Source organism: Salimicrobium humidisoli, from assembly GCF_002295105.1.
In the GTDB taxonomy this organism is placed as follows: domain Bacteria; phylum Bacillota; class Bacilli; order Bacillales; family Halobacillaceae; genus Salimicrobium; species Salimicrobium humidisoli.
The window spans coordinates 1-45651 of record NZ_NSGH01000019.1 but is presented as its reverse complement, the minus strand read 5'-3'; the positions used below and the strand labels follow the sequence as shown (position 1 = coordinate 45651).

General features: G+C 46.3%; 45 protein-coding genes, 1 rRNA gene and 1 other annotated feature. Of the genes, 12 read left to right on the top strand and 34 right to left on the bottom strand.

Going from position 1 to position 45651, the window contains the following annotated elements; translation table 11 throughout:
* Window positions 1-136: 136 nt before the first annotated feature.
* From CKW00_RS11145 to CKW00_RS13740, 5 genes are all read right to left on the bottom strand, one after another.
* A complete protein-coding gene (locus CKW00_RS11145) occupies window positions 137-1162 on the bottom strand; it encodes a glycosyltransferase family 2 protein (protein ID WP_095822628.1) in 1026 nt (341 codons plus the stop codon).
* A 40-nt stretch (window positions 1163-1202) separates the two neighbouring features.
* Window positions 1203-2948 carry an asparagine synthase-related protein gene (locus CKW00_RS11140; RefSeq protein WP_095822627.1) on the bottom strand — a complete coding sequence of 582 codons (1746 nt, stop codon included), beginning with the start codon at window positions 2946-2948 and terminating at the stop codon, window positions 1203-1205.
* Window positions 2945-3709: a 7-cyano-7-deazaguanine synthase gene (locus CKW00_RS11135; protein WP_158221312.1), complete on the bottom strand. Its 765-nt coding sequence runs from the start codon at window positions 3707-3709 to the stop codon at window positions 2945-2947. The genes CKW00_RS11140 and CKW00_RS11135 overlap by 4 nt, the downstream gene beginning before the upstream one ends.
* A gap of 2 nt (window positions 3710-3711) precedes the next feature.
* On the bottom strand, window positions 3712-5019 hold the full coding sequence (locus tag CKW00_RS11130; protein ID WP_095822625.1) for a lipopolysaccharide biosynthesis protein: 1308 nt from the start codon (window positions 5017-5019) through the stop codon (window positions 3712-3714).
* A 172-nt stretch (window positions 5020-5191) separates the two neighbouring features.
* The gene (locus CKW00_RS13740; RefSeq protein ID WP_158221311.1) at window positions 5192-5350 is read right to left on the bottom strand and encodes a hypothetical protein; all 159 of its coding nucleotides are present in this window, start codon (window positions 5348-5350) and stop codon (window positions 5192-5194) included.
* Window positions 5351-5585: 235 nt separating this feature from the next.
* Here CKW00_RS13740 and CKW00_RS11120 point away from each other — a divergent pair, with 235 nt between their 5' ends.
* A complete protein-coding gene (locus CKW00_RS11120; RefSeq protein WP_095822624.1) occupies window positions 5586-6065 on the top strand; it encodes a nucleoside deaminase in 480 nt (159 codons plus the stop codon).
* Window positions 6066-6193: 128 nt separating this feature from the next.
* Here CKW00_RS11120 and CKW00_RS11115 read toward each other — a convergent pair whose 3' ends face one another.
* Together CKW00_RS11115 and CKW00_RS11110 are read right to left on the bottom strand one after the other, a co-directional pair.
* On the bottom strand, window positions 6194-7414 hold the full coding sequence (locus CKW00_RS11115) for an NRAMP family divalent metal transporter (RefSeq protein ID WP_095822623.1): 1221 nt from the start codon (window positions 7412-7414) through the stop codon (window positions 6194-6196).
* A 135-nt stretch (window positions 7415-7549) separates the two neighbouring features.
* Window positions 7550-8338, bottom strand: a complete 789-nt coding sequence (locus CKW00_RS11110) for a carbon-nitrogen family hydrolase (RefSeq protein ID WP_095822622.1) — start codon at window positions 8336-8338, stop codon at window positions 7550-7552.
* 355 nt (window positions 8339-8693) lie between these two features.
* On the opposite strand from CKW00_RS11110, the gene CKW00_RS11105 reads away from it, so the two are divergent.
* Window positions 8694-10211 (top strand): AbgT family transporter, encoded by a 1518-nt coding sequence (locus tag CKW00_RS11105; RefSeq protein WP_095822621.1) that lies wholly within the window; start codon window positions 8694-8696, stop codon window positions 10209-10211.
* 142 nt (window positions 10212-10353) lie between these two features.
* Complete coding sequence (locus CKW00_RS11100; RefSeq protein ID WP_095822620.1) at window positions 10354-11514, top strand: DUF4317 family protein; 1161 nt, start codon at window positions 10354-10356, stop codon at window positions 11512-11514.
* Window positions 11515-11595: 81 nt separating this feature from the next.
* Here the strand turns inward: CKW00_RS11100 and tyrS are convergent, their stop codons facing one another.
* Entirely contained in the window at window positions 11596-12864 is a 1269-nt protein-coding gene (gene tyrS / locus CKW00_RS11095; RefSeq protein WP_095822619.1) for a tyrosine--tRNA ligase, read from the bottom strand.
* A 60-nt stretch (window positions 12865-12924) separates the two neighbouring features.
* Window positions 12925-13142: a binding site (T-box leader), on the bottom strand.
* 125 nt (window positions 13143-13267) lie between these two features.
* Between tyrS and CKW00_RS11090 the strand changes: the two genes are divergently transcribed.
* The 4 genes from CKW00_RS11090 (at window position 13268) to CKW00_RS11075 (ending at window position 18595) form a co-directional block, all read left to right on the top strand.
* Window positions 13268-16018 carry a transglycosylase domain-containing protein gene (locus CKW00_RS11090; protein WP_095822618.1) on the top strand — a complete coding sequence of 917 codons (2751 nt, stop codon included), beginning with the start codon at window positions 13268-13270 and terminating at the stop codon, window positions 16016-16018.
* Window positions 16019-16133: 115 nt separating this feature from the next.
* A complete protein-coding gene (locus CKW00_RS11085) occupies window positions 16134-16781 on the top strand; it encodes a GNAT family N-acetyltransferase (protein ID WP_095822617.1) in 648 nt (215 codons plus the stop codon).
* Between the two features lie 3 nt (window positions 16782-16784).
* A complete protein-coding gene (locus CKW00_RS11080; RefSeq protein WP_095822616.1) occupies window positions 16785-17432 on the top strand; it encodes an acetoin utilization AcuB family protein in 648 nt (215 codons plus the stop codon).
* Window positions 17429-18595, top strand: coding sequence for an acetoin utilization protein AcuC (locus CKW00_RS11075; RefSeq protein WP_095822615.1), 1167 nt, complete (start codon window positions 17429-17431; stop codon window positions 18593-18595). The genes CKW00_RS11080 and CKW00_RS11075 overlap by 4 nt, the downstream gene beginning before the upstream one ends.
* Window positions 18596-18630: 35 nt before the next feature.
* On the opposite strand, the gene motS is transcribed toward CKW00_RS11075, so the two are convergent.
* The 14 genes from motS to CKW00_RS11005 all read right to left on the bottom strand — a co-directional run bounded on the left by motS (window position 18631) and on the right by CKW00_RS11005 (window position 32104).
* Window positions 18631-19455 carry a flagellar motor protein MotS gene (motS, locus tag CKW00_RS11070; protein ID WP_095822614.1) on the bottom strand — a complete coding sequence of 275 codons (825 nt, stop codon included), beginning with the start codon at window positions 19453-19455 and terminating at the stop codon, window positions 18631-18633.
* Window positions 19445-20275, bottom strand: coding sequence for a flagellar motor protein MotP (gene motP, locus CKW00_RS11065; protein ID WP_095822613.1), 831 nt, complete (start codon window positions 20273-20275; stop codon window positions 19445-19447). The genes motS and motP overlap by 11 nt, the downstream gene beginning before the upstream one ends.
* 46 nt (window positions 20276-20321) lie before the next feature.
* Window positions 20322-21323 (bottom strand): catabolite control protein A, encoded by a 1002-nt coding sequence (ccpA, locus tag CKW00_RS11060; protein ID WP_095822612.1) that lies wholly within the window; start codon window positions 21321-21323, stop codon window positions 20322-20324.
* Window positions 21324-21488: 165 nt separating this feature from the next.
* Window positions 21489-22565 (bottom strand): bifunctional 3-deoxy-7-phosphoheptulonate synthase/chorismate mutase, encoded by a 1077-nt coding sequence (locus CKW00_RS11055; RefSeq protein ID WP_095822611.1) that lies wholly within the window; start codon window positions 22563-22565, stop codon window positions 21489-21491.
* Window positions 22566-22688: 123 nt separating this feature from the next.
* Window positions 22689-23138 (bottom strand): bacillithiol system redox-active protein YtxJ, encoded by a 450-nt coding sequence (gene ytxJ, locus CKW00_RS11050; RefSeq protein ID WP_233129776.1) that lies wholly within the window; start codon window positions 23136-23138, stop codon window positions 22689-22691.
* Window positions 23104-23433, bottom strand: coding sequence for a YtxH domain-containing protein (locus CKW00_RS11045; protein WP_008590851.1), 330 nt, complete (start codon window positions 23431-23433; stop codon window positions 23104-23106). Before CKW00_RS11045 ends, ytxJ begins: the two co-directional genes overlap by 35 nt.
* Before the next feature lie 16 nt (window positions 23434-23449).
* Window positions 23450-23854: a DUF948 domain-containing protein gene (locus CKW00_RS11040; RefSeq protein WP_076572577.1), complete on the bottom strand. Its 405-nt coding sequence runs from the start codon at window positions 23852-23854 to the stop codon at window positions 23450-23452.
* 144 nt (window positions 23855-23998) lie between these two features.
* Window positions 23999-25306 (bottom strand): UDP-N-acetylmuramate--L-alanine ligase, encoded by a 1308-nt coding sequence (gene murC / locus CKW00_RS11035; RefSeq protein WP_095822609.1) that lies wholly within the window; start codon window positions 25304-25306, stop codon window positions 23999-24001.
* 178 nt (window positions 25307-25484) lie between these two features.
* Window positions 25485-26597 carry a nicotinate phosphoribosyltransferase gene (locus CKW00_RS11030; RefSeq protein WP_095822608.1) on the bottom strand — a complete coding sequence of 371 codons (1113 nt, stop codon included), beginning with the start codon at window positions 26595-26597 and terminating at the stop codon, window positions 25485-25487.
* A gap of 77 nt (window positions 26598-26674) precedes the next feature.
* Complete coding sequence (locus tag CKW00_RS11025) at window positions 26675-29134, bottom strand: DNA translocase FtsK (RefSeq protein ID WP_095822607.1); 2460 nt, start codon at window positions 29132-29134, stop codon at window positions 26675-26677.
* 147 nt (window positions 29135-29281) lie between these two features.
* A complete protein-coding gene (gene ytpR, locus CKW00_RS11020; RefSeq protein WP_095822606.1) occupies window positions 29282-29884 on the bottom strand; it encodes a YtpR family tRNA-binding protein in 603 nt (200 codons plus the stop codon).
* Window positions 29884-30708, bottom strand: a complete 825-nt coding sequence (locus CKW00_RS11015) for a DUF1444 domain-containing protein (RefSeq protein WP_095822605.1) — start codon at window positions 30706-30708, stop codon at window positions 29884-29886. Before CKW00_RS11015 ends, ytpR begins: the two co-directional genes overlap by 1 nt.
* Before the next feature lie 19 nt (window positions 30709-30727).
* Window positions 30728-31042: a thioredoxin family protein gene (locus CKW00_RS11010; protein WP_095822604.1), complete on the bottom strand. Its 315-nt coding sequence runs from the start codon at window positions 31040-31042 to the stop codon at window positions 30728-30730.
* Window positions 31043-31075: 33 nt separating this feature from the next.
* Entirely contained in the window at window positions 31076-32104 is a 1029-nt protein-coding gene (locus CKW00_RS11005) for a PTS transporter subunit IIC (protein ID WP_095822603.1), read from the bottom strand.
* A 130-nt stretch (window positions 32105-32234) separates the two neighbouring features.
* Here CKW00_RS11005 and CKW00_RS11000 point away from each other — a divergent pair, with 130 nt between their 5' ends.
* On the top strand, window positions 32235-32675 hold the full coding sequence (locus CKW00_RS11000) for a YtoQ family protein (protein ID WP_008590834.1): 441 nt from the start codon (window positions 32235-32237) through the stop codon (window positions 32673-32675).
* 129 nt (window positions 32676-32804) lie between these two features.
* Here the strand turns inward: CKW00_RS11000 and CKW00_RS10995 are convergent, their stop codons facing one another.
* Window positions 32805-33308 (bottom strand): DUF84 family protein, encoded by a 504-nt coding sequence (locus tag CKW00_RS10995; protein WP_008590832.1) that lies wholly within the window; start codon window positions 33306-33308, stop codon window positions 32805-32807.
* Between the two features lie 98 nt (window positions 33309-33406).
* The gene (locus CKW00_RS10990; protein WP_095822602.1) at window positions 33407-34474 is read right to left on the bottom strand and encodes a M42 family metallopeptidase; all 1068 of its coding nucleotides are present in this window, start codon (window positions 34472-34474) and stop codon (window positions 33407-33409) included.
* A gap of 147 nt (window positions 34475-34621) precedes the next feature.
* Between CKW00_RS10990 and CKW00_RS10985 the strand changes: the two genes are divergently transcribed.
* The gene (locus CKW00_RS10985; protein ID WP_008590829.1) at window positions 34622-34939 is read left to right on the top strand and encodes a PepSY domain-containing protein; all 318 of its coding nucleotides are present in this window, start codon (window positions 34622-34624) and stop codon (window positions 34937-34939) included.
* 112 nt (window positions 34940-35051) lie between these two features.
* On the opposite strand, the gene CKW00_RS10980 is transcribed toward CKW00_RS10985, so the two are convergent.
* Window positions 35052-35897, bottom strand: coding sequence for a YtnP family quorum-quenching lactonase (locus tag CKW00_RS10980; RefSeq protein WP_095822601.1), 846 nt, complete (start codon window positions 35895-35897; stop codon window positions 35052-35054).
* 56 nt (window positions 35898-35953) lie between these two features.
* Window positions 35954-36595, bottom strand: coding sequence for a tRNA (guanosine(46)-N7)-methyltransferase TrmB (gene trmB, locus CKW00_RS10975; protein WP_095822600.1), 642 nt, complete (start codon window positions 36593-36595; stop codon window positions 35954-35956).
* Between the two features lie 265 nt (window positions 36596-36860).
* On the opposite strand from trmB, the gene CKW00_RS13780 reads away from it, so the two are divergent.
* Window positions 36861-37019: a hypothetical protein gene (locus CKW00_RS13780; protein WP_008590823.1), complete on the top strand. Its 159-nt coding sequence runs from the start codon at window positions 36861-36863 to the stop codon at window positions 37017-37019.
* A gap of 70 nt (window positions 37020-37089) precedes the next feature.
* On the opposite strand, the gene CKW00_RS10970 is transcribed toward CKW00_RS13780, so the two are convergent.
* The 4 genes from CKW00_RS10970 to pepV form a co-directional block, all read right to left on the bottom strand.
* Window positions 37090-37872: a phosphotransferase family protein gene (locus tag CKW00_RS10970; RefSeq protein WP_233129774.1), complete on the bottom strand. Its 783-nt coding sequence runs from the start codon at window positions 37870-37872 to the stop codon at window positions 37090-37092.
* Between the two features lie 98 nt (window positions 37873-37970).
* Complete coding sequence (locus tag CKW00_RS10965) at window positions 37971-38861, bottom strand: NERD domain-containing protein (RefSeq protein ID WP_143544243.1); 891 nt, start codon at window positions 38859-38861, stop codon at window positions 37971-37973.
* The gene (thpR, locus tag CKW00_RS10960; protein WP_008590818.1) at window positions 38849-39382 is read right to left on the bottom strand and encodes an RNA 2',3'-cyclic phosphodiesterase; all 534 of its coding nucleotides are present in this window, start codon (window positions 39380-39382) and stop codon (window positions 38849-38851) included. Before thpR ends, CKW00_RS10965 begins: the two co-directional genes overlap by 13 nt.
* Window positions 39383-39418: 36 nt before the next feature.
* Entirely contained in the window at window positions 39419-40762 is a 1344-nt protein-coding gene (gene pepV / locus CKW00_RS10955; RefSeq protein ID WP_158221310.1) for a dipeptidase PepV, read from the bottom strand.
* 263 nt (window positions 40763-41025) lie between these two features.
* Between pepV and CKW00_RS10950 the strand changes: the two genes are divergently transcribed.
* The gene (locus CKW00_RS10950; protein ID WP_065757339.1) at window positions 41026-41223 is read left to right on the top strand and encodes a DeoR family transcriptional regulator; all 198 of its coding nucleotides are present in this window, start codon (window positions 41026-41028) and stop codon (window positions 41221-41223) included.
* Between the two features lie 61 nt (window positions 41224-41284).
* On the opposite strand, the gene CKW00_RS10945 is transcribed toward CKW00_RS10950, so the two are convergent.
* Together CKW00_RS10945 and CKW00_RS10940 are read right to left on the bottom strand one after the other, a co-directional pair.
* Entirely contained in the window at window positions 41285-42010 is a 726-nt protein-coding gene (locus CKW00_RS10945; RefSeq protein WP_095822596.1) for a pseudouridine synthase, read from the bottom strand.
* Window positions 42011-42021: 11 nt separating this feature from the next.
* Window positions 42022-43641: a putative polysaccharide biosynthesis protein gene (locus tag CKW00_RS10940; protein ID WP_095822595.1), complete on the bottom strand. Its 1620-nt coding sequence runs from the start codon at window positions 43639-43641 to the stop codon at window positions 42022-42024.
* Between the two features lie 95 nt (window positions 43642-43736).
* Here CKW00_RS10940 and CKW00_RS10935 point away from each other — a divergent pair, with 95 nt between their 5' ends.
* The gene (locus tag CKW00_RS10935) at window positions 43737-45002 is read left to right on the top strand and encodes a BaiN/RdsA family NAD(P)/FAD-dependent oxidoreductase (RefSeq protein ID WP_095822594.1); all 1266 of its coding nucleotides are present in this window, start codon (window positions 43737-43739) and stop codon (window positions 45000-45002) included.
* A 95-nt stretch (window positions 45003-45097) separates the two neighbouring features.
* On the opposite strand, the gene CKW00_RS10930 is transcribed toward CKW00_RS10935, so the two are convergent.
* Window positions 45098-45352: a hypothetical protein gene (locus tag CKW00_RS10930; RefSeq protein ID WP_095822593.1), complete on the bottom strand. Its 255-nt coding sequence runs from the start codon at window positions 45350-45352 to the stop codon at window positions 45098-45100.
* 172 nt (window positions 45353-45524) lie between these two features.
* Window positions 45525-45639: ribosomal RNA gene (gene rrf, locus CKW00_RS10925) — 5S ribosomal RNA — on the bottom strand.
* Between the last annotated feature and the right edge of the window lie 12 nt (window positions 45640-45651).

The following is a 45651-nucleotide window of genomic DNA, read 5'->3' as shown; positions in this document are numbered from 1 at the left end:
AATGCATATATACACACAACTCCTATCTTTTTCTTGGGTCTCGTCAATTCAAGTGTAAAAGATAAAGGAGCTTGTGTGTTTTTTTTATGCTGAATTTTTCTGATACCCCAACAAATATTGTAGAGCCACTTTTACATCACAGAAGCGCCTTCACTTTTTTATGATAATGTCGCGAAAGCAGATGGAATATTTCTTCGAAGGTGATTTCCTGAAATAAATCAAGAAACAGGTCAGTCTTTTGCTTAAGATTGACACTGCTGTTACTCAGCCCCCGCAGAACGTTGACTCTGAGCACCCGTTTCAGAAGCTCCTTATCAAAAGCTTCGTTAGTATCCAGAAGTTTCTGCAGCACTTCCCTGATTCTCATCACGTATCCCTCATCAAAGACAGTAACTACATTCAGGAAGAAGAAATTATTGAATACCTGTACTTCTTCATTGGAAAAATGAAAACCGTAGTGCTCCAGTAAATCTTTATGAATCCCGTCGATCAATATTTTCCGTTCGAACATCTTATTCGACAGGGAAGCGTTCGTAGCATTGGAATGACCCGTGCGGTAATCCACCAGCACCTTTGGCAGAATTTCGATTCTGCCGACTTTGGACAACTGGGACCAGAATTCATAGTCCTGGGATACATAGTAACTCTCATTGTACGTCAACCCGTTGTCCCTTACTGTGGCCATCCTGATCATAGCGGTAGAATTTCCAAGCTGGTTGTTGAACATCAGTTGAATTCTGATCTCTTCCCATGACGTATGATAAGCCTTCATAATCCTGGAGTTATTGCTCCCCTTAGCCCGGTAGTAGGCGCCTACAGCATCTATATCGGGGTGTTCCTCCATGTAGCTGACCTGTTCCCTGATTCTTTCAGGGGTTGATTCATCATCCGCATCCATAATCGCCATGTATTTTCCACTGGAAAGCGACAGGCCTACGTTCCTTGTATAAGGAATACCTTTATTCCCCTCATTTGTGACAACCCGTATCCGGTCATCGGTGTAGCGTTCAACTATTTCTACTGAACGGTCCGAGGACCCGTCATCGACTACAAGCACCTCCAGATTCTTATAGCTCTGGTTCAATATACTCTCCAGTGTATCCTGAATATATTCCTCTGCGTTGAACATGGGTATGAATACCGTTACTAATGGCTGTTGCATGCTTAACCTCCTGACTTATACGTTCACGACGTTCCTGGCTTTATCCGTCCGTCTTATGATGATGGAGGACCTGCAATAAATTTATTTTCTGCTGGGGCTCCAGCTGATCGCTCTCAAAAATGCTGCTGAACGGCTGTTCTGATTTCAGTGTCTGTGGCAGAACACCCCCGTAATTCAGATACTCTTCTTTCATTTGCCGGAAAGCTTCGCTTGAAAAAATCGTGTCCCAGTGAGCAAAAGGCCCCTGGTGCCCTTTGATTTTTCCGGTTTTAACTGCAAGATTCATATACATCCATACGAACAGTTGCGGTATTATGTTGGCATATCTTGAAAAATAAGGGAATCGTCCATCGGAATGCCACAACCACCATGCCGGTTTCAAATATGGTTTGAACGCCCTGTGGAAAAGTTTTCTGTTCATTTTCCAACTTTGAGGAACGGAAGCACTTATTTTCACGACGCCGTTAGCCATAAATGGTTCGTACGAAGAAAACAGTCTGCGGTTCACATGTAAGTTGGGGATGTTCATATTCATGGATGCCGGCCACATCTGAAACCATTCTTTTGCAGACTCCGGTCTCATTTCCTTAACGGTATGGTAATGGTCTTCTCTCCTCTGTCTCAGAGTTTTCATAACCTCATCCCTGAATATATCTGCACTGGCTTCCTTGTTGACTGTATAGAAGCTGTCTTTTATATCAGGGAGAAACGGGAATTTTTTGCTTCCGCGTATCTTCCGGATCCTTGCCCCCTTCAACAGAGCGTCCGAAAACAGACCGCCGAGTACGACCGGATATTTGTTCAGACCGGCTTTTTCGTGGAATCCGTACGTATGGGCATGTTTGTATTCCGAACCGGACCCGACGAGTTCGCTGCTGCCTGGGAGGATGTACAGATAGTGTAAAGGATCCCTCGCGTAGAAGTGGAAATTCGATCCGTAAATAGCTGCTGATTTTTTGGCTATTCTGCCTTCAAGGTTTAAATCATCCAGAAACACGAACGAATCTTTATGAAGGTGATCGGGAATCAGCCCGGCTATCGTTCTCGAGTCCTCTCCCCCGCTTATAAAATGGGCGATAGACGACTCTTTTTCCGTTACGCGGTTAACATACGTTTCGACTGTGTTTCTTAAATCGTCAGCCGCTTCCCCGATGGAAGTGTAACGAAGAACCTCTTCAGGCAGCCACCAGGTTCTGCCGCTGATGTCTGCCGTATTTTTATCGATTGTGTGAATCGTACCGGGAGAAACCTGTCGTATATTTTCGTACGCCGTGTACGGATACGTAACCGCTCCGTGCAGTATGAAATCCAATTCGGATACAGCATCCCGCTTCTCCCTTTCTCCCGCTGCGTCCGCCAGCAGATCCACGTGCGAAGACAACATCAGCTGTCCTTCCCGTTCCGCCCTGTACACAGGGATGAAGGAAAGCAGGTCCGTTACACAGTCCATCCGCCTGTTTTCCTTATCCACTTTAAGCAATACGAAAGGACCGTCGAAATGCTGAGAAAAATCAATGTCCTCCCAGTCTCTCATAAGGCGGGGCACGGCGGAAAGGAAATCCTCAGACCCCGGCCCGGTATACAAAGGGCCGCCCAGCACGATAAAAAGGTGCTTCCCGTCTTCATAAGGCTGGAATTGAGTATAACAGTCCTCCGTAACGAGCAGTGTCCCCCATTCCCCTTCAAACTGCCGAATCGTTTCCCCTGCGAATATTTCTGAATCCGCGCTTTTTTCTTTAAGAGCTGCCGCAGCGAATTCTTCTGTGGAAAACAAAAAGTCCTTCATTTCTTACTTCCGCTCCCGTTCACCAGGTTTCTCTTCGCTTTTCTTAAATACTTCAACGAATAGAACATTATAAAATCATCGACTCTCGGTCTCGGCACTCTTCGTTCCATGCCTTCTTCTTTCGCATACTTACACGGATTGCACAAACCGCAGGGTTTCCCGTCTTTTTGCGGACGATAACAGAACCAGGTCATCTCCATAAGATGGTTGAAACCACTTTCCTTCGCAATCCTTTCCATATCCAGTTTCGAATAATCGAGCAGCGGAAATTGAAAGCGGGAGAAGATGGACAGATCGGTGTCTGCGTATTCATCTTTGAGCATGTAATAGTAATCGTCATTATCTTCTATTTTTTCCACGTAATCAGCAATAAACGTTTCGATATTGTCATCCTTATGAGCTCCCGATTCGATTTCCGTAATGCCGTTCTGTTTCAGATAAGCAGGCAACCATACGTACTGCGTGCCTAAGAAGGAGGTTGATATCAGTCTTTCAAACTTATCCTTATCTTCCTGATCGGACGTAATATCTTTTTTGTTGACGATAATCAGAGGCTTTATACGTTCGGCAGCCTTCATATCCATAATCCCGATGTGGGCGATGATCGTATGAATGGTTTCCAGTTCCTTGTTCGTGGAAGGGCGTTCCTCATCGATAATGTAGTGAGGCTGAACCTGTCTTTTTTTATTCAAAACGAGATCCAGTACCCGGAAAGTGGAATCGAAACCGCCCGTCCAAAGTATGTGATGTGTTTTTTGCATATTCATTCTCCTTCGGTTTTATTTAATGATGTTTCATCGAACTTCTTGCTTATATTTATCGTTATCATGATCAATAGCGAATTAAGGACAGCTCCGCTGAGACCGAACAGAGCTATGGCTACGAGGTCGCTTTGAAAAACGAACGAACCCACTGCTAACATAGCTATTCTCACTGTCAGCATAACTATTGTAAACAACAGCTGGAAGCCCTGAGCAGACAATACAGGAAGCGCCTTGACACTCGGACTGTTGATAAATCCGAAGAAAGAAGCCAGAGCCATCCAGCGTGCATACTCTCCTGCCTGAACCCATTCATCACCGAAGACGAAGCCGAACAGCCAGGGACCGAGAAGTACTACAGTTCCATAAGGAATGAGACCGGCAAGAGAAAGCCCCAATGTGGCTTTCTTTATAAGTTTCTGCAGACTTTCTTTATTGTAGTAAGCTTCGGTAATACGCGGATAGAAAACGTCCCCTACCGCTTTTCCGATCAAAGTAGCCGGAGCTGCCAGAACTCTTCTGCTCAAAGTGAAGAAACCGGCAGCTGCAGGCCCGAAAAGGCTGCTTAACAGCATAATCGGGATGTTCTGCGACACAGCATTCAGAAACATCTCGGGAGCCCGGTATCTGGGGAAATCTTTGTATTTGCGGGCTGTTTCTTTCAGCGGAGGATGAGTAACATCGATAGAGCCTTTCGATTTCCTTTTCCTCAGACTGCCCGTCCCCATAAAAACAGCTTTCAAAAGCTGACCGGTCACATTCATGAGAATAAGGACGAACGCAAATGGATAGATAAGACCTATCCCCACCATACTCCCCTGCACAATAAGAGCATGATACATGTTCGTCCTTGCGATCACGCCGAATTCCTGAAGTCTTACAGCCCACTGTTCCGAAATCTGAAGAAGACTGCCGAACAGAATGACCAGAGGAATAAAGTACAAGTAGTTATTAATATCTGTGAAATTCAATAATTCAAGCAGTTCTTCTCCGAACAGAAAGGCAATCACCAGTGAGAGCAGCGCCATGCCCACACTTAACCACAAAGAGATTTTGGTTAATCCTACCGCTTCCTCTTCATGCTTCGGTAACACTATGGCGATCGGATACCCGAGCCCCGAAGCGGGTATCAAAATCATGGATACAGCCATAAAAACCCCGAGAACACCAAAAGCTTCAGGCCCATAAATCCTTGTGATCACAGGAGAAGCCAATAGTATAATCGCCTGGGCCCCGGCCGTCCCCGAGACCATCACTAATACTTTACGAATGAAGCCGCCTTTTAAAAATCTGGAAATTAAAGCATTCATCTGACATCTCTTTTCGTGAATATGTATATTGGTAAACTGAAAATGAAGATTACCCGAGTAACAAGTAATTATCGATTAAAATTATAACTTACATTTTGCGTATATGCTATTGTTATAGTAATGAAAGCTTCCCTCTCCCCGAATCTTCTTTTAAAGCCCGGGTGCAGGAGAATCAATTATTGAAACGTCTCCCTTGAAAAGATACGACTAATAAAAATGCAATGCCGAGGAACCCTGCTGCCGCAAGCGTTTTTGCAACAACCGGTTCCTTGTCGACAAAGGCATACACACTACAAATCAGCATGATGCTCAATATTACTCTGGAAATCATTATCCCCACATATTCTTTCTTCCTATCAGGAATCAAGCAGACCCCTCCCTGTCCATTTATTTCATTTTAACATATAACCCTTCGTCAGAAGCAGCCGGCTCATGCATCGAATCTCCCTCCCGGATTCTGAAAATATTTCTTTTCCTGTAATTGAGCAAACCTCATTGGACCGGTTTCAATAAATCCTCTTAGGGAATGAGTCTTTAAATGGTTTGCAAATGAGGAGGAATAAATCATGAATTTTATTGAACGTACGATTCAGTTAGCAGAAGATAATGTCGCTGAGGGAGGCAGGCCTTTCTCCTGCATCATCACAAAGGATGGGGAAATTATCGCAGAACGCGGCAACGAAGCGGCCCAGACGAATGACCCGACAGCACACGCGGAAACTCTGGCTATCAGAGACGCCTGTATAAAGTTAGGGACCGAACATTTAACCGACTGTCACATCTACATTCTTGCCAGCCCCTGCCCCATGTGTCTCGGAGCAATGTATTACTGCAGCCCCGAGAGGGTAACGTACATTGTTGAAAGAGATGAGTATAAAACATACTATCGCGATGACCGGGAATATTTTGAGCTGGAAAACTTTTACGATGAAATTTCCAAACCTATGAATCAGAGAAGATTGCCGATGGAAAGGGAAAACCACTCTCAAGGAATATCTCCTTACAGGGCCTGGAACGAGAAACACGGAACGAAACACTCTGGGTAATAAATCGCACCGGATCGGAAAATGGTACATCGATTCTGAAATAACGGACGCACCAGCAATTGAACATAAGTGTTCCGCTGCTGGTGCGTCCATGCAATTGTATGCTTATTTGCTATCCGACCGGAACTTCATCCCTGCCATAAATCGGCGATCCCCTGCAGGGAAAGAAAACCCGCTACGACGGTCACTACTACCGCAACGACGCCGAATATAAGCATCCAGGCAGGATGTTTATAATCCCCGACGACCGATCTTTTCCTTGAAGCCAGCAGAACCGAGCCAAGAGTTAATGGCAAAATCAGACCGTTGACCGAGCCTGCAATAATCAACAGCGTTACCGGCTCTCCGACGATTGCGAAAATGATCGTGGAAAAAGCGATGAAACCGACAATGAGCCATTTGTAATATTTTTCAAGCTGAGGATGAAAAGATCTTACAAACGAAACGCTGGTATATGCGGAACCGATGACGGAACTGATAGCGGCAGACCATAATACAATTCCGAAAATTTTATATCCTACATCTCCAAGCGCAATCTGGAACACGGAAGCTGCCGGGTTTCCTTCATCCAGCGTATAACCGGCAGCAACGACTCCAAGCACTGCGAGGAACAGGAACACTCTCATTACTCCGGTGGTCAGAATACCGAAGTTCGCCGCTTTCGTGACCAGCGGCAGGGCTTCTTCCCCCTTAAAACCGCGATCAATCAGCCGGTGGGCTCCGGCGAATGTGATATAGCCACCCACCGTGCCTCCGACAAGCGTTATGACCGGCAGTACCAGAGACCCAAAATTTTCCGGAAGAACACTTCGGATCAATGCCTCCCCGACAGGAGGATTCGTCGTGACCATGACATATCCGACCATGCCAATCATTACCACACCTAAAATAGGGATAAGAATGTCTATAACTTTTTCCGCATTTTTAACAGTGAATATGACAATAGCTATGATACCGGTAATGACTGCCCCTGTTTTAGGAGAGATACCGAAAAGTACATTGATTCCAAGTCCTGCTCCCGCCACATTCCCGATATTGAATGCTATACCTCCAAGTACGATAAGGGAGGCGACTAAATAGCCGAGCCCGGGGAAGACCATATTAGCTACGTCCTGCCCCCGTTCACCCGAGACTACAAGAATCCTCCAGATATTCAACTGGGCGCCTATATCGATGATGATAGAGGCCAGTATAGCGAATGCGAAACTGGCCATAAACCGGGAAGTGAATTCTGTCGTCTGTGTCAGAAAAGCAGGACCTATCGAAGAGGTCGCCATGAGGAATATCGCTCCCCACAGCACCCGCCTTTGTACATTTTTCTTCTTCAGCTCATCCTGGTTCTGTCCCATGGTCACCACCTTCCCCTTTCTCTTACTTATTCGATCGATTTCTGCAATTGTTCGACTTTGTATTCTTGTCGGATAATGTTTATTCAAGACAGAACCACACAACTCCGGAGCGTCAAATGAAAAAAAGCTGCTTTATTAATCGTACAGAGAAGGCACTCTGCTGTCGAAGACGGGTACGTTTTCGCGTACTTCCGCGACGTTTGAAAGCTCTAATTTCTGTCGCAGTGTTTCTTCATGCTCCACACTGCCTTTCTGCAGGACGTTGCCCCACGGATCGATAAAAGCCGAAGAACCTGCAAATGTAATACCGTCATAGCTGCCCGGACGGTTGCACGTGACCACATACATCTGGTTCTCTACAGCACGGGCAGCACTCAGTACATCCCAATGCGTCCGTCGACTGTCCGGCCATTCCGCCGGGATGAACAGAAGTTTACATCCCTGGAGGGCAAGACTTCGGATGATTTCGGGGAAACGCAGGTCATAACAGATGACGACCCCCATTTTGATTCCGTCGAGTTCAAATACTCTTACCGGCTCCTCCCCTCCGCTTAAGTATGCAGGTTCATTCAGCATGGGCACCAGATGCATTTTATCGTAATGATAAACAAGCTCTCCCCTGTTATTTACAACCAGTGCCCGATTAAATACTTTTCCATTTCGTTTAACAGCGATGGATCCTCCCATTATATGCACGTGATAACGTTCCGCTGATTCTTTAAGAAACCGGACCGTTTCACTGTCTGCAGGATCTTCGGCTATATCATCCAGTTCCGGTAGTGTATAAGCCGTCGTCCACATCTCCGGCAGCATGATCAGGTCCACGTCATGAAGTTCCTGTTCCTCCAGCCATTTGCCCACTTTCTCCCTGTTTGCCTGTGGGTCTCCCGGAATAACATCCATCTGATAGACTAAAATATTCATTCGTCTCCCCCTTTTACTCTAACCTTCTTCACTCGTTACAGAGATAGGCCGATAAGTTACAGTCTTCTCAAAAGCCTTATCGACATTGAAACAATTCCCAAAATTCCCGATATTCAACCTCTTTCGCCAAAACCTTTTCCGGACCGACGTTTCTCCGCATCCCTCTTTCCTTTGAAGAAAAGGAGTAATAGAGTTTTAAGATATATGACCTGATGCTTAATCGTCAGAGTACTCAAAACGGGAACAACTGTCAAATAATTTCGAAATCGTTCATTGTTCACTTTCTTGACTTTCTTCCGGACCCCTGTTAAATTTAATCCCTAGTAAAAAGGTAAGTTTAAAGGAGGTAACTATATTGAAAGACAATCCGGAGAAGCTTTCTCCCTTCCGTAAATTGCTGTTCCGTGCCCTGGACGGGATAGAATGGGTAGGAAACAAACTTCCATCCCCTTTGTTGCTGTTTGCAATATTAGCATTAATCGTCATAGTCATATCGGGGATTTTTTCAGGTGTATCCGTCACGAATCCTACAACGTCCGAGGTAGTAGAAGTTAAAAATCTCTTCAGCCTGAGCGGACTGGATTACATATTCAACAGCGCGGTCGAGAATTTCATCGGCTTCCCGCCTCTTGGCGCTGTCCTCGTCACAATGCTCGGAATCGGACTGGCCGAGCAGACCGGACTGATTCATTCATCACTGAAAAGCATCGTATTCGGAGTACCGAACCGGCTTTTGACAGCAGCTCTTGTGTTCGCCGGGGTTATGTCCAGCCTTGCCGTAAACGCCGGTTATGTAGTACTTCCCCCTCTCGGCGCTGTTCTGTTCCTCGGACTTGGACGCCACCCGCTCGCCGGTCTCGCTGCGGCGTTTGCGGGCGTTTCCGGAGGGTTCGGCGCCAACCTGGCACTGACTTCGACTGATGCCATCCTTCAGGAACTGACAGCAGATGCTGCCCGTACAATCGACCCTGCCTATGCAGATACGATTACGGTAACGATGAACTATTTCTTTGCGGCGGCTTCCGTCTTTCTTGTAACCGTCATCGGTACCCTCGTCACCGACAAAATCGTCGAGCCCCGCCTCGGGAAGTACAGGGGAGAAGAAGAAGAAAACCTGGAAAAACTGACTGCCAGGGAAAAGCGCGGCATGCGCCTGGCCGGCCTCGGATTCCTTGTAACTTTTGCCATTATGGTCTACCTGTCTCTCGGGCCGCTCCGGGGTGACGGTGCTTATATCGATTCCCCATTTTTTAACGCTCTTGTTTTTGTCATTTTCATCCTTTTCTTTGTGCCGGGTCTTATCTACGGTATCGTATCCAAAGAAATACAAAATGATAAAGACCTGACGACACTGCTCGGAAAGACGATGGCTAGCATGAGCGGCTACATCGCTCTGGCATTCACGGCGGGACAGTTCATCGCCTATTTCCGTGAAACGAACCTTGGCACGGTAATCGCCTTCAACGGGGCGGAATTTTTGAAAAACACCGGTTTTACGGGAACAGGGCTGATCCTTACTTTTATGGGGATTACTATGCTCGTCAACTTTTTCATAGGCAGTTCCTCAGCAAAATGGACGATTCTGGCACCTGTATTCGTCCCTATCATGATGAATCTGGATTATTCACCGGAGTTTACGACGTTACTGTACAGAATCTCCGACTCCGTCACTAACATGGTAACTCCCTTACTTCTTTATTTTCCTGTCATCATCGCTTTTGCCCAACGTTACGATAAAAAGATAGGTATAGGAACGCTAATCTCCATGATGATTCCGTACTCCGTCGCTTTTCTTCTGGGTTGGCTCGTGCTCCTTCTGGTATGGGTTCTGCTCGGAATTCCGGTCGGTCCGGGAGCACCTATTTCCTATTAAATGCCGGCTTTCGACCATGGGTCCCGTTCCCATGGTCTTATTTTTCCCTTTGCTCCTCCAAAAAAAATCTCTTACCGAATTTCCATACGAAAGGTATAATGGAAGTTATGCAAAATTCACCGCTTTACAGGAGGGACCATCCATGAATAAAAAAGATATAGCAGCCCTGCGCAGACAGTTGAAGGCCGATACCGACCTTTTGAATATCACCGACCTTTTCACGGTATATATTATGAAAGAAACATCCGAACCTTTCCATGCTCAGCACCAGGCGTTTGAGATGCTTGAAGAGGATCAGCAGGAGCTGTTTATGCAGAATTTCAAAAAACTCCTCTCCGGACAGCTGGACGAAAAGCTGTTCGAACTTAAATTCAGACGGGATACCGAGGAACCCACCCAGCTTCTTCTGCATAAAAGCCTGTTGAGTAACGACACGGAAGAGTGGTCGGAACAGATGCTCGAAATGACCGAAAAGATAATGAAAGAACAGGCTTATGATAAAGACATAGTCATCACCTTCGTAAAAGGCGAGTATTTGAAAACGACGACACCTCCCGCTGAATCCGAAGAAGCCGACCGGGACACGATGCTCTCGAGCCAGTTCATGCTGTGCAGTATTAACCAGACGGAACCACCGGAAAAAGAAATCCAGTTCGACTACATAGAGAAAACGTTCAAATATAAAGTGGACGTCGATCCCGTCATCGATCTGAAGAAACCTCTCGGCGGCTTTCTGTTCCCTGTCATCACGGATGGGACAGGAGATGTGAACAGAGTGCTCTACTCTGCCGGAAAACCGAATGAGCCCGATCCTTTTTTCATGGAAGAAGTTCTTGAGGGAGAAAAAGCAATGACCGCAAAAGAGGATAAAGCAGTCTTTGAAGAAGTCGTCAAAGATGTAGTCGGGGACCGGATGAGCCCTTCGACACTTGCAAGTGTCTACGAAGATATCAATTATACGCTTGAAGGCAGTGAAGAGGATGAAACCCCTAAACTGGACTACCGGGATATAGGGAGCTTCCTGAGCAAGAACGGTCACGAAGTGGAAGAGGAAAAAGTCAAGGAAGCTTTCCACAAAGTGACGGATGAAGAATCCTATGAACTGAAAGCGAGCAGTGTACTTCCGAAGTACAACTCAAAATCGATCAAAATAAGTACGAAAGTGGCGAACATCTCCGTCAGCCCTCAGGACCTTCCGCACGTAAGACAGGTTAACCGGAACGGTAAACGCTATATCATGATCGAAGTGGAAGAGGATGCGGAAATCTCAGGATTCAAGATGCTTCCGGAGGATATCGAATAAAAACACATCAAAAAGCGGGTGGTATGGAGAGAATGCCCATACCACCCGCTTTTCTTCTATTACCACAATGTACGCATCTTTTTATTTATACTCGATGAAAAAGTATTTTTTCTTACCGCGGCGGATGATCGTATATTTGCCTTCGATTTTATCCGCTTCTCCGAGTTCATGACTTACTTCCTGATTTCTTTCTCCATTAATATAAATCGCCCCGTTGGAAATATCTTCACGGGCCTGGCGTTTCGAGGAAGAAATACCCGCTTCGACGAGCAGTTCCACCAGTCGTTTCCCGTCTTCTTCGACCGTGTACCCTGGCACCCCTTTGAAGCCCTGTTCAATTTCTCCGGCGTTCAGTGATTTGATATCTCCGCTGAACAAAGCTTCCGTAATCCTCTGAGCCTGTTCGAGCGCAGTTTCATCATGAACGATTCTGGTCATCTCCTCGGCCAGCCGTTTATGAGCTGTCCGTTGTTCCGGTCGTTCCTGTACTTCCCGTTCAAGTTCTTCTATTTCGTCGAAATCAAGGAAGGTGAAGAAATGAAGGAATTTAATGACGTCTCTGTCGTCCACATTAACCCAGAACTGGTAAAACTCGTAAGGACTCGTTTTTTCGGGATCGAGCCAGATAGCGCCGCCGGCCGTTTTACCGAATTTTGAACCGTCCGCTTTCGTAATGAGCGGCATCGTCATGCCATAGGCTTCCACTTCCTGTTCCCCCGCTGCTGCGCGACGTAACAGTTCAAGACCTGCAGTGATATTCCCCCACTGATCACTTCCTCCGAGCTGAAGGGTGCAATTTTCCTTTTCATAAAGCTTCTGGAAATCCAGGGACTGTAGAATCATGTAGGAGAATTCCGTGTAGCTGATACCGGCTTCAATCCGGGACTCCACCGCATCTTTCGCCAGCATGTAGTTGACACCGAAGTGTTTCCCTGTGTCACGAAGGAAATCTATGATCGTCATTTCCGATAACCACTCGTGATTATTTCTCGCTACGGCAGCATTTTCCCCTTCATCAAAATTAAGGATTCCCGCCATCTGATTCTCGATTTTTTTACTGAAACCTTTCACTGTTTCCTCGGAGTTCAGCTGTCTCTCTGTAGAACGTCCGCTCGGATCCCCTATCATTCCGGTGCCGCCGCCGACAAGAGCGATTGGCCGGTGTCCTGCTTTCTGAAAACGTTTCAGCATGAGAATCGGGAGCAGATGCCCGATATGGAGACTGTCGGCCGTAGGGTCGAACCCACAGTAGAGCGTTACCTGATTCTCACTTAAGTGCTTCCGCAATCCCTCTTCATCTGTAACCTGATTGACTAGGCCTCTTTTGGACAAATTGTCTAAAATATGCATACGTCTCACCTCTGTAAATAATTTTTTCCTGCATTAAAAAAAGACCTCTGTCCCCTTACGGAAAGGGACGAGGTCTTAACAGTCGCGGTACCACCCTGGTTGCACTTATGTGCCACTTCATTTATATAACGGCTGCAACTACATGCAACCGTCCCCTGATTCACACCAGAAGATGCTCCCGGACGTAATTCGGTTCTGAACCTCTGTCGATTCCCACCAGCCATCGACTCTCTGTGTAGAAGTGCGCAGAACCTACTGCAACCGTTCATAGCTTTAACAGATTTAATTATGTATTATTTTTATCATATATTGTTCCTGAAAGCAATTATTTCTTTCGGCTCTCATGCATCTGATATTACGGATATGATATAATTGGCAGTGTCATTTTAGGAGGTCACCAATCATGAAGTGGAACAGGGATACTATTCGAAAACGCTGGGAAGACGGCACTATTTTCAAGTATACACGGATTACATATGATGTTTTATGGAACGTTTTACTATTTTTTATTATCGTCGGAATTATAGGGGTGTTTTTTGTTGGAGGGGTAGGTGCCGGTTATTTCGCTTCTCTCGTAGAGGATGAACCTGTGCGGAGCGAAGAGGAACTGGCCTCCAGTCTGTATAATTACGAAGAAACCTCACAGCTTTATTTTACGAACGATCAACTGCTCGGGGACGTTCAATCCGATTTATACCGGGAGGAAGTACAGCTTGATAACGTCAGTGATCACCTAACGTCAGCCGTACTTGCAACGGAAGATGAGAATTTCAGAGAACATAACGGGATTGTGCCAAAGGCTCTGTTACGAGCTGTCGTGCAGCAGGTAACCAATTCCAGTACCAAAACCGGAGGAAGTACCCTTACGCAGCAGCTGGTCAAAAACCAGATTCTTACAAACGAAGTCTCTTTTGAAAGAAAAGCAAAAGAAGTGATGAACGCACTGCGTGTGGAACAATTCTTCGATAAAGATCAGATTCTCGAAGCCTATATGAATATCGTACCTTTCGGCCGGAACGCAAACGGCCAGAACATTGCAGGGGTCCAAAGTGCTGCCCGCGGAATTTTCGGAGTGGAAGCCGGGAAGCTCTCCATTCCACAGGCCGCTTTCATAGCCGGACTCCCTCAGAACCCTTTCGGTTATACTCCTTTCAAAAACTCCGGCGGGGTGAAGGAAGATGAAGGGTTGGAGCCGGGCTTGAACAGAATGGAAGAAGTACTCGAGCGCATGCACGAAAAAGGACACATCACAGAAAGTGAATATGAAAAAGCACTTGCCTATGATCTGAAATCCAATCTCGCCTCGCCGAAACCTTTACCAAGTTCCGATTACCCTTTCCTGACACGTGAAATCAAAGTAAGGGCCGGAGAAATTCTGAAAGAGCAGCTGGCCAAAAAAGACGGCCATACGATGGAAGATCTGAAAAATGATAATCAGCTGATGGAAGAGTATACTACTCTGGCCGACCGTCGCCTATCCTCGGGCGGTCTGAAAGTACACACAACGATCGACAAAGAAGTCTATGATGTCATGCAGCGGGTGAAGGATAATTACAATAACTACGACACGTGGCGGACTATCCCTGTGGAAGATCCGGAAACTGGAGAGATCAGTGAGAAAGAAATCCCCGCGGAAGTCGGAAGTGTCCTCCAGGAAAACTCTTCGGGGGCTATCCGCGGATTCATCGCAGGCCGCGACTTTGACGTTCAGCAGCTGAACCACGCCACGCAGGCAAGACGTTCGAACGGCAGTACGATGAAACCGCTGCTCGTCTACGGGCCGGGCTTTGATCTCGGAGCCCTGCAGCCGGGATCAGTACTGGTAGATGTGCCGTATAAGTACCCGAATAAAGATATAAGTGTAGAAAACTATGCCGGAGGGTATCACGGACTTGTTTCCGCCCGGCAAGCGCTGGCCAATTCCTGGAACGTTCCGACTGTCAAAGCTTACAGTGAAATCGTCGACCAGAACCCTGCAGACAATTACTTGAGAAAAATGGGTTTTGAAGCGATTACCGCCGAAGATGCCGAAAACTTATCGACCTCTTTAGGTTCCACCATCAACGGAGTTACGGTGGAAGAAAATACGAACGGTTTCGCTACATTCGGAAATATGGGCTCGTATACCGACGCTTATATGATTGAGAAAATAGTCACAAAAGAAGGCGATACTCTTTATAAACATAAAAAAGAATCGACGGAAGTGTTCAGTGAACAGGCCACATACCTGACGATAGATGTGCTGCGTGACGTGTTCGATTATGGCACGGCCGATGATGTAAAAAGTCAGCTTACGAACCCGGGCGTCGACTGGGCCGGGAAGACAGGAACTTCACAAAACTACAAAGATGCATGGTTTGTAGCCACGAACCCGAACGTAACGATGAGTATGTGGATGGGATACGACCGGAAAGAAAGCCTGAACAGCAATGGCTACAGTGACCGAAATAACGGTTTGTGGGCTGATGTCGTGAATGCGGTAACGGAAATCCGACCGGATCTCATGGCTCCCGAACAGCGTTTCGAACAGCCTTCCGGTATCGTGGAGAAATCCTACTGTGCCACTTCCGGCCTTCTTACTTCCGAACTGTGTTCATCCGTCGGTCTGTCCAAGAGTGATCTTTATATCAAAGAGCACGCCCCGACAGAAGAAGATGACAGTTTAACAGATGGGGACTTCACAGAGATAAAAGGAGACCTCGTAGCTGCCGGGGATAATACACCGGATGAGTTCATCACTAGCGAGGGAGACGGGGTCAGTCTGAAACCCCAGTTTCTTAAAAATAATGGCTACGATAACGAAAAGACGCTTGAGCACCTGATTCCGGACAAGGAAGAATGGTCGAATGTATCCCTTCCCTCCGACAGCGCAGCAGGAGTAGGAGAAGAAATAACTAATGACGGGCAGCCCCCTTCTTCTCCCGGAAATCTCCGGATTCAGGGAACGACCATCAGCTGGAACAGTTCTTCGAGCGATGATGTAGTCGGTTACAGAGTATACCGCGCAGGGTCACCGGGTGGAAACTTCTCCAAAATCGGGAGCACCGGTTCCACTTCCATGGACCTCTCCGGTACCTCCGGAGTTTACGCCGTAAGAGCAGTGGATTACTACGGTCAGGAATCGGGATTATCTGAAACCGTCCCTGCCGAATAACCCTTTAGTTCCCGGAATGGGCGAATAGCCGTTTGAAAAGGAGTTACTCTTTTCAAACGGCTATTTTATAGGTAATATGGTAGTAGCATGAAATATTTTTACAGGCGGTGGATATGTGGAACATACAAAGTCATTTTTTCAAAGGAAATTGAAAACGGATACAAACGACCTGATAATTGAAGGTCCTCTTTCATCCGATGAGCTCTCCCAATATTCCTTCCATGAACAATTAACTGCTTTTCGTACTCCCAAAAAACAGTTTGAAGCGATAAAAGGAATAGCCGATCTCCCGGAGGGAAGAATTATTGTGGCCCGGTTTGAAGGTACAATCGTCGGCTATGTCACCTATCTGCATCCGGATCCTCTGGAACGCTGGGCCGAGGGGAAAATGGAAAACCTCATTGAACTCGGCGCTATTGAAGTGGTCCCGGGTTTTCGCGGATACAGAGTCGGTTCCCAGCTTATAGAAGTATCCATGCTTGATGAATATATGGAAAACTACATTATCATTTCCACGGAATATTACTGGCACTGGGACCTGAAAAGTACCGGACTCAGTATATGGCAATACCGGAAAGTGATGGAAAAGATGATGGGTGCCGGGGGCCTTACCCCCGCTCCGACGGACGATCCCGAAATTATATCCCATCCTGCCAATTGTCTAATGGTCCGCATAGGAAAAAACGTCAGCGGATCCGATGTGGATAAGTTCGACCATTTGCGTTTCCTTACGAAACATCAGTATTCAAACAGGAGGTCCTGACCAATGCTCGTTGAAGAAATGATGACTACCGAAGTTCATACACTTACTACGGAAGATACTATAGAAGATGCACTTAAAACCTTAAACACCTATCAGATCCGTCACATCCCGATCGTCGATGAAGACATGTACGTCGTCGGCATCGTTTCCGACCGGGACGTAAGAGACGCCAGCCCCTCCGTGTTTGAGCGTGATTCCGACCTCAGTGAACTGTCCAACAACCTGGGAAGCATTATGACTACCGAAGTCATTACCGTACATCCGCTCGGCTTTATCGAAGAAGTCGCCAATATCTTCTATGATAATGAAATCGCCTGCGTTCCCGTCACCAGAAATAATAGACTGGTCGGAATAATAACAGAAAAAGATCTTCTTTATACGCTTATTCAGCTTACCGGGACGAATGTGCAGAGTTCCCAAATTGAAGTCAAGGTACCCAACCGGCCCGGCATGCTGCCCGGTGTAGTGAATATCGTTGGAAAGAGAAAACTGAACCTCACTTCCATTCTCGTTTATCCATACAAACCCGACAGCAACTACAAAGTCGTAGTCTTCCGAGTCCAGACGATGAATCCGTATCCGATGATCGAAGACTTAAGAAATTCGGAATATGAGGTACTCTGGCCGAAGGAACCGGGGATGTCCCAATGAGCTGCTCATCCAAATTCGTATATTCCAAAGATTATGCCACCTACCGCTTTAGTGATGATCATCCTTTCAACCAGATGAGAGTAGAGCTCACCTGCGATCTTCTGAAAGACTCCGGGGCGCTCAAGGATGAGGATATCGTTTCCCCGCGCTACGCCACGGAAGAAGAGCTTGCCCTTTTTCACAGCCGGGAATATATTGAAGCTGTGAAAAAAGCGAGCGTCGGTGACCTCTCCGAAGAAGAGGGTTTCGAATTCGGTATAGGTACGGAAGACACTCCCATGTTCGAAGGGATGCACGAAGCTTCTTCGCTGATAGTGGGAAGTACGCTTTCGGCTATCGATGAAGTGATGGAAGGACGTACCGATCATTCCCTTAACCTGGGCGGGGGCCTTCATCATGGTTTCGAACGAAGAGCCTCCGGTTTCTGTATATATAACGATGGCGCCGTAGGGATTAAATATTTACAGAAGAAATACAATCAGCGGGTAATGTATGTGGATACCGATGCACACCACGGAGATGGAGTGCAATGGGCCTTTTACGGAGATCCGGATATCTGCACCTTTTCTATACACGAAACAGGGAGGTATCTTTTCCCCGGTACCGGATACGTCAATGAACGCGGACTGAAAGAGGGATACGGCTATGCATTCAACTTACCGATTGACGCGTTTACAGAAGACGAATCTTTTTTAGACGTATATGAATCCGCTTTCAAAAAGATCGCTGCATATTTCAAACCGGATATCATCGTTTCCCAGAATGGTGCGGACGCTCATTTTTATGACCCGCTCACACACCTCTGTTCAACGATGAAAATATACGAACGTATCCCTGCCCTTACCCATGAACTCGCTCATAAACACTGCGGAGGGAAATGGGTAGCTCTCGGGGGCGGAGGATATGATATATGGAGAGTAGTGCCACGGGCCTGGGCACAGCTGTGGAAAGTGATGAAGGACCAGGCTCCTTTCCAGGGAGAACTCCCGGCAGCATGGCTGGAAAAATGGGAACCGGAAGCTCCTTTCTCTCTTCCGCACACGTGGCACGATCCCGACGGCTCCTACAAAAAGATTCCGAGAAAACCGGAAATAACCGAAAAGAATGCCAAAACACTGAAAGCCGCCATGCAGTTCATCAATAATCAGATTCACTATAATTGAGCTATCCAGTCATGAAAAACAGGCATCTCCGTTCCTCAGGATGAGGACGGGGATGCCTGTTCATTCTTATCATATTCGGACTCCAGAATTACGATTTCAACTCTTCTGTTCTTTCTCCAGTTCTCTTTTGAATTGTTCTCGACGACCGGACGGGTGGAACCGTACCCTACCGCTGTAAACCGGCCGGATTCAAGTCTCGGATCATTATTCTGCAAATAGCGTATCACACTTCCGGCTCTCGCTCCGGAAAGCTCCCAATTCGAGGGGAACTTCGCCGTCGCAATCGGACGGTCATCCGTGTGTCCTTCCACTCGTACATGGTTAGGCACCTGTATCAGCAGGTCCCGCAGCTTTCCGAGGAAAGGGCGGCCGGATTCCAGTATTGAAGCTTCTCCACTTTCAAACAGCACTTGTTCCTGCAGAACGAGAACCACTCCCTTATTCGTGCGTTCGGCTGAAATAATGTCTTTAAGACTATTTTTTTCAAGAAATTCCTGCACTTCCTGCATAAGCTCATCCAGTTGTTGCGCTTCTTCTTTCTCTTTCTCTATCTCCTCTTCCGGTTCCGATGTTATCTCGGGCACATCGACCGGTTCATCGAAATCACTGCGATCATCACCATTTTCACGGACTTCAGTGCGCTCGGTAGGATTTTTGCTTTCCACCGGCGAGGGCATAAAGTCGAATATCATACGATTCTTGAAAGATTCTGCGACGGAATCGAACTTCACTTCACTGATCTGTGACATGGAAAACAATAATACGAAGAATACAAGGATGAGCGTAATCATATCTGCGTATGTAGTCATCCATTTGGGCGACCCTTTTTCCACTTTGGCCTTTCGTTTTCTATGCTTCATTGGCCGCATCCTTCGGCATTTCCTGTTCCTGTGCTTCCTTGGAAGCCATTTTTTCTTTTTCTTCCTCCGATAGAAAAGCACTTAGTTTTTCCTCCAGAATTTTCGGGTTCTGTCCGGACTGTACACCGATAATACCTTCGGTGATTATCTGCTTTTTGAAGATTTCCTGATCGGTTTTGTTTTCGAGTTTCCCGGCCATAGGTAAAAAAACAAGGTTTGCAAGAACTGTACCGTACAGTGTCGTCAAAAGGGCCACCGCCATTTGAGGACCGAGCGTAGCGGGATCATTCAAACTCTCCAGCATGAGGATAAGGCCGATCAACGTACCTATCATCCCCCAGGCCGGGGCATATTCTCCGGCTTTTTCTACGATCGCACGACCTCTCTGGTGACGTTCCTCGACCGCACTCACTTCGGCACTCATGATTTCGTTTACCAGTTCAGGTTCTATTCCGTCCACAGACATCAATATTCCTTTTCTTATAAAAGGGTCTTCGATGTTCTCCGCTTCCGCTTCCAAAGCAAGAAGCCCCTCGCGACGTGCTCTGTCGGATAATTTAACAAACAGCTTTATCAGTTCGGACAAATCCATGGAATCCTTGTTGAAGGACATGCGGATGGCTTTATAAGCAAGCTTCATCTCTCCCAGGTTGAAGTTCACGAACAGGGCGGCAAGGGTTCCGCCAAGAACGATAAACACGGAGGTCGCCTGAATGAACGACTTCAGCCCCCCTACCCCGCCGTTGAATGTAATTCCGACCATAATCATAATAAAACCTAACGTAATACCTATCGGAGTCAATATATCCTTTTTGTTCATGCTGCTCTCTCCTCAACGAACGATGTGACTTATACTTTATATATCGTCACTTTTTTTGATTCGTTGAGTTTCTTTCAATGATTCTGTGAGGAAGGATTACATTCGTATCCTCCGCCTGCTCTTTGTTCATCAGTTTTGTCAGCAGTCTCATGGACACGGCTCCAATGTCATACATCGGCTGTACCACGGTAGATAACGTAGGACGGATCATCGTTGCAAGTCTGGTATTATCAAAGCCAATCACTTCGATATCTTCCGGTACGCTGATACCTTTATCCTGAAAACCATGGATGACACCGAGAGCCATTTCATCGGAAGCTACGAATACTCCGCCCGGACGTTCTTTCAGAGCGATAATCTGTTCAGCCGCTTCCAGACCCGAGTCATACGAATAATCACCCAGTATGAGGAGTTCATCATCGACGCCCTGGTTATAATCTTTCAATGCGCGTTTATAACCTTCCAGTTTTTTCGTATTTATGGACGTGTTATCCGGTCCTGAAACGTATGCTACTCTTTTACTGGTGGAAAGCAGATGTTCAGTGGCTTCATAAGCTGCGTGGCCGTAGTCGATGTTCACCGAAGGAGTCTCTTCGCTTTCGTCGAGCGTCGCCGCCAGCGTTACCGGTACAGAAGCTCTCCGGAACTCCTCTGTATGTTCCTCTGTTATATCTCCTCCCATGAAGATGAGACCATCCACCTGTTTGCCGAGCATTGTATTGATCAGATGAAGTTCTTTGTCTTTATTCTGGTCGGAGTTGCTCAAAATAATATTATAATTGTACATCGTCGCAATGTCTTCGATCCCTCTGGCCAGTTCAGCGAAAAAGATGCTGGAAATATCCGGTATGATTACTCCTACCGTAGTCGTCTTCTTACTGGCAAGCCCTCTGGCTACGGCATTCGGTCGATAGCCGAGACGTTCTATCGCTTCATGAACCTTTTTTCTTGTAGCCGGTTTCACGTTGGGGTTACCATTTACGACCCTGGATACAGTGGCCATGGACACATTGGCTTCCCGTGCCACATCATATATTGTTACATTCATGTTCATTTCCTCCTCTAAAACTGCTTTTAAAACTACTATACCCTATTAATTAATCTTAATAATCATACGATATTTAAGAAAAACCTGCAATTCATGTCTTCTCATTCATTATAACGAAACCGGTACAATTTAAAAAGCCAGGCTGTTAACCTGACTTTTGTGAATTTATGATTTTACCGGTTGCTGTTTATTTATTTCACTAATGAAAGATTCGAATGTAGGAATATCCATCTGCTGGGCGGAATCTGAAAGTGCCACTGCCGGGTCAGGGTGAACTTCAGCCATTATTCCGTCTGCTCCGATTGCGATTGCAGCTCTTGCAGTCGGCAGCAGCAAATCTCTCCGCCCTGTTGAATGCGTTACGTCCACAAGAACAGGCAGGTGAGTCTCCTGTTTCAGAATAGGGACAGCTGAAATATCCAGCGTATTACGGGTAGCTTTCTCGTATGTGCGTATTCCGCGTTCACACAGGATGATCTGGTCATTTCCCCGGGATATGATGTACTCAGCTGCGTTGATGAACTCAGAAATAGTAGCTGACATACCGCGTTTCAGCAGTACCGGCTTCTTAACGGCACCTGCCGCTTTCAGAAGTTCGAAGTTCTGCATATTGCGGGCACCGATTTGAATGACATCAATGTAGTCTACGGCTTTCTCTATATCGGCGGGATTGACTATTTCCGAAATTACGGCGAGACCTTCCTCATCCGCCACGCGTTTAAGAATTTGCAGTCCTTCTTCACCGAGGCCCTGGAAATCGTAAGGCGAAGTACGTGGTTTGTATGCACCGCCCCTGAGCAGTTTACCACCCTGTTTCTTCACGGCCTGCGCTACTTCCTTGACCTGTTCGTAACTCTCCACCGAGCACGGGCCGAATACGTGGGTCAGCTCTCCGGCTCCGACTTTTTCCCCTTTAATATTCACAACAGTGTCCTCGGCTTTGTTCTTACGTGACACCAGCAGAGCCTTCCGGTGATCGTCTTCCTGAAGCTCAAGGCTCGCTTTGAAAATCTCTTTGAAAAGCTGCGTTACTGTAGAATTCTCGAAAGGACCTTCGTTGTTCTCCACTATTTTGTCAAGCATTGCTCTCTCACGCACGGGGTCAAAACGATTCATACCCTGCTGCTCTTTCACTTCTCCTATACTCTTTACCAGATCACCGCGTTTACTTATTAAATTCAATAGCTCTACGTTTACATCATCCAGTTCATTACGTAATTGATCGAGTTGTTGGTTACTCATCGTTAGTCCCCCTTATTCCTTCATAAAAAATTACCTCTTATTGATAATTAGGGCAATTATAGCTGAATTATTTTGAATTGTCACCCTTATTAAAGAAATTCATCATAGTTAACAGATATATGTTCAGGAAATGACCGCCTTATCCAGGTTCTCCTTCGTAATATCAAAGTGTGTCGCATCCCATTCTACCGATCCATCCTTTATATAAAAAGCCTGTGGGGATTCATGGGAGATTTTCAACTCCTCAGCTGCAAACTGGGATACATCCCTTGCTTCCTGAATAGGGATGAAGTACACCGGAGTATCGGAAGAACGTTCAAAGTTCTCTGTTTCCCCTTTTGCAGATGCGCTTATAGGGCATGTAAGACTATGTTTCAATAGTATAAATTCTTCCTCGCTCTTCAATAATTCTTTTAGTTGCTGAATAGATTTTACTGTTTCCATCTGTAATCTCCTCCCTTTTCTGCAATCATAATTTTCCTTTCCCCTTATCATAGAAGAAAAAAAGGCGAGGGAGCAAGCCCTCGCCTTCCTGAAATTAATTGGATTGTCCTTTTTCCTGTTCCTGCTCAAGTTCGCGGGCTGCTTCTTCGATTGCTTCCGCAACCTCCTGGGCAGCTTGTTCAGCTTCTTTTTCGTCGGAGTTCCCCTGTACTTTCTCTTTAACTTTAGAACTGAGGTCCTGAGTAGTCGAAGCTGCTTTTTCTTTCCATACTCCTGAATTTTCGTTAAGATCTTCACGAAGTTCCTTGCCTGATTTAGGAGCTACGAACAATGCAGTAGCCGCACCTATAAGCACTCCTATAATCGTTCCCAGTATAAAATCTTTGCTGTTCCCCTGGTTCTGATTCTGTTTCTCTTTTGCCATTTGTCAACATCCTCCTTTAAATATTATACTTCTTCGTAATTCCCCATACGTCAAGTACTGCATGAACCCAGCCAAAAACTTCATTGACTTCCTGTGAGTCTGCACGGACGTTGGACGTCGGGACGTCACTGAGCGCTTTATCGAGATCGTCCTTTTTGCTGGCAGGAGTCTTGATCTGCGCTATCGTTTCATCCAGAAGTTCTTTATGGTTGTTCAGCTTCTCAGTCAGGGATTCACCTTTTTCCTGAAGAGTAGTGACACCGGTAGTGATTCCTTCCGTACGTTCCTGAACTCCTTCTACCGTCTCGTTCGCCTGATTCATCGTTTTCTTAACAGTGGAGATAGTCTTCACAGCGTAAACTGCGAGTACAATCAAAGCCAATACTGCGACTCCGATCGCAACATAAGTGAGAATATCCATAATTTCCACCCCTCTTTTCTTATGTAGATAGTACTTATATCTACTACCCTTCCATAAGCGCAATTAAACCGATGACACTCCCTAACTATAACATTATCAGGGGATTATAAAAATCCCCCGGAAGTCTTTATTTGTGTGCTTTTGTTACTCGGCTACGCTTTTCACTTTTGCTTCGTATTCTTTTTGGAATTTCTGAATATCTCCCGCTCCCATGAACAGAAGAACACCGTTTTTGTGCTCTTTCAATCTTTCTGTGTCTTCAATAGCAAGTATTTCAGCACCCGGAATGAGTTCCTGGAGATCGTTGATAGTCAGGTTACCTTTACTTTCCCGTGCAGAACCGAAGATGTCACACAGATAAACGTAGTCCGCTTCCTGCAGGCTTTCGGCAAACTCTTTGAGGAAAGCTTTCGTTCTTGAAAAAGTGTGGGGCTGAAAAATAGCTACCGCCGGACGCCCCTTATATTTTTTCCGTGCAGAGTCGATGGTGGCGGCAATTTCTATCGGATGATGAGCGTAATCATCTACGAGAATCTGCCCGCCCCATTCTTTCTCCGTGAATCTTCTCTTCACTCCGGCGAATGTTTTCAGTGCATTGATCTCTTCGGCCGGTATACCGTCATAGTCGCAGAGAGCGATGACGCTCAGTGCATTCAATACAGTATGCGATCCAAACTGCGGAATCGTGAAGGTCGCATAATAGGTACCTCTTACAAAGACATCAAAGGTAGTGCCTTCTTCTGTTTCGTACACATTTTTAGCCTGGAAATCATTCGACTCCTGAAAACCGTAATAAACGATAGGGACATTGGCTTTGATATGCTGCAGATGTTCATCATCCCCACACGCAATTATACCTTTTCTTACCTGCATCGCCATCTGCTGAAATGCGTCATACACGTCATCGATACTTGTGAAGTAATCGGGGTGGTCGAAATCGACGTTTGTCATGATGGCATAATCCGGATAATAAGAAAGGAAATGACGTCTGTATTCACAGGATTCAAATACAAAGTATTCGCTGTTCTCCCCTCCCTTTCCGGTACCGTCCCCGATAAGGAAAGAGGTCGGGTAGTTTTCATCCAGTACGTGGGAAAGAAGACCGGTTGTGGAAGTCTTCCCATGGGCTCCGGTTACGGCGATACTCGTAAAACGTTTAAGCCACTCGCCCAAAAAGTCGTGGTAGCGGTAATAGGTGAGTCCAAGCTCTTTGGCCCGCTTTATTTCCTCGTGCTCATCACCAAAAGCGTTGCCGGCTATTACTACATATCCTTCTTCAATATTATCCGCAGAAAAAGGCAGTATTTTGATTCCCTTTTCTTCCAGAGCCTTCTGGGTAAAAAAGTATTTATCCACATCCGACCCCTGGACCGTTTCGCCCGAATCATGAAGTATTTGTGCCAGAGCACTCATACCCGTACCTTTAATACCAACAAAGTGGTAAGTAGTCATAAAAAAACCTCCGTAATAAATTCCATATAGGTAAACTTATATGTATTATTCAGTAATGTAAATTTCCCAGCTTAGTGCTATATCATTTTATCACGTTCTTTTAGTAATCAAAAGCAGGAAGTATGTCCTTCTGTCACAATGAAAAAAGCACGAATTCCTTCGTGCTTTTTATCCATTACTAATGTCCGGGAACAAAATCAACTTTCTCCAGTCGCGGGTTCGGGGTATATTTACGACCCTGCTTCGCTTCCTGTTCCCCGTTCAACAGAACATTATCCCCGGTAAAACCGATGGTGATATCCAGCAGACTCCCGCCGACGCCGTACATATCCACCGGAACTTTATTCTCTTCAAAATGACGGATGCGATCTTCCGAGAATCCGCCGCTCACTATTATTTTTACGTGATTGTACCCTTCTTTGTTGAGGGCTTTCCTGAGTGCAAATACGAGTTCAGGATTGACTCCGCGCGGGTCAAAAGTACCCATAAGATGCTCATTTCTCAGGAAATATTTATCGACAAGGGTGCGGGACGTATCAAGACGCACACCCTTCAGATCATCGCCGAATTCCCGGGCGACCTTCAGGGAGTCCCCGATAACGTCATTGTTATAATCTACAAGAGTCGTCAATTCGTCTTCGGGGAATTCTTCCTGATAAGCTTTCGTTGCGGCTACTACATCCCCTTTGAACATCTGTAGTAATGCATGGGGCATAGTACCCATACCTGCTTTCCCCCACCATTCATTCATGGCATGGGTGGCCTGGGCGGTAGAGCCGCCGATGAAAGCCGAATATCCGTCTCCGGCCTGTTGGGTGTAATGATCATCCCGGTCACCCATGAAAATTATCGGTTTTTGTTTCCCGGAAGATCTCGCCGCCTTCACTACATTATACACATTAGTAGCTACCGAGGTTCTTCTTGCGAGAATACCGTCGATAATTCCTTCGAGATAACCGAACTCCTGGTAAGGACCGCTGATTGTCAACACAGGTTCAAAAGGACTGACACGGTCCCCGTCCTTCAGAGAGTAGATTTCGAGGGAACCGGGATTTTCTGCAAACGTGTGGATAAGTGCTATAGCTTCATCCGTACCGCAGAGAACTGCATGACTCTTTTGGAAAAACTGCATGGTTACAGTATTATCGGCTACATGTTTCTTTACGATATCATTGGTTTTCAGAAAGTAAACCGCTGAAAACCATCCCTCACCGATACGTTCATCGAATTTAAAAGTTTTGTTCGTCAAACGGGATATTTCCCCATTCAGTTTTTGTAATATTTCCTTCATAGCTTTACTCCTTATCCGTTTAAATCGTCACTGCTTCACTTCTATCATAATGAAACGCCGAGCTTTTCACAAGGGATTCAGGATAGTTCCCCCTGCTTCCACTCTTCCGACTGCTGTTCGGTAAGCAGTACATCTCTCGGCTTACTGCCTTTCTGGGAAGATATGATTCCGTGCTCCTCCATCTGGTCGATCAGACGGGCGGCACGGTTATATCCTACCCGGAACCTTCGCTGAATAAGAGAAGCACTGGCCCCATTCTGAGACAATACGAAGCGGACCGCTTCATCAAACAGAGAGTCCGTCTCTTCTTCATTATTTATGTGATTCAGTAATTCTTCCTGTTCAAACAAATAATTGGCAGGTGCGATATTTTTCATGAATCCGGTGACTCTCGTTATCTCCTCATCAGAAACGAAAGCTCCCTGAACTCTTTTCGGAGTCCGGTCCCCGTTACCCATAAACAGCATATCCCCTTTACCGAGAAGTTTCTCGGCGCCGCCGGCATCCAGTACGGTTCTCGAATCAGCCTGAGAGGAAACACTGAACGCTATCCTTGTCGGGATATTCGCTTTAATGAGTCCCGTAATGACGTCAACAGAAGGTCTCTGAGTAGCTACAAGCAGGTGAATGCCACAAGCTCTCGCTTTCTGTGCTATTTTACAGATGGCATCCTCCACTTCCTGCGGAGAAGTCATCATCAGGTCAGCGAGTTCATCGATTACGATTACGAGATACGGGAGCTTTTTCTCGCTTTCCCCTTCCCGGATCACTTTATCGTTGAACTTCTCAACATCACGCACGCCGTATTCCACAAACTTCTCATAGCGTTCCTCCATCTCTTTCACTGCCCACTTCAGGGCGGAAGTTGCCGCTTTCACATCCGTAATGACCGGGGAGACGAGCTGAGGAAGACCGTTGTACGGAGCAAGTTCCACCATTTTCGGATCGATGAGCATGAATTTGACGTCTTCATAATGCGATTTATAAAGCAGGCTGAGCAGAATCGTATTAATGCATACACTTTTACCGGAACCGGTAGCTCCGGCTATCAGCCCGTGCGGCATATCTTTCAGGTCCGTTACGGAAGGTATGCCTGCGATATCGAGGCCGAGACCGACCGTAAGAGGAGAATCGGACTTCGTGAATTCTTCCGTTTCAAAAATTTCCTGAAGTCCCACAATCTGAGATTTATGGTTCGGCACTTCAATGCCAACGGCCTGTTTTCCCGGGATCGGCGCTTCCATTCTGATATCTCTGGCAGCCATCTTCAATTTAATATCATCAGAGAGATTTGTGATTTTACTAACCTTCACTCCCGGCTCGGGCTGGACTTCAAACCTGGTTACTGTAGGTCCCTTCATCGCATCTGTAACTTTGGCTTTTACCTGGAACTGCTGAAGAGTGTTTTCAAGCTGCTCCATCTGTTCGATGATAATCGTATCTTCATTCTCTTCCCTGACGACTTTATCGTTGAATAAATAGAGCGGCAACTCGTATTCTCTTCTATTATCCGCCTCTCTCTTTGCTTCTCCGGTCGATTCGTTCTGTTCCGGCAGTTCCTCAGTCTTCTCGGGTTCTGCAGTCTTCGGAGACGTATATTGTTTCTCTGGTCTCTTGTCTCTCGATCTCTTGTCCTTCGGAGTCATAATTACATTGAAAGGGACGGAAGATCGGCTGCTTTTCGTTTCTTTGTTCCTGGGCTTTTCTCTCGTAATGATCGTCGCAGGTTCCGAAGTCTCTTCTTCTGCAGCATTTTCCTTCTCTTCAGTTGCACTTTCTCCTGCCCAGGACGTCTCATGGGCTGTTTCTTCTACGGGCTGTTCTTCTTCCGGACCAGAAATCTCCGGCTCCTCGAATCTTACTTCGCCTTCTTCCTGTACCGGCTGCTCTTCTTCGGCAGACCCGGGATCGTCTTCTAAAGAAAGGAAGACTTCGGTTTCCTCATCTCCGGAAACGTCACGTTCATCTTGCACTTCTACTTCCGTTTCTTCTTCCATATCCAACAATCCAGCTTCCGCGACCGGCTCTGATGTCTCCTCTGTTTCATACTCCGGGATGCCCTCTTCCTCAGAGGAAATCAACTCGTTTTCTTCTGTGATTTCTTCATCTTTTCCATAATTTCTTTGCCGTTGAAACCCATGGACCGGAGACGGAACTGCTGTAGGGGTAAAGGGTTTGGCAGAAGGGGAAGGCCTTTTTTCTTTTTCTTCGGCATTTTCCTTCTTTCTTCGGTAGTTGAATTGCTCAAAACCTTTGTTCTCCGTACTTTCCTCCGATTGTGTCCTTCTGGTACGCTGCCTTGTTCGCTGCAGGCTTTTGTTTTCTTCCGCTTCTTTTGTCTCTTTCTTAACGCGGGAGTTATCAGCAGATTCATCCGGGATCATCGGAAAGCGGAACGAGCCGGTTTTAGGGTAATGGTACGTCATTTTCGATTTTGCTTCCGAACTTCGATATGTAGGAGTCGTTTTGTCTTCTTCAGGTAATTCTTCTTCCGGTTCAAAAAGCTGTTTACATTTATCAATGAATTGTTTCCACATATTTATTCACTCTTTCTTTGCATACTTTTCTTTCTATTGTATCAGCTTTTACCTCCATTGTGTTTTTCAAAAAAGTTAAAAATGCAAAGAGGCTCGCACCTCTTTGCATTTTTGATTTCTCGTATCCCGGTATCTTCTTATTCATCTTTATACAGGAAAAGGAGCCCCGACTTCATAAGAGTCGTCCAGCACAAGAATACCTTTTCCTTCCGAACCGTCCGAGAGATGAAGCTCTTTGCTGGAACAAATCATTCCGCTTGAAGCTGTTCCTCTCAACTTGGCATCTTTGATTTTCATACCTCCGGGCATGACGGCACCGACTTTAGCAACCACTACTTTCTGTCCGGCGTCCACATTAGGGGCTCCACAGACAATCTGTACTTGCCGATCTCCAACATCAACCTGACAGACGCTCAGTTTATCGGCATTTTCGTGCGGCTGAATGTCCGCTACATAACCGACGACGAATTTCTCTTCGAGGTCCAGGTCGAGATTATCATTAAGGTTCTGATCGGAAAACACCTTTTTAAGTTCCTCGAGCTTTTCTTCGTCCATCCGCATCTGTCCATTGCCCAGGTCGCTGAAGTGACGGGAGGCATTGAAAATATTGTAACCGAGGACAGAACCGTCTGTTTTATCCGTAATCTTCACTATATCTCCGAATGCTTCATGTGTTCTGTTATCTCTGTCAGTTTCATTTAACGGAATGAGCAGTACGTCACCGACGCCCTTCTCGTTGTAAAAAATCATCACGTTTCATCGTCCCCTTTTTTATCCTTCGGTTTTTTCTGTGCAAGTATGAATATAGGTTCCAGCTTCCCATTTTCGTATAGGAAAGAAAGGGAAGTCACAGGTACGAGACCTTCCGCAAAAAACTTCATCGCCATCTGGGCCAGTATGTCGTACCCGCCTTCATTCTGTATGTCAGCGAAGATGATGACGTCCTGATGAGGAATACTGATAGCCAGTTCCCCTTTGCATTCTGCTTTCATCTCTTCAAGTAAGGACTCATTCAATATTCTGCTGGCATCGTAACCATCATTTAATGACTGAAAATAGAAGTCGTTTCCGTATACGGTGTCTTTTCGCAGACTCACTTCGAGGGACCGGGCGTTGAAAGAGGCGACTTCTTTCATTCGATCGATACTCCAGCCTTCCTCTTCCAGTTTCTGATAGTCGATGAGCTGATATGATTTTCCAAGATCAAGAGCGTAATAAATTCTTGTTTCGGCCGTGTGTTCCGTGTAAACCAGTTTCTTCCCGTTTTCAGTTTCTGTCGGAAAAGAGGCGGCCCGGATCACGGGATATACGTTCTTTTCCTGACCGGAAAGTTCTGTATTTTCATTCATCACCCTTAGCGCTTCGCGAATATGTTCTTCAAGTTCATCCAGGGATTTTTCACCTTTTTCCTGCCATTTGGAGATGACGTTCGGCACTGTTACTGTAATGCCTTCACCGGAGTGTTCCCACTCCACGCGAAAAGTATCTTTATCCCTGTTGAAAGAAGTTCGCCAGCCGTTCTCATCAAGGCGCTCTTCCAATTTTTTCTTCATTTGTATGCTCGTCATTTTCATCGGTAAAACTCCTCTTTAATCATTTCGCTTCGTCGATGAAACTCTGTATTTCCTCCAGTGTCTTGCGATCTTTACTGACAAACCTGGCTTTTTCTTCCCCGCCTTTAAACGCAAGGAAACTCGGGATGCCGAAAATGGAATAATCCGCACACAAATCAATAAAATCATCGCGATCGACGTGAACAAATGTCCATTCCGGATTTTCACGTTCCAGCTCCGGTAACTCGGGTTCAATAACTCTGCAGTCCGGGCACCAGGCTGCCGAAAACATAAAAATAGTCTGTTCGTTCTTTGCTAACTGTTCAAATTCTTCCACTGATTGCAAACGGTCCATACGTATCCCTCCATGAGTCATTGTAGCATACCACTAGCTGGTTTCAATCGCCAGGTCTCCCGGTTTAATCCATCCTTTTCTTCTGAACCATATACCGAGAATGATAGTGACGATTATGGGAACCGAAAAATGGGTTACGAGAATTGCGATACCGACTTCCCTGCTCCAGCCCATCGTTTCCACCGTCATAATCTGACCGACGAATCCGCTCGTGCCCATACCCGCGCCGGCAGCATTATTTTCGAGAGTGAATACTACAGTGGCCAGCGGCCCGACTGCTGCTCCTGCTATAACGGGAGGAATCATAGTCACCGGTTTTTTAATCACATTCCCGATTTGAAGCATGGACGTTCCTATCGCCTGGGCGATTATCCCGCCCGGCGTATTATCTTTATAACTTAGTACGGCAAAGGAAATCATCTGGGCTGCACAACCGGCTGCTGCCGCCCCCGCCGCTACTCCCTCAAGAGAAAGCATTAAAGATATAGCGAGGCTTGAAATCGGCGCAGTCAGTGCGATACCCATCAGAACGCTTACCAGTATCCCCATCAGGACAGGTTCCTGGACTGTTGCCCAATTGATGATATTACCGAAACCCTCAAGAAAAGCACTTATCGGGATCCCGATAAGTGACCCGGCCGTATATCCTGTCACTATCGTCACTAACGGAGTCAGTATAATATCGAGGCTCGTCTCTTTACTGATCAGCTTTCCAAGTTCCGTACTGATAAGGGCTGCAGTGAAAGAGGCTGCAGGACCTCCCGCTTCCGCACCGAGCGCCCCGCTGAAAAGGGCAGCAAACATTACGAGCGGCGGAGCATTCAGGCCGTACGCTACCGCTACTCCGATCGCCCCTCCCCATATGAGGACATTCATAAGCAGATCACCCATTTCTATTAAATGGGTGGAGAGAAAAGCGAGCGGCATCCGTTCGCCGACAGTCTGGATAATAAGTCCGATAATAAGAGACGAAAATAAGCCGAGGGCCATATAACTCAATGAGTCGATGAAATAAATTTTCGGTGAAAGGGAAACCCCTTTTTTCTCTAAATAAGCTCTCACATCTTGCCCTCCTTCCCACTTCTATCAGCATACGTCAATGTATATACACATGTAAACATTATTGTGCAGGATTAATTTCCTGTTTCTGAGGGTATACTTGACTCTGAACTATTAATTCAGGAGGGATTGCATGGAACTACGTGTATATCTGGCAGGTCAGATACATGATGCATGGAGAGATGAACTGAAACAGAAAGCCGAGAAAAAGGATCTTAAAGTGAAATTCGTCCACCCTCAGGAGAATCACAGTCGTTCCGACAACGTCGGAGAGGATATCCTCGGGGAGCAGCCGAATAAAGAAATCAAAGATGACAAAGCTTCAGCCATCAACAATTTCCGCACCAAACTGCTTATGGAAAGATCCGATGCCGTAATAGCCTATTTCGGTGAGAATTATAAACAGTGGAATACCGCTATGGATGCCGGTATCGCCATTCAGGCCGGTAAGCCGACGATTCTTATTCGTGATGAAAGTCTGATCCACCCGTTAAAAGAACTTTCAAATCAGGCTACCGTAACGGTAGAGAATATCGATCAGGCGATTGAAGTATTGAATTACGTATACGAATGAGTAAAAGCAATCACGCATGAATGGCGTGATTGCTTTTTTAGAAACAACTGTTTATAAAGTGCACTGGACACAGAAAAAAGAAATTCCTGATGAAAAGTGCGTAACAAAACTTCACGGGATGAATAAGGTTTACAGATTATCGTATTCCCACTGGCCTTTCAGAAGCGTCACGATATGCCGGAACATTTTATCACGATTCATTTGTCCATTCGTAAAAATGCCGACCGCCCCTTCTTTTTTACGCACGTCACTCTTCTGGGCATACTTCTCCATAACTTCTCCCAGTTCCAGTCCCTTACTCATCTGCTCATGAATTTCATCGGGGAGGGGAATACGGGCTCCTGCCGCTGTGTAAATGTTCTCCTGTTGATCAACGAGAGCTCCCCAGTTGCACAGATAAAGATCGTCCCCGATCTCCATCACGCCGCCCTCAAGGCCTATACCGAGATCCGCTTTAGCGGTCATTGCGCATTCACGGGCCCGATGAATAGCTCCTTCGAGCGTTTCTTCATCCGAGAAGGGTTGAGAGGAAACTTTTGAATCCACGTCCATTTCCACTACCGTATCGTTCTCAAAAACATCAGTTACTGCAGTCAACTTGGAAGGATTCAAAGAACCTACATAAATTTTCATATCGTCCACCTGCACTATTCTTAAAGTATGATTTACTCATTATAGCAAAAAAAACGCCCAGCCTAAACCACATACAGCTGAGCGTTGTACATTCTCCTTTATACGTTCTTTCTGATCTGTTCAAGTGCGTTGGCATCTGTCGTTCTTACGAGTTTCTTAAGCAGTTCCTTGGCCGCGGCATAGTCATCGACGTGAATGATCGAAGAAGAAGTGTGAATGTATCTCGAACATATTCCGATAACCGAAGAAGGCACGCCGTCATTGGCGATGTGAACACGACCGGCATCGGTACCTCCCTGAGATACGAAATACTGGTAAGGGATGTCGTTCGACTCGGCTGTATCAAGAATGAATTCTCTCATGCCCCGGTGCGTAATCATCGTTTTATCAAAAATGCGCAAAAGAGCTCCTTTACCTAACTGACCGAACTCTTTGCTCTCTCCGGACATATCATTCGCAGGAGAAGCATCCAGAGCGTAGAATATGTCGGGTTTAATCATGTTGGCAGCAACCTGCGAGCCGCGCAGTCCGACTTCCTCCTGAACCGTAGCACCGGAGTACAGTTCGTTCGGCAGCTGTTCACCCTGGAGTTCTTTCAGAAGTTCCACGGAAAGTCCACAGCCATACCGGTTGTCCCAGGCTTTCGCCATGATCTTCTTCTCGTTGGCCATTGTAGTAAAAGGACACACGGGTACAATCGGCTGGCCGGGTCTGATACCTATGTTTTCTGCATCATTTCTGTCATCCGCACCGATATCTATCAGCATATTTTTAATTTCCATCGGTTTATTCCGCTGCTCTTCCGTAAGGTTATGCGGAGGGATGGATCCGATGACTCCGGTTACGCTTCCTTTATCCGTCATAATCTGAACGCGCTGTGCCAGCAGTACCTGGCTCCACCAGCCCCCGAGCGGTTGAAAACGCAGCATTCCGTTTTCCGTAATCTGCGTAACCATAAATCCGACTTCATCCATGTGACCGGCGACCATGACCCGTGGGCCTTCCCCGTGTTTCTTTCCGAAGACACCACCCAGTTTATCCTGTACTATTTCATCCGAATATTTTTCCAGTTGCTCTTTCATGAACGTGCGTACGTTCCGTTCGTTGCCCGGCGCACCCGGAAGTTCTGTCAACGTGCGGAACAGCTGCTTTGTCTCCTGATTCATGTATGTACAACCCCTTTTTTATTTCTTCCTTCTATTTTAACGAAAGTTCTATCAGGTTGCTACAATTCACATCTTAAAGTTTAGATTTTCTTTTCAACGGATACTTTAGTATAATGGAACATATCATAATTAGTAGAGGTGAATATCATGGATTGGAAAAAAGTAACGCTTGCCACCGGAGCCGGAATTCTTGCCGGTTACGTAGTAAAAGAACAGATTTCTTCGAAAAAAGGGGTAAACCCGGAAAAAGCTTTGAAAATAGCTAAAGAAGCATTCAAAAAGCAGGGTCCTATCAGCGGTTCCTGGATTTACATGAAACCTGAACAGTTGAACAAAAACGGTATCAACTACAACGTATATCGCGGTGGAATCTCCCGCAATCAGGACGGAGAAACGTCCCAGTACGAATTCTTCATCGACAGTGCTACGGGTACAATAGTTGATGTATCGGAAGAAGCGTCTTAACAACTACAGACAGGTAATAAGAAATCCGAACTGTTCCGGAGGAGACTTTAAATTGTCCCGGAATGTTCGGATTTTTTATATACATATGAAATGCCGGATGTTCAGGGAACGGTCAGTCCCGTTCCCTTTTTACTTCCTTCACGATTTCCCCTTCTTTGTCGAACTTAAGCGCACGATAGTAGGCATCATGGTAGAAAGTGTACCAGGCGCCCTTTTGATATCCTTCGTCCATCCATTTATCTTTCTCGTGAACGCTCGTAACCGGGTAATCATCAAAAGCGAGTGCCCACAATTTGTTCTGATGGGCGTGAGTAGGCATAAGATCCGCCATATGAATGAAAATGTCTTCCCCGCGCTCGAACCTGATGACGGCGTGACCGTTACTGTGACCGCTCGTATGCACCATTTTCAGACCGGGGAGCACTTCCTTTTCGTCCCTGAAAGTTTCCACCTGACTCTGGATCGCTTCCCAATTTTCCCTCCAGTATGTATTCTTCGAGCGCATATTCGGGTTTCTCATTTCTTCCCATTCCGTTTCACTCGTTATAATCGTCGCTTTCGGGAAGACGGAAACATACTCTTCTCCCTTTTTCTCCGTAAGTCCGCATGCGTGGTCGAAGTGAAGGTGGGTCATGAGAACGAAGTGGATATCGTCACGGGTGAGTCCCGCCACCCGAAGAGATTCATCTATGCGGCTCTCCTCGGTAACCCCGAAGTTCCTCTTCTGCTTATCCGTAAGTTTGCCATTTCCCATACCGGAATCGATGATAAGATTTTTTCCGTCCACCTGGAGAAGGATCGGGTCCGTACGAAGCTCAATCTGGTTTTTGTCGTTCACCGGGTATTTACGGCTCCAGAGCGGCTTCGGAACAACCCCGAACATAGCACCGCCGTCGAGATGATTGTTTCCGCCCGCAAGCCATGTAAGAGAAGCATCGCCGATTGTCAATTTTTCCATAATCATTCCCCCTTTCTTTTAATAGTAGCATAATCCCTGCTGACATGTAAGCGTTATCAGATTCTGTTGATGACCTCACATCTGTAAATCGGCTGACCTTTGGCCGAGAATTTCTGTTCGTACTCGGTCATGACGTTACTTTCGTCCTCGAGTTCGTGTAAATCAAGTGTCACATCTTCCAGAGTCATTCCGAATTTCGAAAAACTCGATAGCGAATATTCGAACAGACTGCGGTTATCCGTTTTTAATGTGATTCTCCCGTCCGGTTTCAATACATCCCGGTACTGTTCCAGAAATATTTCATGGGTCAGTCTTCTTTTATGATGTCTTTTCTTAGGCCACGGATCGGAAAAATTCAGGTAGATATGGTCGATCTCATCTGTCCCGAACATATCCCGTAGATCTTTGGCATCTTCATTAATCAAAACGGCATTTTCCACTTCTGCCGTTTTCACTTTTTTGACAGCTCCGACCATGACCGTTTTGACCCGTTCGATTCCCAGAAAATTAACATCAGGGAACTTTTCTGCCATTCCTGCTATGAACTGGCCTTTCCCTGCGCCTATTTCCAAGTGGAGCGGCTGTTTTTTCGAAAAAGACTGCTGCCAGTTCCCTTTATTGGAAAACGGCTCCTCGGCAAGAATGTGGTTGTTCTCCTTTAAAAAATCATCCGCCCACGGTTTATTACGATTTCTCACATATATTCCTCCTTTATTCTTTCATTATCGTACCACGTTTCCTCCCGGGAAAAAATTAATTATCGATTTTGGACTATAACAGCGTATGACTGAGTATACGCGTTAATATAATCGCATAAGCATACCTGACGATCGTTACTTCGGTTTGAGCTTACGAACAGTGATATATGGACTACTTTCGTTGTTGGGTTGTAAGCGCTTCCTGCTCTATGATTATATATGTGAAAAAGAAATCATATTATAAATTTAAAATGGAGTTGAAAAAATGAATTTACTACGTAGTGTTATCGATCTTGCAGTTGTGGCGGCTGTCGGAGTATTGTTTGTAGGTTACAGCCTGTTCGTTTACCCGGTGGAAGTCCTGAACGAAAAAACCAGTTCGAAAGCCCGCGAGAACGAACTTAAGTACGCGCCGGAACTGTAATACTTCGTGCACTTTCATTTAAAATGTAAAAAGCCCCTGTGTTACCGGTTGCCGGGTAACCAGGGGTTTTTTACATCACTTTCTCAAGCAGATAGAGCCGATGCGCCACTTCATCTTCCTCTTCACGCATATCATGCCACTGTATGAAAGCCAGTAACTGAGAAATAGCATACCATTTCATTTTCCCGTACAACTCATCGGTAGCTTTTATACCGTAATGAGTCAGCCACTCGGCCCAGTGCTCTTCCGGTACATAAAAATAGAGAAGCATACCGAGGTCGAGAGCGGGATCGGCGACCATAGCATTATCCCAGTCTATGAGATACAAATACTCATCCTCCGACAGGAGCCAGTTGTTATGATTCGTATCACAGTGACAGACGACACAATCCGCATCATCTATCGAAAAACAGTTTTCCTGTAAGTAAGCTATCGCCTTTTGGACTCCCGCATGGGCCCGCAATCTGGGAGTCAGGGTCAGGTCATTTATTATATCCGTCAAAATATCTGCAGGGGATAACGGTGTTTTCCCCAGGCGCATCAGCATATCGAGTAATTCTTTGGAGTAGTGGATTTTGCTGAGCAGTTCTGCAACCCGGGGATGAGACATCTCCTCGGGCTCCAGTTCACGCCCCTCCATCCAGTCCTGGGCTGTAATAACGTCTCCGCTTTCCAGACGTTTCGTCCAGACAAGCTTCGGTACAATCCCCTCTGCCGAGAGCACAGCAAGAAAAGGGGAAGAATTACGCTTTAAAAACAAGCGTTTCCCTTCCTTTTTCTTTGCATAATAAGCTTCACCCGTCGACCCTCCGGCCGGAGTGATCGACCATTCGTCCCCTAATATTTGTTCCAACCAGTTCACCTTCAATTCCTCAATTCCTGTTGAGTATTCTTGGTCCCGCTTCTTATTTAACTTAATAAGATTAACGTAAAAGGACCATTTCTTTCAAGTTATTCCGATTCCTCCCACTCCGGTGCTTTTACGGAAGTGACCCTCGCATGCTTCATGAGCAGCTGAGCAGCTTTCAGCTGGGAGTGTTTCAACGGCATCTTAAGCATACGCTTTTTATTCATCCAGTCATCATGTTCCGCTTTTCCTATATATTCCGTCGAATATGGGGGCACGGTCTCCTGGAAGACGGCACCGGGAGCAAGGACTATTTTACGGTACGGAAATGTATGATTATACGTCTGCAGAACACTGCGTACGTATGTTTCCGACCTGCGCAGCCGCAGGATGGGGTTAGGTATCTTTCTTCTGACTCCGCTTTCTTCCAGAATCCAGCTCCTCCCCTCCTCCGGATGAATAATCGTCCCCTCCTCAACATCAAGGTGGACGATAATATCGATCCGGTCCGGGCCGATCAGTATCTGGTCCAGTTCAAGCACCGCCCGTTTCATCTCCACCAGCGGTTCATACATCAGTAAAAATGTATCGGGAAAACGTTGCAGATAATATTTCAACAGGTCGTCCCGTTCATAGCCCCAGTCTACGAATGACTTTTCCTGCAGCGTAGTGGATACCCATTTTAATTGAAAATGAAGAAGCTGGTTCAGAAATTGAATTTTCAATTCTTCTTCATCGGCAGGTATTTCCGGCTGAACCTCCTGCTCCTCCCATACTTCCTCTTCTCTGTTTCGAACTCTGTTCCAAATCCGCTTCAACAGGCCGCTTTCATCTGAAACAGCTTCTTCCTGCTCTTCGTAAAGTCCGCCATTTTTCCAGGCTTTATTGAGCCCTTCCCAGTTTTTCTTTTTCATCTGGATGAATTCACCGGTATAGTGGAAAATATTCAATTCATAGCGCGAAATGTAATCCTGAAGCTTAATCAATTGTGCCATCTCTTCACCTGACCCTTAAGTGTAACTGATGTCACCGGTTCATATTTGGGAATGCTGCCCGGATGGACTTTGAATAAGGTGCACGTGTCCACATCCCAGGACAGGAAGCTGCCGCTTTCTATTTCAGGGAGCTCTCCTTTTCTCCATTTCTTTGCAAGGGTGATATGCGGGTGGAAACGGCCCGCCTCCCCTTCCTGAAAATAATTGAACAGTCGCTGCAGTTCCTCCGAGTGCGAGACGGACTGAAAAACGACTCTCGGATGTTGCGGGTTGCCGAAGAAACCGACTTCCCCGATCTCCAGATCGAATGGCGGGAAGGCTGAGGCCCCGGCCACCTTCTCTTTCCAGTATTCTATATCCTCCACCTCTCCGAGGAAACGGAGGGTAAGATGAAAATCTTCAGGGGCTGTCCATACTTTATAGTCCATCTGTTGTTGTAGTTTTTTTCTGTTTTCCAGCAGCCGTTCTTTAATGATTATATTCTTTACAGGGACTCCAAGAAAATAATGAGTGGATTTCAATTATATCACTCTCCTGCCCTTAAGAATAGATACCTGTTATCGCGTCCAAGTAAAAATAGCCTGTTTATATATGTCAATCGCCTTTCTCATATCTTCCTGAAGCACCATCTCATCTGCCTGATGAGCGGTGTCCGGACTTTCGGGAAAGACGGCACCGAACGCTACTCCTGTCTTTAGAACTCTGGCGTACGTTGCACCGCCGATCGCTTCCGGCGTCTCTTTTCTTCCGCTCACACTCCTGTACGCCTGCATCAGCGTCTGTATACCGGCGTGATCTTCCGGGAGATAGATGGAGGCCATATGATCCGTCTCTTTGAATGTAAGCCAGCCCGGGAGGGAATCTTTCATTTTAGTTATGAGTTCCGCATATGATTCCGTAACAGGATAACGGATATTCAGACCGATCTCCCACTTCTCTTCATTCCCGTGAAGCGTTCCGACATTCAGGGTAAGAGCCCCGGAAACTTCGTCTTTCGAATCAATAGCCAGCCCTTCTCCCGTCGAATCGGATAAATATGTATTCATCCATTCTATCATTTCTTTCTGAGGAGCGGGGAAGGATACTCCGGCAAGGGATTTCAGTGCCTTTTTGATGGCGTTGACTCCCCGGTCCGGGGTGCTTCCGTGAGCTGATGAACCCGCAAATACAGCTGTCAGTTTTTCTCCGTTCCTGTATACTTTCTCCGCTTCCGGAAACGTCAGTTCTTTTTCACCCCTGTGTATAATAGTAACCTCTGCCGCCTCCGGAACCATGTTCAACCGGCTGCCGCCCGAGATCGTTTCTATATACGTCATCTCCGAAGTGAAGTCTTCAGAATTGTCCCGAACCAGATGAATATCCCACAGTCCTTTTTCCGCGTGGATCACCGGGAAGACTGCATCTGGAGTGAAACCGAATTCCGGCATCTCTTCTTTTGTGAAATAATAGTCTATTCCCTTCCATTCTCTCTCTTCATCCGTTCCGGCTATTAAGCGCACTCTTTTACGGGGGACGAATCCTTCTTCTTTCAGCTCTTTCATAGCTATATAAGCCGCCATGAGCGGTCCTTTATCATCCTGAACCCCTCTTCCGAAAAGTTTGCCGTCTTTTTCCGTCAATTCAAAAGGAGGAACACTCCAGCCGCTTCCGGCCGGCACCACGTCCAGGTGGGCAAGTATGCCGAACAGTTCCTCCCCTTCGCCGAATTCAACGTGCCCTGCGTAGTCGTCAACGTTTTTAACGGTAAATCCATCTTCTTCCCCGATTTCCAGCAACTCATGCAGGGCCTTTCGCACGTCTTTACCGAAAGGAGGTTCGTCTTCTCTATATACACTGGGTATCCGTATGAGTCTGTTCAGCCTTTTTACGAATTCATTCATAGTAGTGTAGTCTTTACTCATTTTTTTCATCCTTTCTTCTTTGTTATGCCGGAAATTCCGCTATTCTGAACGAGCTGCCGGCAATTTTGTCCCGCTCCGGTTTATTCCTGGCGTTCACGTAAATTTTTTGTAAATTCGATGAATTTTCTGTAAAATGGAACGGAAAAGGTGGATGATGCTTTCTCACTGTTGTACAATGAACGTATCCTCAAAGGGTTTTGATACGAGGCGCCATTTACACCAATACTGAAGGAGTGATTTTTTTGAATCGCCCATCAACGCGTATGCTTGACCGTATTAAATCGACCTATCTGTTTATAAAGACAGAAGGTACCGTCTCGACGGCTCAGGTAGCTGAAGAATTTGGAATAACCGATCGAACCGTTCAAAGAGATTTACACGTACTGGAATATAATGGCCTTGTGTGCAGCCCTTACAGGGGAAAATGGAAAACGACAGAAAAGAAAGTGAAAGCTTCGTAAAGGTAAGGCACCCGTCATCGTAACGGGTGCCTTTCTTTAAGGTAATAGCAGCGGTACTCTATCACTTATCTTTACTCGTAATGTTGTTCAGGTATTCGAGTTCATCTTCCCGGAGTTCCCGGTATTCTCCCGGATCGAGTTCTTCGTCCAGAGAAAGATCTCCCATTTTGACCCGCTTTAAGCTGGTTACCTTCTTCCCCCGTGCTTCAAACATCCGTTTCACCTGATGGAATTTCCCTTCCGTGATTACGAGCTCCACGTGAGAGACGTCTCCCGATTCTATAATATGAAGAATCGCCGGTCTGGTGACGTATCCGTCATCAAGAGTCACCCCTCGTTCAAATGCGTCTGCATCGTCCCCGGTGACCTCTCCTGCGACCTCTGCCACATAAGTCTTTCCTACACCTTTTTTCGGAGAGGTGAGCCGGTGGGACAGCTGACCGTCATTGGTCAGCAGAAGGAGGCCTTCGGTGTCCTTATCGAGCCGTCCGACCGGAAACGGGGAAAACACTTTATCCTCCGGCTGCAGAATATCGACTACCGTCCACTCATGCTGATCTTCCGTCGCAGATATAAGGTCACCCGGTTTGTTCATCATTAAATAGATGAATTGCCGATACTCCACTTTCTCTCCCGCTACCGTAACAAGATCTTCTTCCGGGTCTACATGAGTTTTTCCATTTTTAACAGGAGACTCATTCACGTGGACACTTCCGCCTTTGAGTAACGATTTCACTTCTTTTCTCGTTCCATAACCCATATTTGCCAGTAGTTTATCTATTCGCATTCGTATCCTCCTCAGGATCTGTTGAATATTCGTTCTATCCGTTTCACCCGGTCGCCGAGCACATGTTCAAGCAACGTGGATTTGTAAGCCAGTGTCAGATAAGTGAGAGCTCCGGCACCGATCCCGAGGATCAGTACAGCAAGTGCTCCCATACGATTTTCCATCGGGTTCCACCATATACCGCCGACCATTTTCACAAGCAGTACAACGATTGCCATAATGACGGTCAATATAGCAATGAATACGCTCCGTTTGAAAAGTTTTCTATACGAAAATTCAGTGCTTTGCCGTATCTTCCACAAGTTAAGAACAACTGCAGCTAATACAGCAAGACCGGTAGAGATGATGGAACCTTTCGCTCCGAACAATTGAATAAGAAACGAGTTGGTCATAAGCTTCAGCAGTATTCCGACGCCGAGGCTGATAACTGCGAAATTCTGCCGATTGACCCCCTGCAGGATAGATGAGGTGACCGTAAACAATGCAAAGAATAACCCGACAGGGGCATACCATCTTAACAGATCCCCGAAATAATCAAGCTGTTCCAGACCGTAGAAAGTTCCGTAAGCCTCCGTCGATAATAGAGAAAGACCGACGACTGCCGGTATAATCAGCAAAGCGATAATCTGCAGGGCCTGGTTGATCTGTCCGTCAAGTTTATTGAATTCCCGTTTCGTGAAAGAACTTGTAATGGCAGGAAGCACGGTCACGGCCATGCCAAGTCCGAGCGTGACCGGTATGATGACCAGCTTATGACTGAGAACGTGGATCGCGGACAGGGCGTCTCCCGCAATGTCTGCAAGTCCTGCATCTGCCATCGCCTGTTTGAACGTAAATTGATCGATCAGCTGGTACAGCGGTGTTGCTATTCCCACCAGCACAAAAGGTCCGGCGTAACTGAGCAATTCTTTAAACATGTCCGGCGTTGTTAAACCGCTCGTCGTTTTCTGTTGTTTAAGATGTCTGTCCAGATACGGTTTCCTTTTCTTCCAGTATATAAGAAGTACCACCAGCGAAGCGATACCACCGACGAAAGCAGCGAACGTACTCAAGCCGATAGCCTGAGCGAGCGATGCGTCCAGTACGTAATACACTATGTATACGCCGGTAAGCAGGAAGGCGATCCGCACAATCTGTTCTATCACCTGAGATACTGCTGTAGGAGCCATCGACTCATGTCCCTGAAAGAAACCCCGTATTATGCTCATGGAAGGGATGACGAGCAGGGCGAAACTGACCATACGTACAACGTGAGTCGTATCCTGAAGCACCGCTGCCGAATCTTCATCGGACAGACTGAAAGAAGCGATTTTCTCAGCACCGAAAAACAGCAGCAGAAAAGCGATAACCCCTGTAGCCGCCATCAGATACATCCCGGAACGGAACATATCCCTACTCGTCTGATAGTCTTCAAGAGCGTTATATTTGGAGACGAATTTAGAAACCGCCATCGGCACCCCGAGTGTCGAGAGGCTCAGCAGGATGTTGTACGGCGTGTAAGCGTAGAAATACAGTTCAATACCTTCCGGGCCGACCATCTGTTCGAAAGGGATAGTATAAATCATTCCCAGAAACTTCGATAGAAAAGTCGCTCCGGTTAAAATCATCGTACCTTTTAAAATTTTAGACATAGCTTTATCTTCCTCTGCAAGTATTGTAGAATTAATCCTACTCATTCTATCATACATTTCATGAGAACACGTACCATCAGAAAGGTGAGAAATCCATGACTTATCACGTAACCGTCATCGGAGGCGGTCCTTCCGGGCTGATGGCAGCTATTGCGGCAGCCGAACAGGGCGCTTCCGTCCTTTTAATAGAAAAGGGTAAAAAACTGGGTACCAAACTGGCAATTTCCGGGGGAGGAAGATGTAACGTTACGAATCGCCTCCCTGAAGAAGAAGTGATCAGACATATCCCGGGGAACGGGAAATTTTTGTACAGCCCTTTTTCCGTTTTCAACAATTACGATATCATCTCTTTTTTTGAGGATCTCGGAGTCGGACTGAAGGAAGAAGACCATGGGCGCATGTTTCCGGCCAGCAACAAAGCACGGGATGTAGTGCAGGCCCTGCTCGCTTATCTCGACAGACTCCACGTCGAAGTCCGAAAAGAAACGAAGGTGGACGCCATACAGTACGGGGAAGCCGGGCACACCGTCCACCTGGATGATTCGGAAAAGATTCATACGAAATCCCTGATCATTGCGACCGGCGGAAAAGCCGTCCCTCATACAGGTTCGACCGGAGACGGGTACAAGTGGGCAAAAACGGCCGGCCATACCATTACGACCCTGTATCCGACAGAAGTCCCTCTTCTTTCGAAAGATGCCTTCATTAAAGATAAGAAACTTCAGGGCGTTTCTTTGCGGGACGTAAATGTCAGCGTACTCAACCGTAAGAATAAACCGATCATCACCCACAAAATGGACATGTTATTCACCCATTTCGGCATTTCGGGACCTGCCGTTCTGCGATGTTCCCAGTTCGCGGTAAAAGAATTCATGAAGGGACACAGACCGGTAACGATCGAAATTGATGCTCTGCCCGACCAGTCCCTGGAACAACTTACTGAAACATACCTTCAGAAGTCAAAGGATCATCCGAAAAAGACGTGGAAAAACACTGTGAAAGGAGTACTTCCGGAAAGAATGATCGACTTCCTGATGGAGGAGAACGGGATTACTCCGGAAGAGACGAATGCTCACCTGTCGAAAGAGCAGTTCCACTCTTTTCTGAAAAACCTGAAGTACTTTCACGTTTCCGTCCATGATTCCCAGCCGATAGAAAAAGCCTTCGTTACCGGAGGAGGAGTCTCTATCAAAGAAGTTGTTCCGAATACACTCCAATCCAAAAAAATGTCCCGCCTCTATTTCTGCGGAGAGATTCTGGATATTCACGGATATACCGGAGGATACAACATCACCTCCGCTCTCGTTACCGGAAATGTGGCGGGGATGAATGCAGCGTGGGAAGGTATGAGTGAAGGGTAGAGGATTTCCTGTCCCGCATCCTCCCTTGTATTTCAAAATGCTCCGTGATTATGTACCAAAAGCGGGTGAAAAAGTCACCCGCTTTTAATTTTGCTTCAGTGCCCTGAAGTCTTTTTTTTGAGGGATTTTCTATTTCTATACGCTTCTTTTCTCCCAAGGGATTCATTGACGAGAAGTTGCATTTCTTCCTGATCTCCCTCTTCAAGCAGGGGATCTTCTTTACTCCAGTCTGAACTGTAAAGATAAAAATAAGAACGGATTCTCCTGAAATAAAAAGTGCTCCCGGGAAATTTATCAAAGTAAGCACGCACCACTTTTCTTCTCGAATAACTCCACCGTATCATTTTCATTGCAACCACTCACTTTTAAAGCCGGACTTTCTGCCAATTTCCGGGTAACCTGGATCACGTCTATGTACCCGTACATGACTTTCCGGATTTTTAAAATCACTTACGAATAAGATTCTATATGACTTTTTTCACATAGAAAAGACCCTGAACGTAATGTTCAGGGTTTGAAGTAATGTGGCAGCGCCCTACTCTTGCGGGGGGTAACCCCGACTACCATCGGCGCGGAAGAACTTAACTTCTGTGTTCGGCATGGGAACAGGTGTGACCTCTTCGCTCTTGCCACCACATCTTTAGAAGGA

Coding starts and splice junctions, on each gene's coding strand:
- CKW00_RS10935 (WP_095822594.1), top strand. CDS start 43,737: ATGACTTATCACGTAACCGTCATCGGAGGCGGTCCTTCCGGGCTGATG.
- CKW00_RS10980 (WP_095822601.1), bottom strand. CDS start 35,897: ATGGAAAAATTGACAATCGGCGATGCTTCTCTTACATGGCTTGCGGGC.
- motS (WP_095822614.1), bottom strand. CDS start 19,455: ATGAAGCATAGAAAACGAAAGGCCAAAGTGGAAAAAGGGTCGCCCAAA.
- CKW00_RS11075 (WP_095822615.1), top strand. CDS start 17,429: ATGAGCTGCTCATCCAAATTCGTATATTCCAAAGATTATGCCACCTAC.
- CKW00_RS11015 (WP_095822605.1), bottom strand. CDS start 30,708: ATGAAAATGACGAGCATACAAATGAAGAAAAAATTGGAAGAGCGCCTT.
- CKW00_RS11110 (WP_095822622.1), bottom strand. CDS start 8,338: ATGAATATTTTAGTCTATCAGATGGATGTTATTCCGGGAGACCCACAG.
- CKW00_RS11130 (WP_095822625.1), bottom strand. CDS start 5,019: ATGAATGCTTTAATTTCCAGATTTTTAAAAGGCGGCTTCATTCGTAAA.
- CKW00_RS11080 (WP_095822616.1), top strand. CDS start 16,785: ATGCTCGTTGAAGAAATGATGACTACCGAAGTTCATACACTTACTACG.
- CKW00_RS11055 (WP_095822611.1), bottom strand. CDS start 22,565: ATGAGTAACCAACAACTCGATCAATTACGTAATGAACTGGATGATGTA.
- CKW00_RS10990 (WP_095822602.1), bottom strand. CDS start 34,474: ATGAATCAGGAGACAAAGCAGCTGTTCCGCACGTTGACAGAACTTCCG.
- murC (WP_095822609.1), bottom strand. CDS start 25,306: ATGACTACTTACCACTTTGTTGGTATTAAAGGTACGGGTATGAGTGCT.
- CKW00_RS11100 (WP_095822620.1), top strand. CDS start 10,354: ATGAATAAAAAAGATATAGCAGCCCTGCGCAGACAGTTGAAGGCCGAT.
- CKW00_RS10945 (WP_095822596.1), bottom strand. CDS start 42,010: ATGCGAATAGATAAACTACTGGCAAATATGGGTTATGGAACGAGAAAA.
- CKW00_RS11040 (WP_076572577.1), bottom strand. CDS start 23,854: ATGGATATTCTCACTTATGTTGCGATCGGAGTCGCAGTATTGGCTTTG.
- tyrS (WP_095822619.1), bottom strand. CDS start 12,864: ATGCATATTTTAGACAATTTGTCCAAAAGAGGCCTAGTCAATCAGGTT.
- CKW00_RS11115 (WP_095822623.1), bottom strand. CDS start 7,414: ATGGGACAGAACCAGGATGAGCTGAAGAAGAAAAATGTACAAAGGCGG.
- CKW00_RS13780 (WP_008590823.1), top strand. CDS start 36,861: ATGAATTTACTACGTAGTGTTATCGATCTTGCAGTTGTGGCGGCTGTC.
- CKW00_RS10965 (WP_143544243.1), bottom strand. CDS start 38,861: ATGGCACAATTGATTAAGCTTCAGGATTACATTTCGCGCTATGAATTG.
- CKW00_RS11135 (WP_158221312.1), bottom strand. CDS start 3,709: ATGCAAAAAACACATCACATACTTTGGACGGGCGGTTTCGATTCCACT.
- CKW00_RS11145 (WP_095822628.1), bottom strand. CDS start 1,162: ATGCAACAGCCATTAGTAACGGTATTCATACCCATGTTCAACGCAGAG.
- CKW00_RS11090 (WP_095822618.1), top strand. CDS start 13,268: ATGAAGTGGAACAGGGATACTATTCGAAAACGCTGGGAAGACGGCACT.
- CKW00_RS11120 (WP_095822624.1), top strand. CDS start 5,586: ATGAATTTTATTGAACGTACGATTCAGTTAGCAGAAGATAATGTCGCT.
- CKW00_RS10930 (WP_095822593.1), bottom strand. CDS start 45,352: ATGAAAATGATACGGTGGAGTTATTCGAGAAGAAAAGTGGTGCGTGCT.
- CKW00_RS11045 (WP_008590851.1), bottom strand. CDS start 23,433: ATGGCAAAAGAGAAACAGAATCAGAACCAGGGGAACAGCAAAGATTTT.
- CKW00_RS10950 (WP_065757339.1), top strand. CDS start 41,026: ATGCTTGACCGTATTAAATCGACCTATCTGTTTATAAAGACAGAAGGT.
- CKW00_RS10995 (WP_008590832.1), bottom strand. CDS start 33,308: ATGAAAATTTATGTAGGTTCTTTGAATCCTTCCAAGTTGACTGCAGTA.
- pepV (WP_158221310.1), bottom strand. CDS start 40,762: ATGAGTAAAGACTACACTACTATGAATGAATTCGTAAAAAGGCTGAAC.
- CKW00_RS11030 (WP_095822608.1), bottom strand. CDS start 26,597: ATGAAGGAAATATTACAAAAACTGAATGGGGAAATATCCCGTTTGACG.
- motP (WP_095822613.1), bottom strand. CDS start 20,275: ATGAACAAAAAGGATATATTGACTCCGATAGGTATTACGTTAGGTTTT.
- CKW00_RS11025 (WP_095822607.1), bottom strand. CDS start 29,134: ATGTGGAAACAATTCATTGATAAATGTAAACAGCTTTTTGAACCGGAA.
- CKW00_RS11000 (WP_008590834.1), top strand. CDS start 32,235: ATGGAACTACGTGTATATCTGGCAGGTCAGATACATGATGCATGGAGA.
- ytpR (WP_095822606.1), bottom strand. CDS start 29,884: ATGATTTTTTACAACGAGAAGGGCGTCGGTGACGTACTGCTCATTCCG.
- CKW00_RS11010 (WP_095822604.1), bottom strand. CDS start 31,042: ATGGACCGTTTGCAATCAGTGGAAGAATTTGAACAGTTAGCAAAGAAC.
- CKW00_RS10940 (WP_095822595.1), bottom strand. CDS start 43,641: ATGTCTAAAATTTTAAAAGGTACGATGATTTTAACCGGAGCGACTTTT.
- CKW00_RS13740 (WP_158221311.1), bottom strand. CDS start 5,350: ATGATTTCCAGAGTAATATTGAGCATCATGCTGATTTGTAGTGTGTAT.
- CKW00_RS11140 (WP_095822627.1), bottom strand. CDS start 2,948: ATGAAGGACTTTTTGTTTTCCACAGAAGAATTCGCTGCGGCAGCTCTT.
- CKW00_RS10985 (WP_008590829.1), top strand. CDS start 34,622: ATGGATTGGAAAAAAGTAACGCTTGCCACCGGAGCCGGAATTCTTGCC.
- ccpA (WP_095822612.1), bottom strand. CDS start 21,323: ATGAATGTAACAATATATGATGTGGCACGGGAAGCCAATGTGTCCATG.